Below are 57,671 nucleotides of genomic sequence, written 5' to 3'. Positions count from 1 at the left end.
TGATGTATTGGTAGAAAATGCCGACGCGTTGCTCACCAGCGAACCTGTGAATGTCAGCCGTGCCGGTGCGGCGCCCGAGGCCATCGCGCGAATGGTCAGCCTGCTGGCGGCGGCCAGGCGGCCATTGATTCTGGCCGGTGGTGGCGCCATCGATGCCGCGCCTGCGTTGGCACGGCTTGCTGAACAGTTGGAAGCCCCGGTAGCGCTGACCATCAATGCCAAGGGCATGCTGCCATCGCGTCACCCACTGTTGATCGGCTCAACCCAATCGCTGGTGGCGACGCGTGCGCTGGTAGCTGAGGCCGATGTGGTATTGGCCATCGGCACCGAACTGGCCGAAACCGATTACGACATCACCTTCGCCGGTGGTTTCGAGATCCCGGGTGCATTGCTGCGCATTGATATCGACCCTGATCAGACCGTGCGCAACTATGCGCCGCAGGTGGCGCTGGTCGCCGATGCCGACACGGCCGTGCAAGCTTTGTTGGCCGGGCTTGGCAAAAAAGAACTGGCTCCACGCTGCGCGGACTGGGGCCTCACGCGCGCCGCTGCGTTGCGCGAAACCCTGGCGACCACCTGGGACGACGCCACTCGCGGGCAGACTGTTTTTTTGCAGACGGTGCTCGACGTGTTACCCGATGCGGTGCTGGTCGGCGACTCGACTCAACCCGTCTACACCGGCAATTTGACCCTCAATCTGGAGCAGCCGCGTCGCTGGTTCAACTCATCGACCGGTTACGGCACCCTCGGTTACGCCTTGCCTGCCGCGATTGGCGCCTGGCTGGGGCGTGCTTCTGAAGCCAAGGCTCGTGGCGCCGTGGTGTGCCTGATAGGCGATGGGGGTTTGCAATTTACCCTCTCGGAACTGGCCAGCGCTGTGGAAGCGCGCACGCCGATCATCGTCCTGCTCTGGAATAATCAGGGCTACGAGGAAATCAAAAAATACATGGTCAACCGCTCGATTGAACCGGTGGGCGTCGACATTTATACCCCCGACTTTATCGGCGTCGCCAAAGCCTTGGGCTGTGAAGCAGAGAGGATTGCTGGCGTCGAGGAACTGAAGCTGGCGTTGCGAAAAGCGGGCGACCGCCAATGCCCGACCTTGATCGAAATAGACCAGACCCTCTGGATGACCGGAATGAAAGCATGCTGAACGCTCAAGCAAACCCGAATAGCACACCCCTTGCTGGGCTCTACATTGATGGCCAATGGTTGTCGGGCAGTGAGCAACTTAGGGTGATCAACCCGGCCACCGAAGCGCCGCTGGCGACGTTGGCTGGCGGCGATGCCACGGACGTCGAACACGCTGTGCGAGCCGCGCGTCTGGCACTCCCTATCTGGTCACAGACCACGGGAGCGGCCAGGGGCGTGCTGTTGCGCAAGATCGTCAGCGGGGTGCGGGAACGACGCGAGCGACTGATTGAGCTGCAATCGCGCAACAACGGTAAGCCGCTGTTTGAGGCCGCAATCGATGTCGATGATGTCATCGCCACATTCGACTATTACGCCAGCCTGGCCGAAGCGCTGGACGGGCAGCAAGACAGCACCGTGACGCTACCCAGTGAAGACTTCGCGGCGCGTCTACGGCGTGAACCGTGTGGCGTCGTCGGGTTGATCGTGCCGTGGAACTTCCCGATGGTCACCACTGCCTGGAAGCTGGCCCCCGCCTTGGCAGCCGGCTGTTGCGTGGTATTGAAACCGTCGGAAGTCACGCCGCTGCCGGAGCTCGAACTGGCCGACATCATTGCGCAAAGCGGTCTGCCCGCCGGGGTGTTCAACCTGGTCTGCGGGACCGGGCTGGCAGTCGGTGCGCCACTGTCGGCGCACCCGAACGTCGCGAAAATCTCATTTACCGGCAGCACTGCGGTGGGGGTTCAGGTTATGCAGCGGGCCGCTGAAACGGTCAAGGGCGTGAGCCTGGAACTCGGCGGTAAGTCCTCGCTGCTGGTGCTGGCCGATGCCGATCTGGATCTGGCGGTGGAGCTGGCCAGCGGTGGCGGATTTTTCAATGCCGGGCAGATGTGTTCAGCCACCAGTCGTGTATTGGTTGCCGATGAGTTGGTCGACGCATTCCTCGAAAAGCTCAAGGCGCGCGCCGAAGCCATCCGCGTGGCCGACCCCTTCGAGCCCGAAGTCGAGATGGGCGCACTGGTCAATCAGGCTCAATACCAACGGGTGCTCGGGCATATCGCGCGGGGTGTGAACGACGGCGCACGCCTGGTGTGCGGTGGTAAGCGGCCTGCGGATCTATCCCGCGGATATTTTATACAGCCCACGGTGTTCACCGATGTGCCCCTGGACAGTGCGTTATGGCGCGAAGAGATTTTCGGCCCTGTGCTGTGCGTGCGCCGTTTCGCCACGGAAGACGAGGCCATCGCCTTGGCCAACGACAGCGAATTCGGCCTTGTGGCCAGCGTGGTCAGTCGTAATCCGGGCACGGCTGATCGTGTCGCCAATGCACTGCAAGCAGGCCTGGTATGGATCAACGCGCCGCAGGTGATTTTTCCGCAGGCCGCGTGGGGTGGCTACAAGCAGAGCAGCATCGGTCGCGAGCTGGGGCCTTGGGGACTGCAGGCTTTTCAGGAACTCAAACACGTCATCCGCGCCGCCTTTTAGCACCAAAGCAGCTCACGCATGCCTCCTGTCGAGGCATGCGTTTGACACATGGCTTCAATGACAAATTTTCGATTGTTGCGTCTCAAGCCCCGCCTCAGGATGACCGTGTCGAATCAGCCACGGCCCCCGGAGCACGGGAGCTGTAGCGGGATCAACTGGCGCACTCAGCCTGGGGCGAAGCTGCGATCAATCCTCACTTTTAGAAAAACAAAAGGAGTCCGTCATGGGCGAGCATGATCTGAACAGAAGGCAATTCATCAAGACGGTGGGCGTTGCATCGGTCGCCGCGGCTGCGATGTCGATGCCCTTCATCAGGGCCAGTGCCAGTGATACCCGGTTTCAGGGGAAAACCCTGCGCTTGCTCACCTGGTCCGACGACACTGGCCTGGCGGCACTGCGCAATATCGCGGCCACCTTCGAAGCCAAAACCGGTGCCAAGGTTATTGCCGACCGTACTGGCAGCACCTCGGAAATGGTCGCCAAGCTCAAGGCCGGTGGTGATCGTCCGCAATACGACATCATCACCCTCGCCGGTGTCGGTGCTGAAGGCCTGGCCGCTGCCGGTCTGCTGGAAAAACCAGACCTCAATCGCATCCCCAATATTGTCGACGTGCCTGAAAAATACCGCACAGGCGCCAACGGTCACGGCATCGGTTATCTACTGTGGTGCAACAGCCTGATCTACAGTACCCGCACGGTAAAAGAAGCGCCGGACAGCTATGCCGCACTGTGGGATCGGGATCTGGCACCGAACATTTTCCTGCCGCCGCCGAACTGGACCGAGGCCATGGACCTGATCATCATCGCCGCCAAACTGGCCGGTGGCGATGAGCACAACATCGAACCCGGTTTCAAGAAACTGGCAGAGCTCAAGGACCGCGTAGTGACCTTGGGCGAGAACCCGAACCAGATTGCAGAGCTGTTCCGCACGGGCTCGCTGGACATGGGTGGCCTGTATGCCCCGGCGTTCTTTCCGAAACAGATTCGCGATCCGGCCTACGGTCTGGGTGCTACCTTTGGTATGAAAGAAGGCTTCTATACCGACCTGATGCAGTCGGTCATGCCGAAAAATCGTCCGGGCGACACCGATCTGGCTTACGCCTTCATCAACCATTCTCTCGACCCTTTGGTGCAGGGCAAGATGGCCGAAGACATCTTCAACGGCCCGGTCAACGCCAAGGCAATCATCTCGGCAGAAGCGCGCAAGAGCCCGTACATCCTTACGCCGGAACAGATTGCCGACAAAGCGATCATGCACGACAACGCTTTCCTGGCCACCGTTCACGATCAGTGGATTCGTCGTTACACGGAAATCTTCTCTTCCTGAGTTGCGAATCGCGGGCAAGCAAGCGCCTACATGCTCCTGTAGGAACGCGCTTGCCCGCGATGCTGAATCCATCTCCCACGAGATCACCGCCATGGAACACCCTCCTTTGATCAGCTCGGCCGCCGCGCCCTCGGTACGCCGGGCTAAAACGATTTCCCCCACGGCGCGCGCCTGGCTTTTTCTCTCGCCATCGATGCTGTTTCTCGCGGTGTTGATTGCCGCCAGCCTCCTGGTGTTGCGCATGAGTGTCGGCACCAAGGGCGCCGAATGGTCCGGCTTCAGCCTTGCCAGCTACGCACAACTGGCTGAGCCGTATTACCTGAAGTCATTACTGCTGACCTTGCGCCTGGCATTGTTCAGTGCGGTGATCGCGGTGGTACTGGCGATTCCGGTGGCGTACACCATGTCGCGCTTGCAGTCGCCTTTGTTGCGTCGGGTGTTTCTGGCTGCCGTGCTCCTGCCGCTGCTGGTCAACCTGCTGCTGCAAAGCTACGGCTGGCTGGTGATTCTCGGCCCGGGCGGCATGCTCAATCAGGCGTTGATGGGGCTGGGCATCATCACCCGTCCGGTGATGATGCTCTACAACCAAAATGGTGTGCTGATGGGCCTGGTGCAAACCGCTTTCCCATTGGCGGTATTACCGATTGCCAGCGCCATGCGCGGGGTTTCGCGCAGCTATGAAGAAGCCGCCGCCACCTTGGGCGCCAGTCGTTTTCAAGTGTTTCGCCAAGTAGTGTTGCCGATGAGCCTGCCTGGCATCATCACCGGCGCCACGCTGGTGTTCGCCTACAACGCCAGCAGTTTCGTCGTGCCGTTACTGCTCGGCGGTCGGCGGGTGCCCATGCTGGCGGTGATGGTCCACGACCAGATCGCGCCCCTGATGAACTGGCCTGCTGCCTCGGCTGCCGGTGTGGTGTTGATCGTCACCACCCTGGCAATCATGACCCTCTCTGAATACATCACCGGCCGTCGTCGCCGTCTGCTGGAGGCTTCGCAATGAGCAGCCCCTCGAAAAGCCGCTTGCGCTTTCAACCGATCCTACCTGGAGACACCGGTCGCTTGGCGGGTGTCCTCTCAGGCTTCATTCTGTTGCTGGCCGTGCTGCCGATTCTGACCATGATCGTCATGTCGTTCAGTGGTGCCTCGAACCTGGACTTTCCGCCCAGCAGCTACAGCCTGCAGTGGTACAAGGCCGCCTGGAATACCTTTGTTTCCCCCGACGCCAGTGATGTGTTGAGTCTAGGTAAAGCCATGACCACCAGTCTGTGGGTCGCGTGCCTGACCATGGTCCTGGCGACCCTGGTCGCGGTGCCTGCGTCCTATGCCCTGACACGCTGCGAATTTCGCGGCAAGGGTGTGGCACTGCAACTAATGTCGCTGCCGCTGGTGTTTCCCATGGTGGTGCTCGGTCTGGCGTTGCTGCTGATATTCGACAGCCTGCCGTTTCAGATGAATACTTCGCGGCTGGTTATCGCACACGTAATTCTGGCGCTGCCGTTCGTGGTGAAAAACTGCACTGCGGCGATGATGTCCATCGGCAGCGAAGTCGAGGAGGCCGCGCAAATGCTCGGCGCTTCACCGTTGCGGGCCATTGTCGACGTGGTTGTGCCGTTGATGAAATCGGGGATTCTTGCCGGGATGTTGTTGGCGTTTATCGTCTCGTTCAACGAGTTCACCGTCACCTACTTCCTCTACAACATCGACGTGATGACCGTGCCGATCTGGATGTACAGCCGCACCGTGTCATCGCTGGATCCGACCGTCTTTTCGTTTGCCGTGTTGATCGTGCTGATCGACTTCGTCCTGATTTGGGCGTTGGAGAAGCTGGTCGGTGAAGGTGGCGTTTCGTTCTAATTTTTTGAGGTTTAGGTAAATGACCGGATTAATCCTGGAAAACGTCGAGAAATTCTACGGCTCGGCCTGCGCGGTAACGGACGTCAACCTGCACCTGCCCGAAGGCAAACTGGTATGTTTTCTCGGCCCCTCCGGCTGCGGCAAGACCACCTTGTTGCGCATGATCGCGGGCCTGGAAACCTTGAGCGGCGGCGAGATTCGTCTCGATGGCGAGGACGTGAGCCATACCCCGGCGCACCAGCGCAACTTCGGCATGGTGTTCCAGTCACTGGCGCTGTTCCCGCACATGACGGTGGGGGAAAACATCGCGTACCCGTTGAAACTGCGTGGCGTAAGCAAGGCCGACCAGCAAGCGCGGGTCAAGGAATTGCTTGAGTTGATCCAGTTGCAGCAAATGGTTGATCGGCCAGTGGCCAAGCTTTCGGGTGGTCAGCGTCAGCGCGTGGCCATTGCGCGGGCGATTGCATCGCACCCCAAGCTGCTGCTGTTGGATGAGCCCTTGTCGGCACTCGATGCCAAGCTCCGCGAGTCGATGCAGGTGGAGATTCGCCAACTGCAACAACGGCTGAATATCACCACTATCCTGGTGACTCACGATCAGCGCGAAGCCATGACCATGGCCGACATTGTGGTGGTACTGGGACAGAATCGCGTGCAACAAGTTGGCACGCCGATTGAGATCTATCGCAACCCGGCCAACGAGTTCGTCGCCGACTTTATTGGCTCGGGCAATATCTTTCCTGCTATCGCACTGGGCAACGGGCGCGTCGGCTTGCCCGGCGGTGAAGCGTTGGACGTACCGATCTGCGCGAGCATTGAGGCGGGTGCCAAGATCAAAATGTTGGTGCGCCCGGAGGATCTGCAACTATCGTTGCCGCTGCCGACTGCTGGCAATCGTCTGTTGGGCACCGTGACCTTCGTTCGTGATATCGGCGCGACCATCGAAACCACTATCGATTGCGCCGGTGTTTCGCTGACCGCGCTGAGTACCCCGTGCCAGGGCTTCGGTCTGAGCATCGGCAATCCGGTGTCGATCACCATTCCTGCCGAGGCTTGCCGGGTACTGACGGCCTGAACGTGTATGACTGACCGCTGGTGGCGGGTTAAACGCGCTTGCGCAGCCGAGCCAGGTCGCGCAAGGGCGGTGCGCCGAACAGACGGCTGTACTCGCGACTGAACTGCGAAGGGCTTTCATAGCCGACCCGATAACCGGCTGCCGAGGCGTCCAGCCCGTCAGCCAGCATCAACCGTCGGGCTTCCTGCAACCGTAGCTGCTTTTGGTACTGCAAGGGACTCATGGCCGTCACCGACTTGAAGCGATGGTGCAGCGTTGACACGCTGAGGTTCACTTCGCGCGCCAGATCTTCGATCCGCAAGGGTTGCTCGTAGTTGCTGTTGAGCCATTTTATTGCCTGCGTGACGCGATGCGTCTGGCTGTTGGACATCGCGATTTCATACAGCTGATAGCCCTGCTGACTGCGTAACAGACGGTAAAGGATCTCGCGCTGAATCAGCGGCGCGAGCATGGCAATGTCTTTTGGAGTGGACAGCAAGCGTGTCAGACGCAGCACTGCATCGAGCAGTTGCGAATCAATGCGCTCGATATACAGCCCGCGTCCGGTCGGACGGGTCGGCACGCTCATGAGGCCGGCTTCGGCGATCAGGGTATTGATTTGCGCGGGGTCGATGTCCAGACGCAGCGCCAGGTTCGGGTGCTCCGGCGTGGCATGCTGAATACAGCCACTGAGCGGCATCGCCACCGAAAGCACCAGATAATTCAGCGGGTCATAGGTGTAGCTTTCGTCACCCAGGCGCACGTCCTTGCTGCCTTGGGCGAGGATGCACAGCGCCGGTTGCGCCAGCGTCGGAAACGATTGGACCGGATGATCGTAGCGAACCATGTACAGCGGCGCGACGGCAGTGGTGAAAATGCCATCTTCAGGCGCAAAGCGTCGAATGATATCGGCCAGCTCGGCACGCTGCTTTTCCATATCATCGTCCACCTGAACGCTAGGGGGCTCACGCTGTAACATGCCTCGAATCCTCTGATGGTTCACCGATGAGCACAGCCTATTTTTGTGCAAAAAAAAGCGCTACCTGGATTCTGCTCAATGCTTGCCTGATTCTGTCGGCGCGCGTGCAGAGAGGCAGCAACTCCCGCTTATCAAGGCCTGAACTTGCTTGATGCTCCGTTGTTCGACAGGCGCGGAATTGTTGCGCTCAGGTTCAGGTGCAACAGGCAGCAAACACCCTGATGCAGTAATAGGCAATAACCGGGCAGAAACCGGCTAACGGCAAATTCCCCTACCGGCCTAATCTCTGGTGCTGTAGCGAGTTGCGCCGCGCCCCATAAAAGCTGTCCACCTCAGGAGTGCAGATCATGCCCAATCCAGGCCCCGTGAGCCACCTTGCCTTTGCCCGTGCCCGAACCGGATGCAGTGCACACTTGGGCGTGCGATTGAGTCGCCTGATCGATCCGACGTTGAAGGCACCGGGCTGCCTGCACTTTGCGTTGCAGCAATCAATGTGCGACCCGGATTTGTGGTTGGTGTCTGGCTTATGGTCCAGCGAGCAGGCGATGAACGCTTACTTCTCGACCCCGGAACTAAGCGTTTTCGCCGACGTGGTGCAGGAACTGGTGGTCAGCAGTCTGGATTTTCATACCTTTGCCACTGTTAGCGCGGCGCAGGCTAACCAGATGCACGGTGTGGACATGACCACCGCCCTGCGGTCTGGCGTGCAAACGGTTTAGAATTGCCGCGATCCCATTAACAGGCAGGATAAGCGGCATGGCACGTAAAGAGTTCAAAGACGTCGAAGCGGTTTCCGCAGTCATGCCCGGTGAGGGCGGTTACGATGCGGCGATTGCCGTCAAAGCCCATGGCGCGGGTGGCGCGCCACGTTTTCATCGTGTGCTGGACGGGCAAAAATTCAAAACAGCGCATGAAGCCGACCAGGCCGCGACCGAGGTATTGGCCCGTCTGGTCGATGTCGATGCGCACGGCGAGTTGGTGTTTTAACCTGGTTTAAACGGTGGGCCGGTACATCTTAAACAGTGATTCCGGCCCCAGCTGAAAGTAATCGGCAGGGCCGCCTCCGCGCAAAATAGGCTCTGCGGCCGCAGTGTCGTAGATGCCGTCTTTCAACAGTGACTTGGCAATATGCACCGCCACCACTTCGCCAAGAATCAGCCAGCTCGACACCAACTCTCTGTTCGCGCGTTGCAGCTGCACGATCTGCGTGACCTTGCATTCGAACGACACCGGCGTCTCCAGCACGCGCGGCACCTTGATGATGCGCGATGCCACGGGGGTCAGGTTCGCCAACTCAAATTCATCAGTTCCCGGCGGGACGGCTGCGCAGCTCTTGTTCATTGCTTCGGCCAGTGGCCGGGTCGCCAGATTCCAGGCGAACTCGCCAGTCTGTTCGATGTTATTCAGGCTGTCCTTACGACCGACACTGCAAAAGCCAATGATTGGCGGAATGTAGTTAAAGGCGTTGAAGAAACTGTAAGGCGCCAGATTCAGATTGCCCTGAGCATCCTGGGATGAAATCCAGCCGATAGGACGCGGGCCGACGATGGCATTGAACGGGTCGTGGGGCAGGCGATGCCCTTGGGAAGGTTCGTAGAAATGGATATCGTCTGGCATGGCGGGATTCCTGATGACAACAGCTGCTTTGGGAAAGACTGCCATAGTGCAAGGCATCGACCAGCGTTTCCAGACTTTCATGCCGCGCAAAATTAAGCCCGGCATAAGCCGGGCTGGAAGGAGCAGTGTGAGCTGTTAGCTCACACGGTTTGCACCGACGTGGTCAGCACCATCAGCGGCGACACGGTTTGCACCGACGTGATCAGCGCCATCAGCGGCGACACGGTTTGCACCGACGTGATCAGCGCCATCAGCGCCATCAGCGGCGACACGGTTTGCACCGACGTGGTCAGCGCCATCAGCGGCGACACGGTTTGCACCGACGTGGTCAGCACCATCAGCGGCGACACGGTTTGCACCGACGTGATCAGCACCATCAGCGGCGACACGGTTTGCACCGACGTGATCAGCACCATCAGCAGCAACATGAGTAGCGCTAGTGTGAGCCGAACCATTTTCTGCAAAAGCGGGAAGGGCGAACGCGCTGCTGGCCAATACCGAGAACGCCAGGCCGAAGATAAGTTTTGAAGTTTTCATGATGTTTGCTCTGCATGTTCGTGGGTTGTAAGTTGCTATGGGGTGAATGTTACGCCGCTCGGTTTAATTAAGAAGTCATTAAGGATGCTAGCGACTATTGCTGAAATTAATAGTACGTAAATTCTAATATAAATCATGTGGTTGCTGTGGTAGTGGGCGTCGGGAACGGAGGGTAATGTGCACTGGGTACTCGCTTTTTCGGTGACGTCAGACACGAGGTTGGCAGCAGTAGAGTGAGCAGTAGAATTATTATTCTGGAGAGGTAGTGCACGCACTTTTCATACCGAAGTTACGTGTTGTTTGCCGGTGCAACAATACAACGGGCTTTCATAAACTCCGTAAAAGAATCAGCCCGGCATAGGCCGGGCTGAAGGTAAATCCAAGAGGTGTTACCTCAAACGGTTTGCACTGTCCGCGTCATCACTCAGCCGCTACGCCGCTCAGCTTTGTTAATAATTAAACAAAGGGTGCTATTAACTGTCATTAAAAATAATAATTAATAAAAGCCAATAAAATCATGTAGATGTGTGCAGTTGTCGGTGGGGTATGCAAACGTCTAATGGATATTTCCGACTTTCTTGCGACCCACTCATGCCCGATTGGGGAGGCCGTTGAGGTGTAAAGAAAAGGGGCGACCACTTGAAGTGGTCACCCCTTTTTTGACTGCGTGTCCCGATTAGAAATCGACATTCACGCTCAGTCGGTTTCAATCCGTGAGTGCTTTCGGGTGTCCTTCATGAACACGTAAACCAGCAGCGAAACGGCAATACAGGCGGTGACGTACCAGTAGTAGCCCGTCTCCATGCCGATGCTTTTGAACCACAGCGCGATGTATTCCGCGGTGCCGCCGAAGATCGATACGGTCAAGGCATAAGGCAAGCCCACGCCCAAGGCGCGAATTTCGGTGGGGAACAGTTCGGCCTTCACCACGGCATTGATCGAGGTGTAACCGCTGACAATAATCAGCGCCGCCATGATCAGGAAGAACGCACCCCACCAGCTCTGGACGGTGTGCAAGGTGGTCAGGATCGGCACCGTGAACAGCGTACCCAACACGCCGAACGCAATCAGGATAGGACGCCGTCCGATTTTGTCCGACAGTGCGCCGACCAAGGGCTGGATGCACATGAACAGAAACAGCGTGGCCGCTGAAATGGTGGTGGAGTCGGAGATGCTCATGCCGACGGTGTTCACCAGGTATTTCTGCATGTAGGTGGTGTAGGTGTAGAAGGCCAGGGTGCCGCCCATGGTCAGGCCGACCACGGTCATCAGCTCCTTCGGATGACGCATCAAGGTGCGCATCAGGCTTTCTTTTGGCTTCTCTTTTTTCTGGGTGAACGACTCGGTCTCTTCCATCCCGCGCCGCAGGTACAGCGCGACCACGGCACACAGCGCGCCGATCACGAACGGAATACGCCAGCCCCATGCGTACAGCTGCTCAGTGGTCAGGGTTTGCTGAAGGATGATCAGCACCGCCAGCGCGATGAGCTGGCCGGAGATCAGGGTGACGTACTGAAAGCTGGAGAAGAAGCCGCGACGCTCTTTGGTGGCCATCTCGCTCAGGTAAGTTGCCGAAGTGCCGTACTCGCCACCCACGGACAAGCCCTGCAGCAGGCGGGCGAATATCAGCAGAATCGGTGCGCCGACGCCGATGATTTCGTAACTCGGGGTCAAGGCGATGATCAGCGAGCCGAAGCACATCAAGAACACCGATATCATCAGTGCAGCTTTGCGTCCCTTGCGGTCGGCGTAAATGCCCATCAGCCAGCCGCCGATCGGGCGCATCAAAAAGCCCACAGCGAAGATCGCAGCGGTGTTGAGCAGTTGTGCGGTGGTGTCGCCCTGAGGGAAGAACGATTTTGCGAAGTACAACGAGAAAGCGGCGTAGACGTACCAGTCGTACCACTCGACCAGGTTGCCGACCGAGCCGCTGAAAATCGATTTCAGGCGACTGCCTGTGGTTTTTTCTTTGGTCGACGCGGCAGCCGACCCTTTAGACAGAGAGTTGGGGATGTCCATCACTGATCCTTTAAGTCATTGTTTTTAGTGGAGCACGCGCAAGCGCAGCCTGGCAGTCCTATAGCAGGAGCTGTGCCAGGCCGGTGATGGCCGGTCTAGAGGAGGTTGGTTGGTTTTTTAGGCGGGAATCCGCTCATTGGCGTGATTCCCATGAGCGGAAAGTTGCCGATAGAGGGGCTTATTCAGCGCCCAGCAGAAACATTTCCCGTTGCAGGCCGTGACGCTGCATTTTCTCGTTGAGGGTCCTGCGTGGCAGTTGCAGTTCGTGGAGGACGGCCTTGATGTCACCTTTGTGCCGGGTCAGTGCGCTGCGCAGGCAATGGGCTTCGAACGCCTCTTGCCGGGTGGCCAGTGACTGCCCCGAGTCGGTGGCTGTGGGCTCTGCCTGACCCAATCCCAAGACTTGACGTTCTGCCGCGTTGGCCAGTTCGCGGACATTACCCGGCCAGTCATGGCTGAGCAGATGGCTCAGTTGCGCGCCGCTCAATACCGGCGCCTTGCGCCCCAGGCGTTTGGCGGCGGTGCGGGCGAAATGGCCGAACAGCAGCGGAATGTCTTCGCGGCGCTCGCGCAACGGCGGTAAACGCAGTTCGGCCACGTTCAGGCGATACGCCAGGTCTTCGCGAAAACGCCCGGCCCGTGCCTCTTCCAGCAGATCCGGTTTGGTCGCGGCGATAATCCGGATGTCGACAGAGATGCTCCGGTTAGAGCCCAGCCGTTCGAGGCGCTGCTCCTGAATAACGCGCAGCAATTTGACCTGCTGGGCCAGCGGCATGCTTTCAATTTCGTCGAGAAACAACGTACCGCCGTCGGCGTACTCCAGCTTGCCAATACGTTTGCCCTGCGCCCCCGTGAAGGCACCGCTTTCGTGGCCGAACAGTTCGGCTTCGAACAACTGCTCGGGGATCGCCGCGCAGTTGAGTGCGACAAAGGGTTTGCCCGCCCGAGGGCCGAAGTCATGCAGGCAGCGCGCGACCAGTTCTTTGCCGCTGCCGGTTTCGCCGCGAATGACCACGTTGACGGGCAGTTGCGACAGCTCCAGCACTTGCCGACGCAGGGTGTGCAGACTGGGTGCAACGCCCAGCAGGGTTTCGTCCAGTTTGGACTTGGCATCGGCTTGTTCATGCAGGCGTCGGTTTTCCAGGACCAACTGCCGCTTCTCCAGCGCCCGGCGCAGGCTACTCATCAGCGTTTCCGGGCTGAAGGGTTTCTCCAGAAAGTCATAGGCACCGTCGCGCATGGCATCCACCGCCATGGGCACATCGCCATGCCCGGTCAGCAGGATCACCGGCAAGTCCGGGTCTAAGCGGTGCAGGCGGGCCAGAAACTCCAGGCCGCTTATCCCTGGCATGCGCACATCGCTGAGGATTACGCCGGGGAAATGATCGGGCAGGGCGGCCAGGCAATCTTCCGCGCGGCTGTGCACCTGCACACGGAACCCGGACAGCGACAGCCATTGTTGCACCGCATCGCGGATGCTGGCTTCGTCATCGACCACAATTACAGAATTCAGCATGCAGGATCAGGCCTCTGGATCAGTGGGAAGCGTCAGTGTGAATCGCGCGCCGCCGCCATGATTGTCGACGCACAGCGTGCCGCCGGATTCGTGGACGATGGCATAAGACACCGCAAGGCCCAGGCCCAAACCGTCGCCCACTGGTTTGGTGGTGAAGAACGGGTCGAAAACGTTGGCCAGATGCTCCTGCGCAATGCCGCCGCCACTGTCGCCAACTGTCAGCCGCCATTGCCTGGGCTTAGTGGAATTGTGTGCAGGCTGCTCAGCCTCAATGCGTACTTCCAGACGCTTGAGCGGTTTATCGCGCATGGCATCCAGCGCATTGCGCAGCAGGTTGATCAGCACCTGTTCCAGGCGGATCGCATCACCGCGCACGTACGCGGGTCGGGTCAGGTGCAAGACGCAACTGACGCGTTCATCACGCAGCCGGGGCTCGAGCAACAGCAACGCCTGATCAACCACCGCCGCCAGATCCAGCCGTTCCCGCAGGCCGCTGGGGCTTTTGCGGGCAAAGGTTTTCAAATGCCCGGTCAGCGCTGCCATGCGCGTCAGTTGTTGATCCAGCGGGGTCAGGGCCTGATAGGCGTCGTCGATGCGGCCATGATCAAGCAGCAGACGCAGGCTGGCCAGTTGCATGCGTTGGGCGGTCAGCGGCTGATTGATCTCGTGGGCCAGCGCCGCAGACATCTGCCCCAACGCCGCGAGTTTGGCCGACTGCACCAACCCGTCCTGAGCGGTACGCAGGTCGCGGGTGCGTTCTTCGACCAGTTGCTCCAGTTCTTCACGGTTGCGCTGATGCACGCGTGCCAAACGCCAACGCTGATAAAGAAACAGGCTCAGAAACACCAACGTCAGCCAGGTGCCGGCCGCTGCCAGAGCAGCATTGCGCATGTCTTCGGCCGCCACCTGTGGCTTGCGCAAAAGATGCAGGGTCCAGCCTTCGGCGGTGAGTGGCAAAGACTCCCACAGATAATCCACCGCACCGTCGGGGCCTTCGATCCTGACGAGATGGCCGTTGTCGTCGAACGCTTGGATCACTTGACGATGCAGGGCCGACAACGGTTGTTTGTCGTACTGGCGGGTGGCGGCCAGTTCCGCGCGGTCGCTGGCGGAAATCGGCTGCAACTCGCGATAGCGCCAGCCGGGCTGATTGGCGATGAACACAATGCCTTTGGCGTCGCTGACCAGCAGCAGGTCGCTGCCTTGGCCCCATTCGTGTTCCAGTTCGGGAAACTCCAGTTTCACCACCATGGCACCGAGAAAATCGCCCGCGTCGCTGGTGACGGCGTTCGATAAGAAATAACCGGGAATGCCGCTGGTCACGCCAACCGCATAAAAGCGCCCCACGCCTTGGGCTTTGGTCTGCAGAAAGTAGGGGCGGAACGCATAGTTATGGCCAACATAGCTACTCGGCAAACGCCAGTTACTGGCGCCGACCGCTAAACCGTTGCGGTCGAGCAGCTCCAGGGTGGATGACTGCGCCGCGCTGTTGATCCGTTCCAGTTTGCGGTTCACCGTGTCCTGAGTCGTTGAGCTGACCGGTCCGCTCAAGGCCGAACGCAGTTCAGGGTCCAGCGCCAGCACTGCGGGCAGCGCGCGATAGCGTTCGATCAGGGTGTGCAGCGTATTGCCATACAACGCCAGTTGCCCACGGGCTCGCCCGGCATCGTCGGCCAGGGCGTGACGTTCGGTCTGCTGCATCGCCAGTCCGGCGGCCAACACCGCGCCCGCCAGGATCAGCAGCACATAGAGAGGCAGGCGAAAGGTGCGGGAAGTGAAGGACATGGTGGCGGAGACGGAAGTGAGTCGGCAGGCACCTTAGCACGGGGCAGGGCCGAGAACGCTGGGTGAACGTCGAGATTTCATGTCGTGTGACGTTCAGTCTTCGCGAAGGATGCAACGCGGTCCAGAGGCTGGACCGCGCCTGATACAGGGCCGCTTATAACAACTCAAAGCTCTCTGTTTTCACGTCTTCAGAGTCGAGACCAATCATCACGTTGAATTCGCCCGGCTCAGCAGCGTATTTCAGGGCCGGGTTGTAGAACTTCAGGTCGTCTTCAGTGATGACGAAGTTGATGACTTTCTCTTCTTTCGGCTGGAGCATGACTTTCTGAAAGTTCTTCAGCTCTTTGACCGGGCGACTGATGGAGGCAGCAACATCGTGCAGATAAAGTTGCACCACCGTTTCGCCAGCAACCTTGCCGGTATTTTTTACCGCGATGCTGGCGGTCAACTGGCCGCCGCGTTTCATATGTTTATTGGATAACGTGACGTCCGACAGACTGAACTGGGTGTAGCTCAAGCCATAACCGAAGGGAAAGAGCGGGCCAGTGACTTCTTCTTCGAAGTAGTTTGACGTGTAGTTCGGGGGCGAACCGAGCGTGAAAGGACGGCCGGTGCGGAGGTGGTTGTAGTAAACCGGAATCTGCCCCACCGAACGAGGGAAGGACATCGGCAATTTGCCTGACGGGTTGTAGTCACCGAAGAGCACGTCAGCTATTGCGTTACCGCCTTCGGTGCCGGTGAACCAGGTTTCGAGCATCGCGTCAGCCTGTTTCTGTTCCTCGACCAGAGTCAGCGGGCGGCCGTTCATCAGCACCAGCACCAGGGGTTTTCCGGTGGCTTTGAGTGCCTTGATCAGGTCGCGCTGTCTACCGGGGATATTAAGGTCAGTGCGGCTCGCCGATTCGTGGGACATGCCCCGCGACTCGCCAACCACTGCTACCACCACATCAGCCTGCTGGGCAACCTTGACCGCCTCGGCAATCATTTCTTCGGCCGGGCGCGGGTCGATCTCGACTTCGGTGACCATGAAATTCAGGTAGTTAATGACTTTCGGGTTGTCAGAGACATTGGCGCCGCGAGCATAAACCAGCTTGGCCTTGTCGCCGACCGCATTGGCCAGACCGTCAAAAATAGTGACCGATTGTTTCGGTACGCCTGCAGCGGACCAGCTGCCCAGCATGTCCATCTGGCTTGTCGCCAGAGAGCCAATCACCGCGATGGTGCCTTGCTTCTTCAGCGGCAACGTCTGGTTATCGTTTTTCAGCAATACCATGGTCTTGCGTGCCACCTCACGCGCTTCTTTGCGGTGCAGGCGGCTTTCGGCGTTGGTGTCGACCGGGTCATGAGCGGCATTGCCGATACGACGGTACGGGTCGGCGAACAGGCCCATGTCGTACTTGGCGCCCAACACTTCGCGCACGGCGTTATCAATATCTTTTTGGGAAATCTCCCCGTCCTTGAGCAGACCAGGCAAGTGTTTGCCATAGGCCGAGTCATTCATGCTCAGGTCAATGCCGTTCCTGATCGCCAGCTTGGCGGCTTCACGTTCGTCGCTGGCCACACCGTGGCGGATCAGTTCCTTGATGGCGCCGTGGTCGCTGACGGTCACGCCCTTGAAGCCCCACTCCTTGCGCAACAGGTCCTGCATCAACCAGGTATTGGACGTGGCCGGTACGCCGTTGACCGAGTTGAGGGCGACCATTACCCCGCCTGCACCGGCATCGATCGCGGCGCGGTAAGGCGGCAGGTAGTCCTGGTACATGCGCACCGGACTCATGTCGACGGTGTTGTAGTCACGACCGCCTTCTACCGCGCCATACAGCGCAAAGTGTTTGACGCTGGCCATCAGGCTGTCAGCGCCACCGGGATGCTCGCCGCGATAAGCGTTGACCATCACCTTGGCAATGCGCGACACCAGGTAGGTGTCCTCGCCAAACCCTTCCGAACTGCGGCCCCAGCGGGGATCGCGGGAGATATCGACCATCGGTGCGAAGGTCATGTCCAGGCCATCGGCGCTGGCTTCAATGGCTGACGTACGACCGCTCAAGGCTATCGCGTCCATGTCCCAGCTCGCCGCAAGACCCAGGCTGATCGGAAAGGTCGTACGATGGCCGTGGACCACGTCGTAGGCGAAAAACATGGGAATCTTCAGGCGACTCTTCGCAACTGCCGCTTCCTGCAAAGGACGGTTTTCGGAACGGGTGATCGAGTTGAACGTGCCGCCGATTCTGCCGGCAGCAATTTCCTTGAGGATATTCGGCTGCGGCATTTCGGGGCCGATACTGATGAGTCGCAACTGCCCGATTTTTTCATCGAGGGTCATTTGTTTCATCAGGTCGGAAATGAAGACGTTTTTAGTCTGCAGGGTGGTGTCATTGGTCTCGGCCATTACCGAGTGACTGGCCAGGCCGACGACAAGGCCCAGCAAACACAGCTTATTCATGACTATTTTCTCAAGGCGTTCTTCAGCAACTTACGTTAAGTACTGGTCAGCCAAATGTTGGGTATTGAGCCTGTTGCGCTTATTGTCGATCAGGGCGAAGGGGTCGCCACTGAACTCTTTGTCGCGCAGAGCATCTTTAGCGCAGGGAGTTTTAGCGTATTGCGCGTTAGCAATCCAGTCTTGACCGCGGATTATGCAGCGGATCGTCTGGTTTGGCTAAAGTCAGTCTGTCGGGTCAGAATGAATAAGCATTTCAAACGGGGAGAAAAGGACATGCAAACACAACGGGGCTTTCGTTTCAGTTGGTCCATGACGGCGCTGATGCTGCTGAGCACGTTATTGGCCGGTTGTGGCATCAACAACATTCCGACCTATGACGAGCAGGTGAAGGCTGCCTGGGCGCAGGTGCAGAACCAGTATCAGCGTCGGGCCGACCTGATCCCCAATCTAGTCGAGACTGTGCGCGGTTATGCCAAACAGGAACAGACCACCCTGACCGCTGTCATTGAGGCGCGGGCCAAGGCCACGTCGATTCAGGTCGACGCCAGCACCTTGAACGATCCGGAAAAACTCAAGCAGTTCCAACAAGCTCAGGGTGAGCTCACTAGTGCGCTGAGTCGTCTGATGGTGGTCTCCGAGCGTTACCCGGACCTGAAATCCAACCAAAACTTCCTTGCCCTGCAATCGCAGCTTGAAGGCACGGAAAATCGCATCGCCGTGGCGCGCAAAGACTTCATCGCGTCGGTCGAGCGCTACAACACCGAAATTCGTACCTTCCCCGGTCGCCTCTGGCACACCGTGATGTACAGCGATCTGCCGATCCGGCCGAACTTTGAAGCCACGACGCCAGGCTCCGAGAAAGCCCCTGAAGTGAAATTCTGATGCGCGCCCTGCGGCTGTCCCTGGTGGGTTTACTGTTGGCTTGCGCCACGGTGACTCTGGCCGCGCTGGTGTTTCCGCCCATGACCGGACGCGTGGTCGACACCGTGCACCTGATAGATGCGCAAACAACAGCGCAACTGTCACACATGCTTGAGGCTCATGAGCAGGCGACCGGCGAGCAGGTTGTGGTGGTCACGCTGCCCAACCTGCAAGGCACCAGCATTGAGGATTATGGTTACCAACTCGGCCGTTTCTGGGGTGTCGGGCAAAAGGGCAAAGACAATGGCGCGTTGCTGATTGTTGCCCGCGATGATCATAAAGTGCGGATTGAGGTGGGCTACGGCCTTGAAGAACGCCTGACCGATGCCCAGTCTTCGGTGATCATCAACCAGATACTCACCCCGGCGTTCAAGGCCGGTAACTTCTCCGGCGGCATCAGCCAGGCCGTGCAGGCCATGATCCAGGTGCTCGGAGGCAACCCGCTGGCCGAGCCCGCCGCCGACAATGGCTCCGGCGATGCTATGCAGAACATGGTGTACCTGGCGCTGTTCTTGATCTTTATCGTGATGAACATGCTCTGGGGCAGAGGACGAGGCGGTGGCGGTGGCTTCATGGGCGGCATGGGCGGTTTTGGCTCTGGAGGCTCACGCTCTGGTGGTGGCGGCTTCAGTGGCGGTGGTGGCAGCTTCGGCGGCGGCGGCGCGTCCGGTAATTGGTAAATGATGGGTCCTATAGGTGATCGCACATGGCTTTACTGAATAAAGAAGAACAGCGCGAGGTCGCCGAGGCCGTTCGCCGGGTCGAACAACGAACCGATGCCGAACTGGTCACGGTGCTGGCCGCACAGGCCGACGATTACACGTACGCGCCGTTGATCGGGGCTGGGCTGGTGGCGCTGTTGCTGCCTGGACTGATCAACTATTACCCAGGCTGGCTGAACGCCAATCAGCTGCTGTTGGTGCAGATGGCCACTTTTATCGTTGCCGCACTGATCATGCGCGTTCCGGCGGTGACAACCCGTTTGATCCCCAAATCCGTACGCCATTGGCGTGCTGGTAACCTGGCTCGCCGCCAATTCCTCGAGCAGAATTTGCACCATACGCTCGGCGGTACCGGCATCCTGATCTTCGTCTGTGAAGCTGAGCGCTATGTTGAAATCATCGTAGACCGGGGCATCAGCAGCCGTGTGGACGACACTGTCTGGAAAGCGCTGATCGAGGTGTTCACTCAACAGGTCAGTGACGGGAAGACCTTGCAAGGGTTCCTGGGTTGCATTGAAGCCTGCGGCGAATTGTTGGCGACCCATGTGCCTGTGACGCAGACGCGCAATGAGTTGCCGAATCGGTTGGTGGTGCTGGGGTGACCGGCAAGTGAAAGCAGATGACGGTTTCCCAGGCATCTGCTTTTGCGGCGAGAGATTGATTAGAGTGTGCGGGTTACAGTGTAAAAAGAATGCACATAGGCCTTCAGTTGAACAAGGTGCTGAGAAAAATTCTCGTCGAGCAGAACGTCATTGCTGTTTGAACCTAGAAAGATCTGAAATGATTTAGCGACTTTTTGGGCCTCTTGCACCCAAACGGTTTTGGTCTGCTCGACATTGGCCAACCCCATAAGTTGATTGGACTGATCGATAAGGGTGTTGATCTCAGCGTCAATATCACGGGATTGGGTAGTAAGGGCGTTATAACGATTGCGCAGCTTATCCCTCTCGTTGATGAGGTCTACGTAGTTAAGCGTGCGACTGACATGCTCCAGTAACTTCTCCAGTCGGCCTGCCGCCAGCTGAATCGCCGCAATTTCTGGCATCTCTATATTCAAGGCACCCAACTCTGCGGCGGTAGGTAACGTGTCCTTGAACAGGTCCGCTATATTATATTTTTCAAAAACCTTGATGGCTTCACTCAGCGTGCGTCGATCATCGACAATGTTGCTGAGCTGAACATTAAGCCCGGCGTTTTTCTGGGTCAGTGTGTTGATTCGGTTTTGCAATGTAGTGTGTAACGTGCCGTCTTTCAATTTCAGGTTGATTGCACTGATGTCATCGGCACCCCGGGAGATGGATCTGGCGCCTTTTTGAATGGAGGTGATTACGGTGGCGATAATCCGCATTTTCTCTTGGTTCAGCAGATCAATGCCGCGTTGTTGTTGGGCTGCCGTTAATCGATCGCTGTCTTTGATTTGCTGGATTTTGGTGTCGATAGGCGCCAGGTGGGTAGTGTCCAATATGACGAAGACATTTCTTAATTCGTCCCGGAATACCTGATCCGCACGGTTGATGGTGATATCCAGGTGCTGAAGTTTTTCGTCCATTGCCGAAAGGAACGCCAGTCGCAGAGACATGGCTTGCACATTGATCAGTTGTTTGGACGCCGCCATGACCGACAAGTCAGGGCTGGAAAATGGCAAAGAGGTGTTCAGTTGATAAACGTTCATTTCATATCCTTATGAATCAATAATGCCGGCTAAGTTTGTATTCGGTGAGTGCGCTTTCGAACGCAATCAGTAATTCGTGGGTGTAATTTTTGATGGTATGCCACGGAGAAACGACGCGCTCAAATCGTACGGCAAACGTCAAAAGATCATGGGTGTTATTGATGCTCTCGAGTTCTTCCGCAGAACGATCGATGTACTTGGCCAGAACGGCCCACATGTCTTCAAGGTTCTTCGAGCTTTGTTCGGCATCCAACATGCGAATTTCCATATTTTGGAAATGTAAACTCAACCCGTGCAGAGCGGCAACGAGTGGACGTTTTATTTTAAGGGAGCTGATTTTTTTGTTTTTTTCAGCGATAAGACTATTTTTTTCCTTGCGGATTTTTTCCGCTTTAGCACCAATAATTCCACCGACAACGATGAGACCTATAGGGCCCCCAAACCCTCCCCATGCGACGTTAGTAGTTAGCGATTTGTATTCTTTGTTTTTTTGATCGATCACGCTCGTCAGTTCGTCAATATCCTTTTCCAAATCTGTCACTTTCTGATTGAGATTGGACGTGCTCGTGAGGGTGATTTTATCGTTCACGCTCGGGATCAACTGTTCCGCAAGCGTCTTTGCAAAATGTGTGATTTTTTGTTTTACGTCATGGGTTTCTTTTTTTGATTTCGCGATGTCGGCTGCGATTATATTTAAATAAGAAACCAGCGCCGTTTTGATTTTCTGGTCTTTTGGATTCAAGGGTGCCAATGGCAGGTCCTGAATGCTTTCAAGTGACAGGTCGGCGACGGTCAACTCCAGTTGGTCCAGAATGTCCATTCTGTCGATGATGTTCAGAATTCTTTGGCCGGAGACGGTAAAGCTGGTTGCAAATATATCCAGTGATGTGCCAACCAGTTTTATTTCACTTTCAAGGGGTGCCCAACGCTTGGCGTGGGCGTTGATGCTCGTATAGGTCTGCAGGATGTCTATGGGCTCAAGGCCCTTAATGTTACTGGTTTTGAAACCGAGGTGGTTCTCCACCTCAGCAAGTGTCAACGGGAAGTTCAAACTTTGTTTTTCATAACGCTTGATAGTCAGAATGTCTTCTTTTGTCAGAATGAGCGCTGAGCCGCGGCCACCATTTTGTTCTGCTGTCGTGGAGATTTTCAAGTAATCGAGCGGTTTTGTTACAGCGTGTTCCAAGGTGTCGTCGTTTTTTAGTTCAATAAGCTTGTTCATAGAGTGGGCACTTCCTGTGCGTGATAATAAAAATTAATAGCGGGCACTGCAGTCTGTTTGCTCATTAGACGCTCTTAAATATAGCCGGATTTCAGTCTGCGCACTTTACGTTTTGGGATTTGGCTCGGAAGTTATTTCATCAGTTGTTGTAGGAAATGTTCGCGTCATATTTTGTCTGGCTCGCTATGGGGCGCTTTACCTATAAGAAAATAATCGTACGCTTCTACCATCAACTCTTCTAAAATGGCCGCCTCGTTATTTTTAGCCCGTCCGAGGCGCTTTCCAATGTCAGCCACTGCAACGTCCACCCAGTCTGTGCCGGATCATCGTGCGCAGTTTTTGAGCCTGCTGGACACCAGTCTGTCGCAGAACTCCTTTATCAAGCTGGTACTGGCCAAGTACGTCGGCGCTGAAGTGGAGTTGCAGCGCATCATCATCAAGCTGACGACGATCAAGGAGCTGCCGCACCTGTCGTTCGTGTATCGCTATAAAACCCGCGACATCACCAAGAATTTCCCGCTGGCGGAAGGGGTCGAGGTGATCGCGGGTTTATTGCCCGAATCGTTCAAGAACGCGCACTTGTTATCGTTGACTGACGAAGTGCAGTTGGAATACAGCAAAAAAGGTAAAAGTACGCTGTTCACCAGCAAGGCCCAGCAGCAGCGCGAAGCGCCCTCGGTCGAGCATGATCGTGAGAAGAAGCGCTTTCTGGAGCTGAATCGACCATTTTTGACCGACTTGGGCGTGACCAATAAACAGCACGAACTGATCCCGTCCATGTCGCGTAAGTGGAAGCAGATCAACAAGTTCATTGAGGTGTTTTCCCACGCCTTGAGCACCTCGCCGCTGGCGCTGGATCAGCCGATCAAGGTCTCGGACTTTGGTTCGGGCAAGGGCTACCTGACCTTTGCGATTCACGATTACTTACGCAACACCTTGCACGCAGAAGGCCATGTCACCGGGGTCGAGTTGCGCGAGGACATGGTCACGCTGTGCAACAACGCCGCTGCGCGTTTGGAGCATCCGGGGCTGGTGTTCCAGCATGGCGATGTGCGCACTGTGGCGCCCAGTGCCATCGACGTGATGATTGCCTTGCACGCCTGCGATATCGCCACCGATTACGCGATCCACATGGGTATTCGTTCCGGGGCGTCGATCATCATGTGCTCGCCGTGCTGCCATAAACAGATCCGCTTGCAGATTCAAAGCCCGACGCTGTTGCGGCCAATGCTGCAATACGGTTTGCACATGGGCCAGCAGGCAGAAATGGTTACCGACAGTTTGCGTGCCCTGTTCCTTGAAGCCTGCGGTTACGAGACCAAGGTGTTCGAGTTCATCTCGCTGGAGCACACCAACAAGAACAAAATGATTCTTGCGGTCAAACGCGCCGAGCCGCTCAAACAGCCGGAGTTGTTGAGCAAAATCCAGGAATTGAAAGCGTTCTACGGTATTCAGGAACACTGCCTGGAAACCCTGCTCCAGGCAGACGGCTACATCAGCTGATTAGACTCGGGTGGTGATCGGCTTGGGCGCAATGACCGTGGTCTTGCGTCCCAACATCACCGTAGCGATGACGCCGGCCGCGAACACCCAGGTAATTGGCTCGATGTGCTCACCGAAAAACAGCGCTGAAAAGACGATGGTGAAGAAAATCTGCAGCAGTTGCACCTGACTGACTCGCGAGATGCCGCCCATGGCCAGGCCGGCATACCAGGCGAAGAAGCCGATGAATTGCGAGAAAATCGACACATAACCAAATGCCCACCACGTGCCGGTGGAGATCGGTCCTTGATGCTGCAATGCCAGATAAATCACCGGCCCGAGCAGCAGCGGGCTGGACAGGACCAAGGCCCAACAGATCACCTGCCAACCCCCCATCTGCTTGGCCAGACGGCCGCCTTCGGCATAACCCAGCCCGCCGATGGCCACCGCCGCCAGCATCCACACGTCGCCCGCCTGAATATTCCCCGCACCGCTGATCAACGCATAGCCGAGCACCAGCGCACTGCCCAATGCCGCACAGGCCCAGAAGGCTTTCGATGGGCGCTCATGTGAGAGCCACGCCGCATAGATCGCCACGCACAAGGGTTGCAGGCCATTGACCAGCGCGCCGTGGGACGCAGGCAGGGTTTTCATCGCCCAGGCGGACAGCACCGGAAAACCGACAATCACTCCAAGCGCTACCAGACTCAGACCTTTGATCTGCGCCCAGGTCGGCCACTTTTCGCGCTGCCAAAGCAACAGCGCCGCGGCTGGAATCGCCGCCAGTAATGCGCGGCCCAGGCCATTGAGGAGTGGGTGGATTTCCTGGACCACGATGCGGGTCATGGGCAGCGTCAGACTGAAAATAATCACCCCGATCAGGCCCAAGGCCATACCGGTGTTTTCGCGAGAGGACATGATCGAAACGTGGCCTTGTTGTTATGGGATACAAGAGCATCTCATCTAGCCACAAACCGACCCGCACGCGCCCTCACAGCTACAGAGAGATTTATCCGTACAGTTCGGGTGCTTCTTCAGGCGTGAATTGCTCTCAGCGCTTTGAGCCCACTGGTTTCGGTGCGCTTACAGTCGTATTCAGACGTTCGACGGGCACCGACAACTCAGGGCTGCCCAGCGGGTGGGTCTTGGCATCGAAGAACTTCAAGGTCACATCCAGCCCCGCGAAGACGCTGCTGTAGTGCCGCTTTTGGTGTTGGATAAAGGCGGCGCTGCGCGGGTAAATGGAGAGGGCGATGGTCTTGACCCCGGCATGCCTGATCGCGTCGACGATGTGTTTGTCCTGGGTGCCAAGGGCGTGGCCGAAGATGCACAGGGCGTCTTCATGAGTCGCAAGTTGCGAGTAGCAGAAAGACAGGTAATCCGAGTGGCGGATCATCTTCAGCTTGTTCTCGCTGTTGTCTTCGCTGATGAATAGCGGCACGTCGTCCAGGGCATTGATGGCGAAGCTGCCCAGCAGGGTGCTTTCCGATGACAGCAGTTTGCGAACGCTGCCATCAAGGTTTTTCACAAGGTGCAAGCCGCCGTGCAGATAAAGAATGCGCGTGGCATTGGTCGGCGTATTGCTGAGGTCGAAAGTGGCGTCATCGTCGAACAGGTCGTTGAAGGCCTGCGGCGACTGCATCACGGCCCAATAGCAGAGCAAGTCATAGTTGGTCGAATAAACAGTACGGTACTGGCTGAGTTCTTGATTGAGACGGGTCAGGGTACTTTCTTCCACCAGACGCCATGGAATGTGGACTGAACGCACGGCGTGGATCAGGGCTTCTTTAATCGCGAAATACCGATTACGTGGCGATGAAGAACTGATGGTCAGTGCTGCGTTGACCCTCATGGTGGTTTTCAGCGCACTCAGGATCGGCTCGAAATTGCTGGTGTTTATGGCCTTGAATACGGCGAGTTCGGTATGGCTCAACGGTTTGTTACGGGTGGTCTCGGCTTTTTCGAAGAGCGAGTCGTAAGAAAAGTTCTTCCACACCGCCATGCTCGCGCCGTTTCCGATCAGCAAACCGGAAAATGGGGTGGTCGCCCGCAGCTCATTCCAGTCTGCAAGCTCAGCGTCAAAATCCGTGAAGTCCATAGTCTCTGTTCGTCGTCAGGTCGGGGAAAGGCAGCGCCGGGACTTTATCACGCCTATCGGCTGATCCCGACGTTGATGCCGGTATTGAGCCAGATCAATGCGAAATGTTTGCAATCAGAAGATGCTGCACGCATTCGCCAAACCGGATCGACTGGCTTGGCTTGGTTACAGGGGACTTGCCATGAGCAGCACTTTCTTTATTCCTGCGGTGAACATCATGGGCATTGGCTGCATGGCCGAAGCGATGACCGCCATCCGCAACTTCGGATTTCACAAAGCGTTGATCGTAACCGACGTCGGGCTGGCCAAGGCCGGTGTTGCGGCGAAAATCGTCGGGTTGTTGGCCGAACAGGACATCGATGCCTTGGTGTTCGACGGCGCACAACCCAACCCTACCGTGGGTAACGTTGAGAAGGGCCTGGCGCTGCTCAAGAACAGCGGCTGCGATTTCGTAATCTCCCTCGGCGGCGGCTCGCCCCACGATTGCGCAAAAGGTATCGCATTGTGCGCGACCAACGGCGGGCACATCAGCGACTACGAAGGTGTCGATCAGTCGGCCAAGCCGCAGTTGCCTGTAGTTGCAATCAACACCACGGCGGGCACAGCCAGCGAGATGACGCGGTTTTGCATCATCACTGACGAAGTCCGCCACATCAAAATGGCCATCGTCGACCGTAATGTCACCCCCGTGCTCTCCGTCAACGATCCCGGATTGATGGTCGCGATGCCTAAAGCGCTCACGGCAGCCACGGGCATGGACGCACTGACCCACGCCATTGAAGCCTACGTCTCAACGGCCGCTACCCCGATCACCGATGCCTGCGCCCTGAAAGCCATGGCGCTGATCGCCGATAACCTGCGCCAGGCCGTGGCCAATGGCAGCGACATGGTTGCGCGGGAAAACATGGCGTATGCGCAGTTTCTCGCGGGCATGGCGTTCAACAACGCCTCCTTGGGTTACGTGCACGCGATGGCTCACCAATTGGGTGGCTTCTATAACTTGCCCCACGGCGTGTGCAACGCAATCTTGCTGCCCCATGTCGAAAGCTTCAACGCCAGCGTCTGCCCGTCACGGCTGACCGACATTGCCCACGCCATGGGTGAAGACACGCGCGGCCTCTCCCCCGACGACGGCAGCCGGGCGGCCATCGCCGCGATTCGCAATCTGTCCCGTGCCGTCGACATCCCTGCGGGCCTCAGAGAACTGGGCGTCAAGGAGGAAGACATTCCAACCCTGGCTGCCAACGCCTTGAAAGACGCCTGCGGCCTGACCAATCCGCGCCCGGCTGAACAGCTTCAGATCGAAGCGATTTTCCGCAGCGCACTTTGATACGTCCCAGAGGCTAACCATGAGCATTACCTCGAGCGTCATTTGTGACGCTTCCGACCTGCTTAAAGGCTTTGTCGGCTACCACCACAAAGCGGACCGGTACATCGTTCGTTTCAGCGAAGACGCCTTTGGCATGGACGTGCCCGACCATACCATCACGCCGACTCACGAATTCGTCTGGCAAGCTGGTGATAACCAGGTCATGACACTCAAGCGCGACCTGTTGGCGTTGTTGCTGGAGCAGAACATTGATGACCGGCTGAACATCACCGAGCCACTGCGGGTTTATGTAAGACGCGTGGATTTGCCGGAGATAACGGCAGTGCGGAAATTGAAGGGCGGGGTGTGAAGAGGCTCGAACGTCAGGACAGACCTGTGATTCCAGAACAGGAAACCGGTGTCTGTCCTTGATGGCACTGCGATAACGTCGGCTCAAATAGCAAAGTTGAACGCCACGGAAATCCTCGGCCGATCACCTTCGTAGCGACGCACAGCGTGCATTAGCCAGGAGGGAAACATCAGCAGCGTACCGCTTGAGGGCGTGACTGTGCTCGCGTAGCCTGCCGCCAGACAACCCGCGATGCGCATGCGCAGGGCGGGATTGAGCAGCGCCGGTGTGATCCCACGCGGGTCGATGAATTCCAGTTCGCCTCCGAGTTCAGGATTGTGCCCGCGACCGCCATCGTCTACCCAATACACTCCAGACCAAAATGCCCCCGGGTGCGCATGTAATGAGTTGGAGTGGCCCTTGCGGTTGATATTTGCCCATGCGCTGTAGCGCCACTGCAAATGAGCTTCTATGAGACCGTGCTCCGGCGAGCTGATGGCTGACAGCTGGTTGGCCAGCTCCTGTGCGAAGGCGACCAGTTTTGCGCCAGGCTCACCAGCCCACGTGGCGAAGTCGTCCTGAGATTGCCAGCCGCCATCGTTACTGTGCAATGTGCCAAGGTCGTGTGCCGAACGCTCCAGGATGACCGACCGCAGTTGTTCGTTCAGAAGCTCATGCTCTGGGTGGATCAAGCTGGCGATAGGCGTGGCGAATAGACGAGTGATCTTGATCAGGTCAGCATCGACCTGATCTGAACACGCGTGACTGTTGGCAGGCATGATGCGGATATCCGGGTTGAAGTGGATATTTTATACACTCCCCGGCGCGACTATCTCCAGTCTCATCGGGTAACGGTTCTGGTACGTATTCGGTACATGGGGCTAACCGATCACGATCATCGGCGATCCGTGTGGCCTCGACCCAAAAAGGCCTCGGTCTCAAGTTACGAGGCCCAAGGCCGTTACAAATATATAACTACAAGAATATGGCGGGTAACACCGTATGCGACTCTCGCCATCCTCCCGGCCGGTCCACTATGAGAACACTTATGTTCGATAACTTTTCTATCCGCCTGAAGATTGTATTGCTCTCAGGACTTTGCCTGCTGGGTGTGGTTGGATTGATCGTCGGGATGAATTTTTACCAGACTAACCAGAATGACCAACTGGTCGGCGCCTCAAGCAAGAAAATGCTCACCGACAGTGTGCAGAACCTGTTACAGGCAAAGGCGACGGAAAAAGCGCTACGGGTACAAAAGACATTTGGTGACAGTCTGCTGATCGTCAATGCAATGGCCGACCAAGTCGTCGACATACGCACCATGGCCGGTCACCGCTCACTGGACGCCGCCGCGCTGCGCGAAGAGCTCAACCACAGCCTGGGCACCGTCTTTGAACGCAACACCGGCGTGCTGGGTATCTGGCTATCCTTCGAGCCTAACGCACTGGATGGTCGAGACACTGAGTTTGCCAATGACGCCAAGCACAGTGCCAACGAAGTGGGACGGTTTTCCTCTTACTGGAGCCGTGCCGATGACACTAGCCTGAACACCGTCATTCTCGAAAGCGACATGACCAAGACTGAACTGAACCTCAGCGGTATGCCCTACAACACCTGGTACACCTGCGCGCTCCATAGTGGCAAGACCTGCCTGCTTGAGCCCTACGCCGACACGGTCGGCGGCAAACTGGTGTTGATGACAACCATCGCCGTGCCCGTTCGTGTCGACGGCAAGGTCATCGGTGTGGTGGGTGTGGACCTGGCCCTGAGTTCGCTACAGGCAGAGGCGGTCAGCTCCCAGAAAGAACTGTTCGACGGCGCCGGGCACATGCTGATTGTCTCGGGCAGTGGCTTGTTGACAGCCAACAGCGTCGACGCCGGCACCCTGGGCAAAGGCATTGAGCAGGTCTTGGGCGGCGACGGTAAGGACATCCTCCGGGCGATCGGCACCAACAAGGTCAGCGTGGTCAAACAGGGCGACGTGATCCGGGCGATTTTTCCGGTGACACCGATCCCCGGTGCTACCCCTTGGGGTGTGGTCATCGACTTGCCAGAACAGGTGCTCCTGGCCGACGCGGTCAAATTGCAGGCCGTGCTCGACGCCGCGAAAACCAGTGGCACCGTCAAGGCTCTGTTGGTCGCAGCCCTCGCGGGTCTACTGGGTCTGCTGCTGATCTGGCTGACGGCCTCGGGCGTGACTCGGCCGATCAACAGTGTGGCGGCCATGCTCAAGGACATTGCCAGCGGTGACGGCGACCTGACACAGCGCCTGAAATACGCCAAGCGCGATGAACTCGGTGAACTGGTCAGCTGGTTCAACCGCTTCCTCGACAAACTGCAACCGACCATCGCCCAGATCAAACAAAGCGTCACCGAAGCCCGTGCAACCGCCGACCAGTCTTCAGGCATCGCCCGTCGTACCAGTGATGGCATGCAGGTGCAGTTTCGCGAAATCGATCAGGTGGCAACAGCCTCCAACGAGATGAGCGCTACCGCTCAGGACGTTGCCAGCAATGCCTCAAGTGCGGCCAGTGCTGCTCGAGGTGCTGACCAGTCGGTCAAGGACGGTTTGACGATCATCGAGCGCAGTACACGCGATATCACCCTGCTGGCCGAAGAAGTCAGTAATGCCGTGACCGAAGTCGAAGCGTTGGCGGTCAATAGTGAGCAGGTGGGTTCGGTGCTGGAAGTGATCCGCAGCATTGCCGGGCAAACCAACCTGTTGGCCCTCAATGCCGCCATCGAGGCTGCGCGTGCCGGCGAAAGCGGGCGCGGTTTTGCGGTAGTCGCCGACGAGGTACGCAACCTCGCCAAGCGCACCCAGGATTCCGTGGAAGAGATTCGCCACGTGATCGAGCGCATCCAAAGCGGCACTCGCGGCGTCGTGCAGACCATGCATTCAAGCCACAGCAAGGCCCAGGAGAACGCTGAGCACATTCATCAAGCGGTTCAGGCTCTGAGCAAAATCAGTGACGCAGTCACGGTGATCAGCGACATGAACCTGCAGATCGCCAGCGCGGCCGAACAGCAAAGCGCCGTCGCCGAAGAGGTCAACCGCAACGTCTCGGCCATTCGCACCGTCACCGAGACCCTTGCCGGTCAGGCCACCGAGTCGGCGCAGGTCAGCCACCAACTCAACGCCTTGGCGACTCACCAGATGAAACTGATGGATCAGTTTCGCGTTTGAAGGTCCTGCGCGGTGAGTCAAATGCTCAGACGAGATTTGACTCACGGCAGCGGCTTGCGCGTTAAGCCGTCATTTCCCCATGGCCGACCGCTATACGAAAACTTACAGGCATAAAAAAACCGGCTAAGAGGCCGGTTTTTTGGTTTTCACTGCTCTCCTCTATACGCGGGAACATGTGAAGTCAGGAAAGTGGAGCGGGTGGCGGGAATCGAACCCGCGTGATCAGCTTGGGAAGCTGGAGTAATACCATTATACGACACCCGCTTTGAGCGGCTGACTTTGTACCAGATGTCGGCGCTGAACTGAAGCGCTATTTTTTCCAGGTGGGTTTTTCTGGCGTTTTTTTCGGGTAAACCTGCTGCGTGACAGATTACGTCGTCACGTGAAACACGCATTCCCTGTAGGCGCTGCCGAAAACTGCGCTCGATAGCGACCTACAAGGGCGAGTGATTTCAGTTCACAGTGCAAATGCATGGTGGCTCTGTACCTGGGTGTAGCGTGGCCGTTTTGCGACGGGTGTGGGCTTGAGGAAACTCAACAAGGCCTCTTGCGAGTCGCGGCAGGCGGCTTTGTGTTCCATGTCCAGAAAGTGGCCGGTGGCCCGGAGGGTGCAGAACTCGCTATGGCGCACGTGGTCGCCGAAAAGCTGGGCGTCGTCTGCTGCGGTGTATTCGTCCCACTCGCCGTTGAGGAATAACACGGGCACGTCGATGCGTTTCGCGGCGTCGACGTAGCACAGTTGGTCAGTGGTCAGCACTTGGCTGATATGAAAGTGCATTTGCACGTATTCATGGATATCCAGGCTGCTGACATGCCGGTAGTTGAAGCGCTTGAACAACGACGGCAAGTGTTTACCGATGGTGTTGTTCACCAGATAGCCGACCTCGTGGCGATCAAACGCACCGAGGTGCTTGACGCCGCGTTCGAGGTAATCGCGCATGTGTTCGTTGACCACGGGTGAGAACGAGCTGATGACAGCTTTTTCAATACGTCGTGGTTTCTGCGCCAGGGCAATCAAGGTTGCTGCACCGCCCCAGGAAAAGGACAGCACATGTTCGGCGGCGAAGTGGTCGATCAGCTCAAGCAGGATCTGACCTTCGAGCTCTTTGGTTAGCGGCTGCCGGTGCAGGTTGTGCGCTTTGGATTTGCCCGCGTAGGGTTGGTCGTACAGCACCACGTTGAATTGCGGGTGCAGGTTGCGAACGGTCTGAGCAAAGGACGCAGTAGTGGCCATCGAGCCGTTGACCAGAATAATGGTCTTTTCTGCGGCATCTGCGCGGTAGAACTCCGTGTAAACCCGGAACTGACCTTGTATATCAAGCACAGCGATTTCTGGCCTCATAACATAGACTCCTGGCGAAAACAGGTATGCGCGCAAAAGAGGTTGCACGAGTTTCGTGACAGGTAGGCATGCGCCTGGAAAGGGGGCCCCATGTCGATCCGAAACGATCTGTTCGACAGGTATTGTTATTGGCGGGCGGTTTGTCGGCACGGAACCTGAGGTTCTCGAGACGGCAAAAAGTTTCTTAGAATGAGTGGGTGACCAATCAGTCACATGGAGACTGACGATTGGATTCAAGCAGGCTCGGGGACAACCCGCAAGTGCCATTGGTAAATTGTTGGACAACTTCTGCTGAGTGGTCGGTTTGATCAGATCGCGAGGATTTCTTCGGTGCTCAAGGCGCGGTATTGCCCAGGCGCCAAATCGGCGTCCAGTTGCAGGGGGCCCATGCGCTCGCGATGCAGGCGCAGGACTTTATTGTTGAAGTGGCCGAACATGCGTTTGACCTGATGGTAGCGGCCCTCGACGATGCTCAGCCGCGCGCAGTGAGGCCCCAACAGGGTCAGTTCGGCGGGCTGAGTGGTGAGGTCTTCAAACGCGAAATAAAACCCTTCAGCGAATTTTTGTACGTAGTCGTCGCTGATCGTTTGCTCGGTTTCTACGTAGTAAATTTTTGCCAGCTTGGTCTGCGGCTGGGTCAATCGTCGCGACCACACACCGTCATTGGTGATCAGCATCAGGCCCGTGGTGTTGAAATCAAGTCGACCGGCGATGTGCAGGTCTTCTTTGTCCGGCTCATCCAGCAAGTCGAGCACCGTTGGATGCTGTGGGTCGAGCGTCGCGCTGACGCAGCCCGGTGGTTTGTGCAGCATGAAATAGCGTGCCGGTTTGCCGGCTTGCAATACGTCGTCGTCGCATTCCACACGGGTGAACTCACGCACCTCGTGAAGGGGGTCGTTGACGGTCTGACCGTCGACCTTGATGCGCTTGGCCACCAACGCAAATCGCACATCTTTGCGGCTGAAGCGCGGCAGGTTGCTGAGGAATCGATCAAGACGCATGGCAGTGACAGACGACCGGGAAAGGGGCGGGCATGGTACGCGATCTAGTCGTTGGGCTTCGACTGAACGTCGGTTTCGATCTGCGCGCAACGCGGGCACAGGCAGGCAGCATTGCGCACTTCCAGCGGCAGCGCTTGGAGTACAGTCGGGTCGATACTGACTGAAAAGCACCAGCAGGGTTGCGTCGCCGTACGTGGGTCGGCGAGGGTGCAGCGGTTGCTGGCGCCGCAGACCGGGCAGCGGTCAGGATCGATTGAGCTTTTTTCCATCGTCTGGCTGTGCATGGCGCGCCTATTCAAACTGAGACCGGGCCCTCTCCATGCACACCCGATTGCGCCCGGTGTGTTTGGCGCGATACAACGCGTGGTCGGCGCGGGCAATCAGGCTGTGCAGGGTGTCGTCAGGCTGCAGTTCAGTCAGGCCAACGCTGACGGTGATCTGCAACGACGTGGCGGAAAAGGTGTAGGAGTGCTGCTCTGCCAGCAGACGGATTTTTTCCGCGACTTGCTGAGCGCTGGCGCTGTTGGTGTCCTTGAGCAGGATGATGAACTCTTCGCCGCCCCAGCGACAAATGATATCCGACTGACGCAGGCAGCTTTGCAGGTCCTGAGCGAAGCCTACGAGCACTTCATCGCCCGCCAGATGGCCATGGTCGTCATTGAGACGCTTGAAATGGTCGATGTCGATCAGTAGCGCCGCCAAGGGCTTGGGCTCGCGTTGCGCTTCCTGCATGGCCTTGAGCGCCATCAAATCGAAGCCGCGGCGATTGGGCAGGCCCGTGAGGCTGTCGAGGGTGGCCTGGGCTTCGATCTTACGCTGATAGCGGCCGATGGCCCGGTGCAGCAAGAACATGACCACCAGTGTCACTACCAGGCAGATGAACAGGTTCAGGTACAGCGACTGGCGGATATCGGTGAGGGCGCCGCCTTCCTGTTTGTCGACGAACAGGTACCAGTTCAGTTCTGGGATGAAGCGCACGTTGAGAAAATGGTTCTGGCCTTGCGTCTGGTATTCGAAACTGCCGGTCTGTGGCCTCGGCAGTTTGTCGTGCAAGTCGTTCAGGCCCGGCATGTCCTTGAGGGACTGGCCGATGACGGCTCCCAGTGGTCCACCTTGAGCGCCCGTGAGCACAATCCGGCCGAAGGCGTCGACGAAATACACGCTCCGTTGATACCGCTGCTGATAACGATCGATTAGCTTGATCACCGCATCCACGGTCAGGCCCACACCCGTGGCGCCGATGAAGTTGTCTTTGTAATCGAACACCTTGTAGTTGATGAAGAAGGTCAGGTTGTCCTTGTTGGCCATGTCTGGATCGACGTTGATTTCGTAGGGCGCAGCCATGTCGCGTACCCGGTAGTACCAGATGTCGCGTGGCTCATTGGCGTCGATTTTCTTTAAGACGCCTTTGGCCTGGTAATACTTGAGGCTGGTATTGGAGACAAAAAAGGCCGTATAGGCGCTGTAGTGACTCATGACTTCGTTGAGGTAACGGGTCATTTGTTCCGGGTCGTGCTCGCCAGCCACCACCCAGTCACGCATGAAGGTGTCACGAGCCATCATTGATGAGATCAGGATCGGCCGGACCAGGTCTTTCTGGATCTCCGAATACACCGTGTCCGAGGTCAACGGCAGTTCGGTGTTGACGATGCTGTCGCGAATCGACGCCCGCGAGGCGTAATAACTGAGCAGAGATGTCGCCAGAAAACCGCTCCCCAGCAGGACCACCAACGTCAGGATCAACGAACGCTGGGAATTGAGTGGAGAGCGAAGTGGCATGACGAGTCCGGTGAGGAGAAGATCAATAGAGGTCGCATGCTAGCGTGTTGCTACTGTTCTGCGCTATGGCCGATTCAGGTTCACGGTGTAATCGGCATGTTCGCGGTCGGTGCTATATACGCGGGTGAGCGGCCTATCAAAGAGTTGATGGCAGAACAACGGCAGTGCACCAATAAAATTTTGTCGTAGTGGATACCCTGTTCAGACAATGATTTGAAAAGATCCTGCAGGTTCGGATAAGTCATGCCGAGGCGATTTCTGACAGTCAGTACGTCCATGGGCGTAGCGGGAAGACCGTTTAAAGGCGACAGGTTCGAATGACGCACCACGTGACTGATTTCTTGATACGTCTCGCCGCGAGTACTCTGGAATTTCATCAGCGAATAATTCTTGATATTGCCCGGAAGGGATGTTCCGGCCAGCACCTTATCGGTGATGGCATACGGCGGCAGCGGGCCTGGAGGACGCGCGAGGCTGTTGTTTGCGTTATTTAAAATAGAAAACGGTTTGACCCTCTGGCTCACGACTCGGTGAAGCGTTGGGTCGACCAGCTCATAACCATGGGGTGCGTAGGTTCTAAGTTCGGTGCCATTGGGGATCCGTGCAGTGTTAGTCCACGGCAAGTAATGCCCGTGTGTACTTACAACCAGGGTTCTGGCTTGAGCCTTGTCCGAGGTCCAGAGCAGGAATTTTCGACCAAGCTTCCATACTTTGACGGGTAAGGTGCCGAAGGTGCTATGACCGGGAATGTTCCAGGTCTTGAGCAGGCTGTTGGTATTGAAAAATGTTTCCAGGCGGGTTTTACGGGCATTCATTGATCGGCCAAGCCAGGAGCCGAAGCTTTTTGTGGCGGCGGACGTAGCGCTAGCCCCCGCTATGGCTGTTTTCCCCAGAACGTTGAATGTGTTGAACAAACGCAGCAATCGGGGGGTGTAGGGCGCCAGCTGCAACAGCCCTAAAGACAGCACGTTGAGCGCTGTCTGGGTTTTTTCGGTGTTCCGGTTTCCCGGTAATGCTGCTGTCGCGATGCCCAGGTAGATGGACCCGGCGTGAGTCGCAAGAGAGGCCAGCGCCACGGGCGTCAGCAGCAGCGACATGGGCGCCAGCAACAGCTGTAGGTGGTTGAGCTGACGCGTCCAATAGCGCAGCGAAACTTCTTTCGAGGTCACGATGTGTTCATTCGCATCATCTTGATAGTTGCGCTCAAGCGTCTCGCGCATGAAGACGAACGGCGACGAAGTAATGGGCTGCTCGCAGAGGGCTCGGGCTTTGGCTTTATGCAGGTCGTTGGCGTAAACCACGTCTGTCCAGGGCCGAAGCAGGGAGGAAGCCGGGTCGGGGATGCTGTTACCGCTCCAAACATCAAGAAGATACATAAACTTCTCGTGGAGTCTGACCGGTATATAGCTCAACAGCATGCGTTGCCACTGCTTATCCTTGGCGGCGGTTTGTATATAACGGGTAAGTTCGATGTCGCGACTGAATTCGATAAATGCCACCGACTGACCGGCCTGGTACAGCACCGTCAAGGGTGTGTCGGCGTGGGTGAATACCAGCAGACCGGCACAGGGTTGGCATTGCGTGCCTTCTATCAGCGAGGGTTTCAGGTAAAAACCCAACGCTTTGCAGCGGATGCTGGTAGACGTCGTGTCCAGCATTTCGACGATGAGATCGAATCCAGCGCGTGTTAACTGTTTCTGTTTGAGGCTGATCACTGCCTGCGCCATAAAGGTTGTCTTGAACGACTGCTCGATAGCAGTTCCCTGCTTCTCCCAAAACCGGTTGAGTTGTTTCGACATCAGGTCAAGAAAGTTAATGCTCCTGATGTGGCTTTCGATGACCTCCGGGGATATCTCAAGCGCAGCGCCTTCGGACCATTGCCCCTTGCCTGTGGGGTCGGTGTAAACCGTCGTACGGGCGCCGTTATCGATATAACCCACCGGCCGCTCGACCCGGTAGTTACTCAACAGGGCGTTGCTCAGGCTGATCGGGGTTTCGTCGGGGGGTTGAACATACGTGATGGGCGAGTGGGCGCTACCCAATGGGGTGGTCGATGTGCCTCGAACATAGCGAATGAAAACATGATCCGGATTCACATCCAGTTGATGGTCGTTTTTCAGGTAGCCGCGCATCAGTCGGTTGGCGGCCATCAGTGGGTTGGGTATCCGCTTCACGATATCCGGCTGAAGTTCCCAGCGATCAAGAACGCTCACCAGGGTCAGGCCGCGTTCGACCAGCATGAACAAGGCGTCCGTGTGGGTGTGTTGTGAGTGCTGCTTGAATGAAAACGCTTTCTGGGCGCGGGTGAGCGCGGAAAAAATATCCTCATCGAGAGTTTTTATATCGAGAGTGAAGGGCGAGTTCCCTTGTTTGTCGGCAGCGTCCAGATACGACGCGAGCCAGGGCGACGTGTTCAACGCGTCGAGGAGTTTTTGCCTCATTAACTCAGGGTTGTCGCTGATGTATTCGAAAACGGCAGGTTTTTGACCGGTGATGTGAATAAAACTGTGCGATGTATTTTTTGAGGTCAGCTGAAAGATGCCCGGCAGGATTTGGTCATTCAGCAGCACTACACGGACGACCGTGCGCTCGCCTTTGGCTGATGTTTCCAGGGTTTCAACGGTGGTGGGGAACCGGTCGAGTCCCATGGCTTCAAGCGTCAGGTTATAACCGTCCAGGCTGATCATTTTACGCGTGTGGTACCGGCCCAGCGTGTCGAGAAATGAAAGTTTGGCGAGGGTGCGATACGTCAGTTCATGCCTGGCCCAGAAGACGGCAAGTAGGGTCTCGTAGTGTCGAGGCCAGTCCGCCTTGTCGATCAGCGTGAGGACCAGGGTTGTGCTCAGCGAAGGTGTTGCCTCATCAAACAGGCGCTCAGGTTCAGCGCTCTGCATCAGGGCATAAAAACTGGCTGCATCGAAAGAGGTAACCGCCACGTCGGTGAGGGACAGACGCCGCGTGTAAAGTTCTTGCCCATCGACAAAGACGGCCGGACGCGTATCGGTCGTGAAGTTCATGTAAATATGGTCCGGCAGGGAGGGCTTGCCGGTCTGCTCAAATAAAAGCCGAGTCAGTTGTTCGTTGACATAGGCGTGCACTCCCGGCGGGCAGTCCATGTCCATCTGCCAGGCTTTCAAACTCAAGGTCGACATGGCGAGCAGTCTGGCGGCGCGGCTCTTTCTGAGCGTGGCGAGTTGTTTGTGGTTTAGCGCTGTGGCGGGTGGCGGTTCCTGCGACAGTCCCTCCAGATGATCGTCGGGCGTTGCGTAATAAAACGGCGACAGCGCAAAGGCTCCAGAGGAAGGTAGGGTATCGCTCTGTTCACTGTGGTTGCCGGTCAGGTGCGTAAGTGCGGGGTGTTCGAGGCTGTATGTTGGGGCGGGTGCAGGGCGTGCTGGAACAGGGGGGACTGGATTTTCTGGGTCATTCATGTGGATGGCTGAACGTGATGAGGGGCGCGTCACTGTGTCATCAGGGATCTCTTCATGTCGTACATCTATGTAACGACGGGGTGCGTGTAAACAGGGGTATGCAGGACGCTGTGGCTGCGCACTGAAACGTGCGCAGCCACGTTCGTCGTCGGGCTACTTAATGGTTGGGTCAGGCACTCAAATAGGCGCGCCATCCGCCTAGGTGGCTGATATCTGTCGCGCCCTCCAGGCCATAAGGTTCGCAGATGAAACCGCTTTCCCAGCGTCCGTCGGCCAACTGAACCTTGCCCAGGCCCAAGGGTGCCGGAATGCCGGTGAGGAATGACCCCAGTTCGCGGCTTGGCAGTTCCCAGACTTCCACGGCAATCGCTACGCCGCCTTGCGCGACCCGCAGCATGCCGGGCCGAAACGGTGGTCCACCGGCCAATGCGTAGAGCTGGTAATCCGCCGAGCTTTGGGTGACCTCCAGCAAGCGGCCACCGCGCTGCTTGAGTTGCCAGTTCAGCGCCAGGCCATCCAGGTGCGCGCCGCACACCACTAAGCGTGCCATGTCGTTGCGGGCGACAGTGGTCGGTGCTGACAGGTTGGGTGCGTGGCCGCCGATCACCGGCAGGCCGGTATGGCGTTGCAGGGCGTCGGCCAGGCTGAGCAGATAGTGATCAGTGAAGACCCGACCGAACAGGGTCATGCCCCACGGCAGGCCGTTGTCCATGAAGGCACTCGGTACGGCGACGGCGGCGTAGTCCAGCAGGTTCATGAAATTGGTGTAGTAACCCAATTCCGAGTTGCGCAGCACCGGTTCAGCCTCCAGTTCGGCGAGGGTCACCGGGCGACCGATGGAGGGCGTCACTACGCAGTCGAGACCTTCAAGGGCTTTGTCGCACAGGGCTTTGAGCGTTTGCAGGCGGTAGTGCGCACGGAACGTTTGCACGCCGGTCACGGCCGGTGCTTTCGACAGTACTGCGCGGATCACCGGCAATACCGCTTCTGGGTTGTGCTCCATCAGTTCGCCCGCAACGCTGTAGCGTTCGGCAACCCATGGGCCGTCATACAGCAGGCGCGCAGCTTCTAGGAAGGGTGACAGGTCCAGCGTCACTGCTTCGCCGCCCATCGCGGTCAGACGGTCGATGGCATCGCCGAACAGCAGGGGCCCTTGCTCGCAGCCGAAGAACGCCAGGTCCTGCGCACGGGGTACGCCGAAACGAAACGGGCGGGGCGCACCGAACGCAGAGGCGTCGTTCCACAGCGGGTTGCTGCGGCTGTATTCGTCACGCGAATCGAGTCGGGCTACCAGGCCGAGCAACTGGCTGGCTTCGCGCGCGGTGGCGGTGAAAGTGGTCACGCAATCAAGGGTGCGGCAGGCGGGCACCACCCCGGCAGTGGAGATCAGGCCCTTACTGGCCTTGAGTCCCACCAGATTGTTCAGTGCTGCGGGCACTCGGCCGGACCCGGCGGTGTCGGTGCCGAGGGCGAAGCTGGCGACGCCGAGCGCCACGGCCAACGATGATCCTGCGCTGGAGCCGCCTGACGGGTACTCGGCCAGCACACTGTTCGGGCAGGCCCCATAGGGGGAGCGGCTGCCATTCAGCCCGGTGGCAAACTGGTCGAGGTTGGTTTTGCCCAACGGAATTGCGCCGAGGCCGATCAACTGCTCGACGATGGTCGCCGAGCGCTCCGGGGTATAGGTGAATGCCGGGCAGGCGGCGGTCGTGGGGATGCCGGCCAGGTCGATGTTGTCTTTGATCGCGAACGGCACGCCATACAGCGGCAGGTCGTTGAGGTCGCTGTTTTCCAGCGCGGCCAGATAGGGTTCCAGCTCGGTAGCACTCAGCAGATGGATGAACAGGTGATAGTCCGGGTTCAACGCAGCGGCTTTTTCGCGCAGGGCGAGGATCAGTTGCCGAGGTGTCTGGCGACCGTCTTGATACGCGGCGCGAACGCTGTCGAGGCGCAGGTCGCTTGAATGCAGGTCATGGCTCATGGCGTAATTCCGTCAAAAAAATAAGTAAGTTCAGTCAGCTTCAAGCACCACGACCCGCTGCCCGGCGCGCACCGCCGAGCCGGGCTGCACCCTTACTTCAAGCACGGTGCCAGCCAGGGTTGCCAGTAGCGGAATTTCCATCTTCATCGACTCCAGAATCACCAGCACATCGCCCACTTCAACCCGATGGCCGACCTCGACCTGCACCTGCCACAGGTTGCCGGCGATATGGCTGTCGATGCCGTGCTGGCCTGCGTCAAGAGGGGCGTCGTCGGTGGCTGGGATAGCGGCTTCGTCGCTTTCAAAATGTGCCTGACCGCTGGCGATCCAACGTTCGCGTTCGGCGTTGAAGGCCCCTTGCTGCTGAGCACGAAATGCGGCGATACCCTCGGCTTCACGGGCGAGAAAAGCCTGATAGTCAGCCAGGTTCAAGGTGCTGTGCTCGATGCTTAGCGGGTACCGGCCCAAGGGAAAATCGCGGCGGATGCGCAGCAGCTCTTCGGCGCTGACCGGGTAAAAACGAATCTGATCGAAGAAGCGCAGCAGCCACGGTTTGCCATCGAACGCCGCGACTTCGCGGTAGCGGTTCCACATCTGCAACGTGCGCCCGACAAACTGATAACCACCGGGGCCTTCCATGCCGTACACGCACATATAGGCGCCACCGATGCCGACCGAGTTCTCTGCCGTCCAGGTCCGTGCCGGGTTGTACTTGGTCGTCACCAGCCGGTGCCGTGGGTCGAGCGGGGTGGCGACAGGCGCGCCGAGGTACACGTCGCCCAGGCCCATCACCAAGTAGCTGGCGTCGAACACCGTGCGCTGCACTTGGTCGAGGTTGGGCAGGTCGTTGATGCGGCGGATGAACTCCAGGTTGCTTGGGCACCACGGGGCGTCCTTGCGCACGGTAGTCATGTATTTCTCGATGGCCAACTGGCACGCCGGATCATCCCAGGACAGCGGCAAGTGCACGATTCGCGACGGCACTTGCAGGTCTTTGGCGGCGCACACGGCGTCCCATTCGCCGACGACGATATCCAGTAAATCCGCAAGCGGCAGTTGTTCGGGCTGGTAATGCACTTGCAGGGAACGAATGCCCGGCGTCAGGTCGATCACGCCCTGTAGCGCTTTGGCTTCGAGGGCCTGCATCAGCGCATGACCGCGAAAGCGCAGTACCAGGTCCAGCTCGGGTGCGCCGATTTCCAGGAGCAAATGAGTGTCGCCAGACAGACGCGCCATCAGCCGTGTGTCGTCCTGGCCGATGTCCAATACAACAGGTGAAATTAACCCTTGTGCTAGCGAGCTCATTCGCGATGAGGCCAGATCTGGCACCGCGTCGCTTTCCTCGTGAGCACGTTCGCTCATGCAGAAGATCGTGCGTGCAGCATCGATACTGACCGGATGGAACTGCACGTTGTCGCCGGCCTTGAGTTGCCCCAGTTGCCAGAGGTCGGCTTCGATGATGGTCACCGGGCAGACGAAACCGCCCAGGCTCGGGCCATCCGGGCCAAGGATGACCGGCATGTCGCCAGTGAAATCCACGGCGCCGATGGCGTACGGGTTGTCGTGGATGTTCGAGGGGTGCAAGCCCGCTTCGCCACCGTCGGCGCGGACCCATTCCGGCTTGGGACCAATCAGGCGGACGCCTGTACGGCTGGAGTTGAAATGCACTTCCCATTGGGTGGCGAAGAAGGTCTCGATGTAGCGCTCGGTGAAATATTCCGGCGCGCCATGGGGGCCGTAAATGACCCGGATCTGACGCACGGCAGGCAAGGCGTGAAGCTGGTCGTCCGGTACGCGCTGACCGATGCTGCGGTCACTCAGGGCTGGAATGTGCAGCACGTCGCCAGCCCGCAAAGCGCGGCCGCCATGCCCGCCAAATTGACCCAGGGTGAACGTGCTTTTGCTGCCCAGATAGTCCGGCAGCTCCAACCCGCCGCGCACACAGAGGTAGCTTCGTGCACCGGCGCCCGCGATGGTGCCCAGCGCCAGGGTTGAACCGGCGGGTACCAGCAACGCGGTATTCAGCGCCTGAGGCTGACCGTCCAGGGTCAGCGGAATCGGCGCGCCGGTGATGGCAACCACGGCGTCGGTGTTGAAGCGCAGCAGCGGGCCGCTCATGGTGATTTCCAGCGCGGCACAGCCTTCGGCGTTGCCCAGCAGGCGGTTGCCCAGACGCAGTGCGCGACTGTCCATTGGCCCGGACGGCGGCACACCGACCGCCCAGTAACCGAGACGCCCGGGATAGTCCTGCACGCTGGTCTGGGTACCGCCACTCAGCACTTCAAAGGTGTTGGCGCGATACACCAGACCTTCCAGGCACCGAGTCCATGGCTGGCCACTGGCGAAGGGCGCGTCGAGCAGAATCTGCCGCAGGTAATCGCGGTTGGTTTCCACGCCATACAGGTGGCTGTCGCTCAGCGCTTGAGCAAGTCCGGCGCTGGCCTGCTCACGGGTTGGCGCCCAACTGATCAGCTTGGCAATCATGGGGTCGAAGAACGGCGGGATCTCGCAACCGGCTTCGACCCAGGTGTCGATGCGCAAGGTCTTGCCATCGGCGGTCGGGAAATTCACCGCAGTCAGCAAGCCGGGGCAGGGCTGGAAATCCCGGCCCGGGTCTTCGGCATACAGCCGCGCCTGAATCGCATGACCGTTCGCCTGCAAGCCCGTGCGCAACTGACTGAGTGGCGGTAGATCACCCGCTGCCAGCTGGACCATCCAGCTGACCAGATCGACGCCCCACACTTGTTCAGTGACCCCGTGCTCGACCTGCAAGCGGGTGTTCACTTCGAGGAAATAGAAACGCTGGTCCTCGCTGTCGAACACGAACTCCACGGTCCCGGCGCTGCGGTAATTGACCGCTTTGGCCAGCTTGATCGCTGCCGCACACAGTTCGTCGGCCATGCCGTCTGGCAGGTTCGGCGCCGGGGTTTCTTCGAGGACTTTCTGGTTGCGCCGTTGTACCGAGCAATCACGCACACCGAGGGCGATAACGTCGCCCTGGCCGTCGCCGAACACCTGTACTTCCAAGTGCCGGGCGCGCTGGATGTACTTCTCGATAAAGACGCCAGCGTCGCTGAAGTTGTTCTGTCCCAGACGTTTCACCGCGTCGAACGATTCGCTCAGTTCGAGCGCACTGCGGCACACGCGCATGCCGATCCCGCCACCGCCTGCTGTGCTTTTCAGCATCACCGGGTAGCCGATCTGTTCGCCCGCGTTGAGGGCGTCGTCGAGGCTGTCGAGCAGTTCGGTGCCCTTAAGCATCGGCACGCCGTGTTGCTTGGCCAGTGCGCGTGCCGTGTGTTTGAGGCCGAACACCCGAAGCTGGTCGGGTGTCGGGCCGACGAAGGCGATGCCAGCGTCTTCGCAGGCTTGGGCGAACGCGGCGTTTTCGGAGAGGAAGCCGTAACCGGGATGGATCGCCGTGGCGCCGCTGGCTTTGGCGATGGCGAGTATTTTATCCACCGCCAAATAGGTCCCGGCTGCGCCACCTTCACCCAGGCTATGGGCTTCATCGGCTTGAAGAATATGCAGGCTGGCGGCATCGGCTTCGGAATAGACCGCCACGCCCTTGACCTGCAAGGCGCGCAAGGTACGCAGGATGCGGCAGGCAATGGCGCCACGGTTGGCGATCAGCAGTGTCTTGAACATGGCATAAACCCCAGAAACCGATGGCTGATCGGTTTCTTGCCGGGAAGCGGGCCGTCCCGCTGTTTTCGTAGTGCCTCGAGGCCGTCCCCGATGGCGAAACCTGGTGCTCTTACAGGGGAGGCTGGCGCTTTGACGCCACGCACTGCCCGGAGCGGCTTTGGCACAGGCTGAATAACCAGCTGCGTAGCTTCAAAAGATTCAGTTCCATATCAGCAACTGCGCAGGTGTCGGGTTGTAGGCGTTGCACGGGTTGTTCAGTTGCGGGCAGTTGGAAATCAGCACGATCACGTCCATTTCCGCGCGCAGTTCGACGTATTTACCGGGCGCCGAGATGCCATCTTCGAAGGTCAGGCCGCCGTCTGCGGTGACCGGCACGTTCATGAAGAAATTGATGTTCGGGCCGATGTCACCTTTGCTCAGGCGACCGTCATGGGCACAGGCGCGCAGGTAGTTGTCGCGGCAACTGTGCATGTGACGTTTTTCCAGAGAGTAGCGCACGGTGTTGCTCTCCTGCGCGCAAGCGCCGCCGAGGGTGTCATGGCGTCCGCAGGTGTCTTCGACGATGGTCAGCATCGGTTTGCCGAGGTTGGAATACAGCACGCTGCCGGTGGTCAGGTACACGCTGTTCTGCCGCCGCAAGGTACGCTGCACGTCATACCGTTCGCGGGGGTTGGCCAGGCTGTAGAACAGCGTATCGACTGCTTGATTGCCTTCCAGGTCGAGGATGCGCAGGGTTTGTCCGGCCTTGACTTCGCTCAGCCAGGGCTCGCCTGCGGGGATGGTCGCGTTGTAGATCGCCGCTTCCGGCTGTTTGGAGAGTGTGGTCATGGCAGCGATCCTCAGGCGAACAGGCGATCAGTGTTGATAAAACCGCGCTCGTTTTCCGGGCGCGAGGTACGGCAGTACTCGGCGATGCTGGGATCGGCGTTCATCCAGCCGAGCTTGAGCGGTTTGGGGGCGTACTGTGGATCAGGGTCCATCGGGTGCTGCAGGGCGGTCAGCACCACCAGGGTGTCCATCGGCGCATACAGCTCGATGTAGTCACCGGCTTTGGAGTTGTTCGCAACGAAGTGAAAGTGTCCGTCTTCGTCGACCCGGACTTTGCTGAACAGGTTCAGGGTCATCAGCAGGTCGGACAGGCCCAGGCCCCATTTACCCAGTTCCACCAGCAGGTTATCGGTGCCGTTGCGAAAGAAGCCGTTGCGCAGTTCCTGATAGCGGCCTTGGCCATATTTTTCCGCGACCTCTTCAGCGCACAGCACCCCACCGAAGCTGTCGCTCCAGCCGCAGGTGTCCGCCGTGATCGCTGCCAGCACCCGGCCCATGTCCGAGTACAGGCAGTGGCCGGTGGTCAGTTTTGCGGTGTGTTGGCATTTGAGGCTGTCCGGCAGGTTCAGCCGTTCGGTTTTCTCGTTGGCGTTAAGCAGGGTCAGGCTGACGTTGGCGCCGCCACGGACGTCGGTCAGGCGCAGCAGTTGGCCGCGCTTGAGCACGAACGAACGGTGGCCGCCGCCGGGCAGGATTTCTTCAGCAAAGACGGGGAACAGGGATGTTGAGTCGGTCATGTGCGCGTTCATAAAAAAGATCCTCTAAACCGTTTGCAGCGAATCAATGGCGGCGCGTGCGGCGCGGCGATCGCTGTTCAAGGGAATGTCGTAGGTGATGCGGGCGCCATAAGCGCCGGGCGCATGGGGGTCATGGCGAACCTTGTCGAACACCAGCAGACGGGTGCCGAGGTTGAAACCCTCGGACAGGTCGTGGGTGACCATGAACACAGTCAGGCGAGTCTCGCGCCACAGCTCCAGCAACAAGACATGCATGTCCTTGCGGATACCCGGATCGAGCGCGCCGAAGGGCTCGTCCAGCAGCAACACGCGCGGTTTCATGATCAGCGCTTGAGCGATGGCCAGCCGTTGCTGCATGCCGCCCGACAATTGCGTCGGGTACTTGTCCTGCGCATGGGCCAGGCCCACTTTGCTCAGCAGGGCCGCGGCCTGTTCCCGAGCCTCGCGTTTGGCCGTGCCGAACAGGCGTCCAAGCAGTGGCGAGCGTGGCAATTCCAGACCCAGAGCAACGTTGTCCAGCACTGACAGATGCGGAAACACTGAGTAGCGCTGAAACACCACGCCACGGCTGGCGTCCGGTTCGCCAGCCAGCGGCTTGCCGTCGAGATGGATCTGGCCGCGACTGGGCACTTCCTGGCCGAGCAGCAAGCGCAAGAAAGTGGATTTGCCGCAGCCCGAGGCGCCGACCAAGGTGCAGAACTCACCTTCGTTGACGCTCAGGTTCAGGCCTTCGAGCACCACTTGATCGTCGTACTGTTGCCAGACGTTTTTCACCGAAATAAAGCTCATCCGCGTGCCCCTTCATACCAGGGGAATGCACGCCGGGTCAGGGCCTTGAGCCCCCAATCCATCAGCCAGGCGAGCAGGGTGATCCAGACCACGTAGGGCAGGATCACGTCCATGGCCAGGTAGCGTCGTACCAGAAAAATCCGATACCCCAAGCCGTCGGTGGAGGCAATGGCTTCGGCCGCGATCAGGAACAACCAAGCCGAACCCAGCACCAGACGCAAGGCAATCAGCAGGCGTGGCAGCAGTTGCGGCAGGATCACCCGCAGGACCAAGGTCCAGGTCGAGGCGCCGAGGGTCTGCGCCTTGATCAGCAGCTCGACCGGAATCTCCCGGGCGCGCTGCTCCAGATCCCGCGCCAGGATCGGTGTAATGCCAATCACAATCAGCATGACTTTCGACAGCTCACCTAAGCCAAACACGATGAACAGGATCGGCAGAATCGCCAGCGGCGGGACCATCGACAACACCGTCAGCAGCGGCGACAACGGTGCGCCGAACAGCGGCAGAATCCCCGACGCGATACCCAGGCACAGGCCGAGCAGGGCGCTGATGCCAAGACCAATCGCCAAGCGTTGCAGGCTGGAGGCAGTGTCTTGCCACAGCAGATAACCACCGCTGCGTTGGTCTTCGGTAAAGGCCATGCGCTTGACCGCATCGGTCATCTGCACCGCACTGGGCAGCAGTTTGTCGTTGGGGTTTTCCGTCAGCCGAGTCGCCGAGCCCATGAAATAGGCGAACAGCAACAGGGCGAACGGCAGGATCACCAAAATCAGACGGCTGGCGCGATCCGGGCGGCGGTTTATCAAGCGCATGGCAATAACCTTTGGGCTGGGACGCGATTACAATTTGCCTTCGGCAGCCATCTGTACGTAGCTCGGGTCGAAGCGCAGCTTGAGGTTGGTCTTGTCGCCGCTGGTCACGCCGTTGGCGAAAGACATGCCGATTGCACTGGTGTCCTTGGCGCCCTCACCAAGCAGCCCATGTTGAAAGGAGAACTCAGCGACCTTGCGCATGGTCTGTGGCAGTTGAGCGCTGGTGGCGAAGTCGAGCGCTTCCTTGGGGGTCGCGAACAGCTTGGTGGTGTTCAGCTGCGACTGGAAGCCAGCCAGGTCGGTGCCCGAGGCTTTGGCCATGTGCTCCAGCGCGGCGGTGCTTGCGGCGGACTTGCTGTTCATCAGTGCGACCACTTCGAACCAGGCGCCGGTCAGGGCCTTGCCCAGTGCCGGGTTGTCTTTCAGGGTCTGGGTGTTGACCACCATCATGTCCATGATTTCGCCAGGGATCTTGCTCGAATCGAACACTTCGGTCACGGCGGGCTTGGCCTTGATGTCCGAAAGCATCGGGTTCCAGGTGGTCACTGCTTTGACGTCATTGGTATTGAACGCCGCAGAAATGTCGGCATCCGAGGTGTTGACGACCTTAAGGTCTTTCTCGGTAAGGTCAGCGCTGTCCAGGGCACGGGCCAGCAAGTAGTGAGAAACCGACAGCTCGACCAGATTGACCTTCATGCCTTTGAGGTCGGCGACTTTCTTGCCTTCACCCTTGATCACGATGCCGTCGTTGCCGTTGGAGAAATCGCTGACGATCAGCGCGGTGCTGTCGACGCCACCTGCGGCCGGAATAGTCAGCGCATCCATGTTGGTCATGGAGCAGCCATCGAATTGGCCAGCGGTGTATTGGTTGATCGATTCGACGTAGTCGTTGATCTGGGTGACATCAATGGTGATGCCGTATTTCTTCGCCCATTTGTCGACGATGCCTTGGGTGCCTGCGTATTCCCAGGGCATCCAGCCGGCATAGATGGTCCAGCAAACGTTGAAGTGTTCTTTCGGGGCAGCGTGTGCCGAGAGGCTCAATGCCGCGACGAGGCCAGCGGCGAGCATGGCGAACAGACGGGGCTTTTTAATGTTGCTCTGCATATAAGAACCTCCAGTAGGAAAAAAACGAGCGGTCAGGAGTCACGCGACACCACTGGTGTCCTGTCTCCCGGGCTTTTATCCCGCCGTGTAACCTCTACTGGAGGTCGCCAACTCTCGGACCAGCCACTCGCGCCAAGCGAATCGGAACCCTAGTCAGCTATTGCAAATTGTGGTGCCGCGAACCTGTTTTGACTCCTGCACATCAAGTCATAAGCGAGAGGCGTGCCAAGTCTGGCCACGCCTTGCGACAGTTGGGTTTCGCAGTTGAGGGGGGAGTGAAAACGGAAGTGGGTGCTTTAGCGTGGTGCGTGTACGCACCTGTTTGGGGCGCATCTTGAGTGGGATATAGTTTTTGGGGCAGGGCACTCGGTGGATTATTTGCGGTCTGATTTTTCGTCAGTCAGCGGTTTTGACCGATGCCGACCAGCGTCGCTGGTTTGAGCTCTCTAGCGGTCCAGGAGGCCGCCATGTATCGACGACCCTTGCTTATAGTTGTGCTTGGTTTAATCCTTGCTGGTTGTTATGCAGGTCCCGGTTATTACGAATCCGATGTCTACACACAGCCGGTTTACGGTGGCGCTTACTACGGCAGTTATGACCGGTCCTACCGTCCGAGCTATTACGTAGCGCCTCCCCGCTATTACGGGCCGCGTCCGGCGCCTTATTACGCCCCTCGGCCTGATTATGGTCCGAGACCTATGCCTTACGCCGGGCGGGGTTACTACCGCGGTGATCAGGGTGGCCACGAGGGTCGTGGCGGACACTACAACCCTTCCTGGAATGAAGGCCGGAATGATGGTGACCGTGGCCACGGTGGTGGCAGTCGCGGTCATGACAATGGTTCAGGCGGCCGGGGTGATCATGGCAATCGCGGAGGCGACGGCCGTGGCGGCGATGGTCGGGGTGGAAACAGGTGAAGCGTCGCTGCGGCGGCGCTTCACCTGCTTTAAGTGTCTAGTAGTCTAGAAGGTCCGCCAGAGGGTGCCGCCCTTCCCATACCTTGGCGAAGTGCGCATCGATCACCGCGTCCGGGATGTTGGCGACGTCTTGCCAATGCCAATGAGGCTTTTGATCCTTATCGATCAGGCGCGCCCGTACGCCCTCGCTGAACTCGGGATGACGACAGCAATTCAGGCTCAGGGTGTATTCCATCTGGAATACCTGAGCCAGCGACATATGTCGGGCACGGATGATCTGCTCCCACACCAGATGGGCAGTCAGTGGGCAACCTTCAGTCAGATTCTTTGCCGCACGGCTGAGCAGGGCATCGCCGTGCGTGTTCCATTGACTGATGGCACGCCAGGCGCACGGCAGAGTCGCGACGTCCAGCAACTCATCGATCTGCGCTCGACGCGGCAGCCATTGCGCATCAGGCAATTGCCCGATGGCTTCCTGTTGCAGCGCCTTGAGCAGGCTATTGAGTTGCACCGGGCTTTGTTCCTGCCAGTTTAGTTGCAGCAGTCCCTCGACCAATTCCTCTTGCTGTTCATCCAGCAGAAAACGGTCGGCCAGGTCCAGATCCAGCGCGTCGCGCCCGTTGATGTGTGAACCGGTCAGCCCGAGGAACAGGCCCAGTTTGCCGGGCAGTCGGGAAAGGAACCAACTGGCGCCGACATCAGGGTATAAGCCGATACTGACTTCCGGCATTGCCAGGCGACTGGTCGGGGTGACGATGCGAATGCCTGCGCCTTGCAACAAGCCCATGCCGCCACCCAGCACGTAACCATGGCCCCAGCAGATCAAGGGTTTGGGGTACGTGTGCAGACGGTAATCGAGCCGGTATTCCGCCGCGAAAAAATGCGCGGCCAGCGGTGGGACTTCGCCGGGATGGGCACGGCAGGCGTCGACCAATGCTCGTACATCGCCGCCGGCACAAAAAGATTTAGAGCCATTGCCGCGCAGCAGTACACAAACGATTTGCGGGTCATCGGCCCATTTTTCAAGACGATCCATCAGCGCCTGGATCATCGGCAGCGACAACGCATTCAGAGACTTTTCCGCATCCAGGCTGGCAACACCAATGCGCGCGCCGTCTTGGGCGTGGAGTTCTTCAAATTGCAGATTCATCATGACCTCTCGGGGGGCGGGGCAACTGTCCATTGGGTCTGTGATACCCCTATGCGGGGGTAAGTTGCAAACGGTGATTACAGGGAGTGTAGGAAAGAGGCAGGGGCCGCGTGGTGCAATGACATTGGTCGATTGACATCGGCGGCCAGCTTTCCTAGTGTCCGCGCATTGATTTTTGCAGGTGTGCCATGACAAACGATGACCGTATCAAACTCGAATCCGGCTGGAAGCACGCGTTGCGTGAGGAATTCGAAAAACCGTATATGAACGAACTGCGTGAGTTCTTGCGCCAGGAGCACACCGCAGGCAAGGAAATCTATCCACCGGGCCCGATGATCTTCAATGCGTTGAACTCGACGCCGCTGGACAAGGTCAAGGTGGTGATCCTTGGCCAGGATCCGTACCACGGCCCAGGTCAGGCCCATGGCTTGTGCTTCTCGGTGCAGCCAGGCGTGCCAACGCCGCCATCGCTGGTCAATATCTATAAAGAGCTCAAGCGTGACCTGAACATCGACATCGCCAATCACGGCTGCTTGCAGTCCTGGGCCGATCAGGGCGTGCTGCTGCTCAACACCACCATGACCGTCGAACGCGCGAACGCTGCTTCACACGCAAAAAAAGGCTGGCAGATCTTCACCGATAAGGTGATTGAGGTCGTCAGCGAACATCAGCCGCATCTGGTGTTTATGCTGTGGGGTGCTCATGCCCAAAGCAAACAGAAACTGATCGACGCCAGCAAACACCTGGTACTGACCTCGGTACACCCCTCGCCGCTGTCCGCCTACAAAGGCTTTCTCGGCAACGGACACTTTGGCCGGGCCAACAAGTTCTTGCAACAGAATGGATTGACACCGATTGACTGGAGATTGCCGCCGGTTTGACCTGAATGCAGTGGCGGGCATCCTGCCATCTTCGCGAATGAATTCGTTCCCACAGAAAATAGCGAGCTCATTCGCGAACGGGTCAACCCGGTCTCTACTCAGCCCGCTTATCCCAGTGCCGAAACAGCGGCTCGGCGAGGAACAGTACAAACAGCAGGCGCATGACCTGCATTGCCGTGACCAGCGGCACCGACAGTTGTAAGACTTCCGCTGTCAGGCTCATTTCGGCGATGCCGCCGGGCATCATGCCCAGGGTCAGTGAGCGCAGGTCCAGATGGGTCATCACACTCAGGCACCCAGCGGCGAGGGCGGCGATCAGCATGGTCAGTGCAGTGCCCAGCAATGTTCGGCCAATAAACGACGGCGCCCGCCGAAAGAACGAACGATTGAAATGGCAGCCCAGGCCGCTTCCGATCAGCCATTGGCCGATCTGGCTGCCGCCTTGCGGTAAGCCGATGTGCAAGTCCCAAGTGATGCTTGCGGCCGCACTGAGCAATAGCGGTCCGAACAGCCATGGATTGGGTTGCTTCAGCCGTTGCCAGAGCCACGCCAGCAGTCCGCCTGCGGGAAACAGCACCAGCAGCCAGGACCAGTCAACGGCTGCCGGATTCGATGCAGGCGCACCGTCGCCCAGCAGATACTTGAACAGTGCGGGCACGCACAGCACCACCATCAACACTCGCAAACTCTGTCCCGCCGCGACGCTGCTGAGGATTGCGCCGTTGCGCGCCCCGAGGTTGACCATTTCGCCAGAGCCGCCCGGCATGCTGGAAAAGAACGCCGTTGCGCGATCTTCGCCGCTACGTCGCATCAGCCAGACTCCGACCACGCTGGAAACACTGGTGACCAGTGCTCCGAAGAAGATCAGGCCGAAATGCGACATGACCTGTTCGATGACAACCGGCGTGAAGTGCAGGCCGATGCCAATCCCGACAATCCACTGCCCGCCTTTACGGCCGCCGGGGATTTCCGCAAGTTGCCAGGGCGTCAGGCAGCGCACCAGGATGATCGCCAGCAGCGAGCCCACCATCCACGGCAGCGGCCAGCCGACCTGGCTGGCGAGGTAACCGCCCAGCAGGCCGACCAGCGGGGTTCCCCACCACGTATTTAAGGAGCGATCAGACATTGGCCACGGCACGACGCTGCAGGGAGCGCTTGCGCCAGATCCGCACGACAGGCATCAGTAGCATGATGGCCGTCAGCACCCATATCCCGAAGGTAATCGGGCTGGACCAAAGAATTTCCAGCGCACCGTTGGAGATCGACAGGGCACGGCGCAGGTTCTGTTCCATCAAGCCGCCGAGGATAAAGCCCAGCAGGACCGGCGACAGAGGAAAGTCCATCTTGCGCAGGATGTAGCCGAAGATACCGATACCAACCATCAAGAACAGGTCGAAGGTGGTGGCATGCACGGCGTAGACGCCAATCGCAGTGATGATCGCGATCACCGGCACCAGTGCCCAGTTCGGCACGGCGAGGATGCGGGTGAAGATGCGGATCATCGGGATGTTGAGGATCACCAGCATGACGTTGGCGACGAACAATGAGGCGATCAGGCCCCAGACGATGTCGGGCTGCTGTTGAAACAGCAATGGGCCGGGCGTGATGTTGTACAGCGACAAAGCGCCGATCATCACTGCTGTCGTGCCCGAGCCCGGAACACCAAGGGTCAGCATCGGCACCAGTGCGCCACATGCCGCACCGCCGATGGCGGTTTCCGGGGCCGCGAGGCCGCGTATGTCACCTTGTCCGAATTTGCCGGTCTTGCCCGCCAGACGCTTCTCGGTCATGTAGGCCACGGCGCTGGCCAGTGTCGCGCCAGCACCCGGCAGCACGCCCATGATGAAACCGAGCACACCGCAACGCAGGTTCACCACGAACACCGAGCTGGCTTCTTTGAAGTTGAACATCATGCGGCCGGTGGCTTTGACCGCCTCTTGCCCGCGATGGGTTTTTTCCAGCAGCAATAGAATTTCGCTGATCGAGAACAGCCCCAGAACCAACACCACGAACTGAATCCCGTCAGTCAGGTGGATATTGTCGCCGGTGAAACGGTACACACCGCTGTTGGCGTCGATGCCGACCGTGGACAGAAACAGCCCGATCAGCGCCGCGATAAACGTCTTCAGTGGACGATCACCGGCCATGCCGCCGAGGCAGACGATTGCGAACACCATCAGTACGAAATATTCCGCCGGTCCGAAGGCAATCGCCCACTTCGCCAGCAAGGGCGCGAACAGCACCATGCCGCAGGTGGCAATGAACGCACCGATAAACGAGCTCCACGCCGACAGCGACAAGGCGACACCGGCCAGACCCTGGCGAGCCATCGGGTAACCGTCGAGAGTGGTCATCACCGTGGACGCTTCGCCCGGAATGTTCAGCAGGATCGAGCTGATCCGGCCGCCGTATTCGCAGCCCAGGTACACCGCCGCCAGCAGGATCAACGCTGACTCCGGGGGTAACCCGAGGGCGAACGCGATAGGGATCAACAGCGCCACGCCATTGATCGGGCCAAGGCCGGGCAGCAAACCGACAACGGTGCCAATCAGGGTGCCACACAGGGCGGTGATCAAGTTGTAAGGGGTCAGCGCAACGCCGAAGCCTTGGCTCAGGTAGCTAAAAGTGTCCACATTAATTCTCCAGAACGTCGAGCAGGCCCAGCGGCAACGGAACGTCCATGGCTTTATCGAACAACAGGTAAAGGCCGACGCTGATCAAGGTCACGACCACCACGCTCAGCTTCCAGCGACCGCCGTACAGACGGGCCATGGGGATGCCGATCAGGATGCTGCTGAGGATGAAACCCAAGGGTTCGAACAGGCCGGCGAAAATAAGGAGCAAAACCGTGCAAGTGGCGATTTTGATCAGGGTAGGGCGGTCCAGTTGAGGGTCTTCTTCGCTGTGGACGAGGGGTGTCGGGCGAAACAGCATGTACAGCAAGCCCAGGCCCATCAGCCCCAGCATCAGCAGGGGGAACGCCCGAGGTCCTACAGGTTCATAGGAAAATGCGGCCTGATAAGGCCAGGCCATGAGCGCAAGACCGACGCACGCCAGCAGCAACGCCGAGGCGAAAATTCGTTGTAAGAGCATGGGTAACTCCTGTGTCGCGTCGCCTCGAATGGGCGACGCAACCACTGATATCAATTGAGTTCAATCACTGAATCAGGCCGAATTCCTTGGCCAGGATCTTGTAGTCGGCGACCTGCTTCTTCACGTACGCGTCCAGTTCCGGGCCCGTCATGGCAAAGGGAAACAGTTCGCGCTGGTCACGTAGCTTGGCGAAGTCATCGGAGGCCAGCAGTTTGTCGAAGGCCGCTTTCCACCAGGCGTAGTCTTCGTCGCTGACTTTTGGCCCGAGGTAGAAGCCGCGTACCACCGGCCAGACGATGTCGTAGCCTTGTTCCTTGGCGGTCGGAATGTCTTTCATTTCCGGCTCGTCCAGGCGTTTTTCGGAGAACACGGCGAGCAAGCGCATGTCTCCGCTAAGGATGTGCGGCATGGAGTCGGAGATGTCGGTGCTGCCTACTTGAATGTGCCCGCCGAGCAACGCGGTGGCGATTTCACCGCCGCCTTCAAGGGCAACATAACGCAGGTCACGCGGGTTGATGCCCGCGGCTTTGGCGATCAGGGCGGTCTGCATCCAGTCTTGGCTGCCGACGGTGCCCCCGGAGCCGATCACCACTTTGCTAGGGTCTTTTTTCAGCGCTTCGACCAGGTCGTTGAGGTTCTTGTAGGGCGAGTCGCTTTTCACGGCGATGGCGCCATAGCTGGTGCCGACCGCCGCGAGCCAGCGCACGGCGTTCTCATCGAAGCGGCCGAACTTGCCCTGTGCCAGGTTCAGCAGCGAGCCGCTGGACCAGGCCACCAGCGTGCCGGCGTCGGCCGGTCGCTGGGCAACCACTGCGTTGTACGCCACTGCGCCGACACCGCCGGGCATGTAGGTCACGCGCATCGGTTTGCTCAGCAGCTTTTCGTTGACCAGCGCGCTCTGTGCCAGCTTGCAGGTCAGGTCAAATCCGCCCCCCGGTGAGGCCGGAGCGATGCATTCCGGGCGCTTGGGTTCAGCTGCGAGCAGTTGGGTAGCCACTAGCATGCAGCTGGCGGCGAGGGCGAAACGACGCAAAGATAAAGTCATGGTTGTCTCCAGGGGAGTTGTTATTTTGGGCCCAGCTGTTCTAACGATTACCAGATCGCGACCGTGTAACTGACGAGCAGGCGCACTTCATCGGCGTCCCGGGCGAAGTTCGATCGGTACGTGGCGTTGCGCAGGCGCACGGCGACGTTTTTCAGCGCGCCGCTCTGTACCACGTATTTGATTTCGCTGTCGCGTTCCCACTCTTTGCCTTCGCCGTCATGGCTCGCCACTTTAGCGTTGTCACCACTGACGTAGCGGCTCATGAATGTCAGGCCGGGGACGCCCAGCTTGGCGAAGTCATAGTCGTAACGCGCTTGCCAGGAATGCTCGTTGGCTTCGGCGAAATCACCGATCTGTACGAAGTTGATGAGGAACGGATCGCTGCCATCCACATACGGGAAGGCGCTGTCACCGGACATGTGCTGATAGCCCGCGCTGAACTTATGACCAGTGAGGCTGTAGCTGACGATGCCATTGAATGATTTGTTGTCGATGTTACCGCCGCGAGCCGAACCCTGATCGCCGCTGACCGCGAAACGCACATCAGTGGCCAGGGTGCCTGGGCCCACGGGTTGCGAGGCGACAAGGCCGACAAAATGCTGGTCGTAGACCTGATCAAGTTGAGCAAAGTGATAGCTGGCAGTGATTTTGTCGGTGAGTTTGTAATCAAACCCGGCCATGTCGAAGTGATCACCCGTCACCGTGCCAGCGAAGCGTTTGTTCTTGTTGTTCAGCGCGATGTCTTCGCTGCTGGTGTCATCGCGGTCCTTGACCTTCTCCAGACGACCGCCGGTAAAAGTCAGGTTCTTGAACTCTCTGGAGGTGAGCATACCGCCTTCAAAGGTCTGCGGCAGGATGCGCCCGTCATTGGGCTTCAACGTTTGCAGCTCAGGGATCAGCGTGCCGACTTTCAGTTCGGTGGCCGAGATTTTCATCTTGCCCGTCAGGCCCCACTTGGAATATTCGTCGGCGGCGCGGCCATTGTCGTGGGTCGGTAGTAGGCCGGTGCCAGTGCGATCCGGGCTTGAGTCGAGCTTGATCCCCAACATGCCAATGGCATCCACGCCGAACCCGACGGTGCCTGCTGTGTAGCCTGACTGGACGTTGAGGATAAAGCCCTGGGCCCACTCGTCGCGCTTGGATTGCTGGGCGCTGGTGCCGTCGCGGAAGTCGCGGTTGAAGTACATGTTGCGGGTTTCCAGGCTGGCGCTGCTGTCGTCGATAAAATCGGCGTAACTGAGCGGGCTGAAACCGGCAAGGGCAACGGCGCTGGCAAGCGCGGAGGGGTTTAGGCGAAGGGGACGAGCAGGCGAGGCGGCCTGAGTCTGCAAGGACAGCGTCATGAAATACTCCGTTGTTGTTATTATTTTTTTAATAAAACCTTTGAAAACGCTTCAAGGCGCTTTTCAGTTTTGCGGCAGGTATAAGCCACCGTAGCGCGATGCTAGAAGGTGAAACTTTCACTAACCTTTCAGCTGTCGTTGATTTTTTCTGTGCTTCACAGCCAACGATGCGGCTGTAAACTCCGCGCCTTATAAGCCCAAGAATCTGGAGAAGTCGATGCGTGTTCTTCTCGTCGAAGACCATCTGCAATTAGCCGAAAGCGTGGCTCAAGCCCTCAAAAGTATGGGTTTGACCGTGGACGTTTTGCACGATGGGGTGGCCGCCGATTTGGCGTTGAGCAGTGAGGAATATGCCGTCGCGATTCTGGACGTGGGCTTGCCTCGCATGGACGGTTTTGAAGTGTTGGGCCGCTTGCGGGCCCGAGGGAAAAATCTGCCAGTGCTGATGCTGACCGCGCGGAGCGATGTCAAAGATCGTGTGCACGGCCTCAATCTGGGTGCTGATGATTATTTGGCCAAACCCTTTGAACTGACCGAGTTGGAAGCACGGGTCAAGGCGTTGCTCCGCCGTAGCGTGCTCGGCGGCGAACGCCAGCAGCGTTGCGGGGTGCTGGTCTATGACCTCGACACTCGGCGCTTCACCCTGGGCGATGAGCTGCTGGCCCTCACGTCTCGTGAACAGGCGGTGCTTGAAGCGCTAATCGCCCGACCCGGCCGGGTGATGAGTAAAGAACAGTTGGCGGCGCAAGTGTTTGGCCTCGATGAAGATGCCAGTCCCGACGCCATCGAAATCTACGTACACCGCCTGCGCAAAAAGCTTGATGGCCAACCTGTTGTCATTGTTACGTTCCGCGGTCTTGGCTATTTGCTGGAAAGCCGTGATGCTTAAGCTGCCTACCCACAGCAGCCTGCGTTGGCGGTTGTTGTGGAACCTGGGTCTGCTGCTCACCGTATTGATGCTGGCCAGCGGCTTGAGCGCTTACTGGAATGGTCGCGAAGCGGCCGACACGGCCTATGACCGAACCTTGCTGGCGTCGGCGCGAACCATTGCCGCCGGGCTTTCGCAGCGCGACGGCGG

At 58.4% G+C, this 57,671-nt stretch carries 49 protein-coding genes, 1 tRNA gene and 1 riboswitch (2 of these 51 cut by a window edge); of the genes, 19 read left to right on the top strand and 31 right to left on the bottom strand.

The genetic code is table 11. The features are described from left to right. The 6 genes from QN399_RS01720 to QN399_RS01695 all read left to right on the top strand — a co-directional run. On the top strand, positions 1-1,153 hold the 3' portion of the coding sequence (locus QN399_RS01720; RefSeq protein ID WP_322217867.1) for a 5-guanidino-2-oxopentanoate decarboxylase. 488 nt of this gene lie to the left of the window's left edge; 1,153 of the gene's 1,641 nt are visible here — the last part of the coding sequence; its start codon lies off the left edge, out of view; its stop codon occupies positions 1,151-1,153. Next, positions 1,147-2,616 (top strand): aldehyde dehydrogenase family protein, encoded by a 1,470-nt coding sequence (locus tag QN399_RS01715; RefSeq protein ID WP_322181631.1) that lies wholly within the window; start codon positions 1,147-1,149, stop codon positions 2,614-2,616. Before QN399_RS01720 ends, QN399_RS01715 begins: the two co-directional genes overlap by 7 nt. A 223-nt stretch (positions 2,617-2,839) precedes the next feature. Next, a complete protein-coding gene (locus QN399_RS01710) occupies positions 2,840-3,943 on the top strand; it encodes an ABC transporter substrate-binding protein (protein ID WP_322181629.1) in 1,104 nt (367 codons plus the stop codon). A gap of 91 nt (positions 3,944-4,034) precedes the next feature. Further along, on the top strand, positions 4,035-4,943 hold the full coding sequence (locus QN399_RS01705) for an ABC transporter permease (protein WP_322181627.1): 909 nt from the start codon (positions 4,035-4,037) through the stop codon (positions 4,941-4,943). Continuing rightward, positions 4,940-5,797 carry an ABC transporter permease gene (locus tag QN399_RS01700; RefSeq protein WP_219062157.1) on the top strand — a complete coding sequence of 286 codons (858 nt, stop codon included), beginning with the start codon at positions 4,940-4,942 and terminating at the stop codon, positions 5,795-5,797. The genes QN399_RS01705 and QN399_RS01700 overlap by 4 nt, the downstream gene beginning before the upstream one ends. Before the next feature lie 19 nt (positions 5,798-5,816). Further along, positions 5,817-6,872, top strand: coding sequence for an ABC transporter ATP-binding protein (locus QN399_RS01695; protein ID WP_322181624.1), 1,056 nt, complete (start codon positions 5,817-5,819; stop codon positions 6,870-6,872). Positions 6,873-6,900: 28 nt separating this feature from the next. Here QN399_RS01695 and QN399_RS01690 read toward each other — a convergent pair whose 3' ends face one another. Further along, the gene (locus QN399_RS01690) at positions 6,901-7,830 is read right to left on the bottom strand and encodes an AraC family transcriptional regulator (RefSeq protein WP_322181622.1); all 930 of its coding nucleotides are present in this window, start codon (positions 7,828-7,830) and stop codon (positions 6,901-6,903) included. 347 nt (positions 7,831-8,177) lie between these two features. On the opposite strand from QN399_RS01690, the gene QN399_RS01685 reads away from it, so the two are divergent. Together QN399_RS01685 and QN399_RS01680 are read left to right on the top strand one after the other, a co-directional pair. Continuing rightward, positions 8,178-8,549 (top strand): antibiotic biosynthesis monooxygenase family protein, encoded by a 372-nt coding sequence (locus tag QN399_RS01685; protein WP_322217863.1) that lies wholly within the window; start codon positions 8,178-8,180, stop codon positions 8,547-8,549. 37 nt (positions 8,550-8,586) lie between these two features. Next, entirely contained in the window at positions 8,587-8,817 is a 231-nt protein-coding gene (locus tag QN399_RS01680) for a hypothetical protein (protein ID WP_322181618.1), read from the top strand. Positions 8,818-8,823: 6 nt separating this feature from the next. Here QN399_RS01680 and QN399_RS01675 read toward each other — a convergent pair whose 3' ends face one another. The 6 genes from QN399_RS01675 to bglX all read right to left on the bottom strand — a co-directional run bounded on the left by QN399_RS01675 (position 8,824) and on the right by bglX (position 17,747). Next, the gene (locus tag QN399_RS01675) at positions 8,824-9,447 is read right to left on the bottom strand and encodes a flavin reductase family protein (RefSeq protein ID WP_322181616.1); all 624 of its coding nucleotides are present in this window, start codon (positions 9,445-9,447) and stop codon (positions 8,824-8,826) included. 135 nt (positions 9,448-9,582) lie between these two features. Further along, the gene (locus QN399_RS01670; protein WP_330200476.1) at positions 9,583-9,984 is read right to left on the bottom strand and encodes a hypothetical protein; all 402 of its coding nucleotides are present in this window, start codon (positions 9,982-9,984) and stop codon (positions 9,583-9,585) included. Between the two features lie 696 nt (positions 9,985-10,680). Then, on the bottom strand, positions 10,681-12,003 hold the full coding sequence (locus tag QN399_RS01665; RefSeq protein ID WP_322181612.1) for an MFS transporter: 1,323 nt from the start codon (positions 12,001-12,003) through the stop codon (positions 10,681-10,683). Positions 12,004-12,181: 178 nt separating this feature from the next. Further along, a complete protein-coding gene (locus QN399_RS01660) occupies positions 12,182-13,519 on the bottom strand; it encodes a sigma-54 dependent transcriptional regulator (RefSeq protein ID WP_330200475.1) in 1,338 nt (445 codons plus the stop codon). A 6-nt stretch (positions 13,520-13,525) separates the two neighbouring features. Next, positions 13,526-15,304 carry an ATP-binding protein gene (locus QN399_RS01655; RefSeq protein ID WP_330200474.1) on the bottom strand — a complete coding sequence of 593 codons (1,779 nt, stop codon included), beginning with the start codon at positions 15,302-15,304 and terminating at the stop codon, positions 13,526-13,528. A 154-nt stretch (positions 15,305-15,458) separates the two neighbouring features. After that, positions 15,459-17,747 (bottom strand): beta-glucosidase BglX, encoded by a 2,289-nt coding sequence (gene bglX, locus QN399_RS01650; RefSeq protein ID WP_322217853.1) that lies wholly within the window; start codon positions 17,745-17,747, stop codon positions 15,459-15,461. A gap of 273 nt (positions 17,748-18,020) precedes the next feature. Here bglX and QN399_RS01645 point away from each other — a divergent pair, with 273 nt between their 5' ends. Genes QN399_RS01645 through QN399_RS01635 form a run of 3 tightly spaced genes read left to right on the top strand, consistent with a single transcriptional unit; the run spans position 18,021 to position 19,992 of the window. Next, complete coding sequence (locus tag QN399_RS01645; protein WP_322181606.1) at positions 18,021-18,629, top strand: LemA family protein; 609 nt, start codon at positions 18,021-18,023, stop codon at positions 18,627-18,629. Beyond that, positions 18,629-19,348: a TPM domain-containing protein gene (locus tag QN399_RS01640; RefSeq protein ID WP_322181603.1), complete on the top strand. Its 720-nt coding sequence runs from the start codon at positions 18,629-18,631 to the stop codon at positions 19,346-19,348. The genes QN399_RS01645 and QN399_RS01640 overlap by 1 nt, the downstream gene beginning before the upstream one ends. Positions 19,349-19,374: 26 nt before the next feature. Then, on the top strand, positions 19,375-19,992 hold the full coding sequence (locus tag QN399_RS01635) for a hypothetical protein (protein WP_322181601.1): 618 nt from the start codon (positions 19,375-19,377) through the stop codon (positions 19,990-19,992). A 59-nt stretch (positions 19,993-20,051) separates the two neighbouring features. On the opposite strand, the gene QN399_RS01630 is transcribed toward QN399_RS01635, so the two are convergent. Both QN399_RS01630 and QN399_RS01625 read right to left on the bottom strand, forming a co-directional pair. After that, positions 20,052-21,062, bottom strand: coding sequence for an alpha-xenorhabdolysin family binary toxin subunit B (locus QN399_RS01630; RefSeq protein ID WP_322181599.1), 1,011 nt, complete (start codon positions 21,060-21,062; stop codon positions 20,052-20,054). A gap of 16 nt (positions 21,063-21,078) precedes the next feature. Continuing rightward, the gene (locus QN399_RS01625) at positions 21,079-22,284 is read right to left on the bottom strand and encodes an alpha-xenorhabdolysin family binary toxin subunit A (RefSeq protein ID WP_330200473.1); all 1,206 of its coding nucleotides are present in this window, start codon (positions 22,282-22,284) and stop codon (positions 21,079-21,081) included. Positions 22,285-22,569: 285 nt separating this feature from the next. Between QN399_RS01625 and QN399_RS01620 the strand changes: the two genes are divergently transcribed. After that, positions 22,570-23,787, top strand: a complete 1,218-nt coding sequence (locus QN399_RS01620) for an SAM-dependent methyltransferase (RefSeq protein ID WP_322181595.1) — start codon at positions 22,570-22,572, stop codon at positions 23,785-23,787. On the opposite strand, the gene QN399_RS01615 is transcribed toward QN399_RS01620, so the two are convergent. After that, positions 23,788-24,684 carry a DMT family transporter gene (locus QN399_RS01615; protein ID WP_322181592.1) on the bottom strand — a complete coding sequence of 299 codons (897 nt, stop codon included), beginning with the start codon at positions 24,682-24,684 and terminating at the stop codon, positions 23,788-23,790. A gap of 133 nt (positions 24,685-24,817) precedes the next feature. Then, positions 24,818-25,864 carry a DUF4917 family protein gene (locus tag QN399_RS01610; RefSeq protein WP_322181590.1) on the bottom strand — a complete coding sequence of 349 codons (1,047 nt, stop codon included), beginning with the start codon at positions 25,862-25,864 and terminating at the stop codon, positions 24,818-24,820. A 181-nt stretch (positions 25,865-26,045) separates the two neighbouring features. Here QN399_RS01610 and yiaY point away from each other — a divergent pair, with 181 nt between their 5' ends. Together yiaY and QN399_RS01600 are read left to right on the top strand one after the other, a co-directional pair. Continuing rightward, positions 26,046-27,194: an L-threonine dehydrogenase gene (yiaY, locus tag QN399_RS01605; RefSeq protein ID WP_322181588.1), complete on the top strand. Its 1,149-nt coding sequence runs from the start codon at positions 26,046-26,048 to the stop codon at positions 27,192-27,194. A 19-nt stretch (positions 27,195-27,213) separates the two neighbouring features. After that, entirely contained in the window at positions 27,214-27,543 is a 330-nt protein-coding gene (locus QN399_RS01600) for a DUF2025 family protein (RefSeq protein ID WP_322181586.1), read from the top strand. An 83-nt stretch (positions 27,544-27,626) separates the two neighbouring features. Here QN399_RS01600 and QN399_RS01595 read toward each other — a convergent pair whose 3' ends face one another. After that, positions 27,627-28,301 (bottom strand): TIGR02466 family protein, encoded by a 675-nt coding sequence (locus tag QN399_RS01595; protein ID WP_323566305.1) that lies wholly within the window; start codon positions 28,299-28,301, stop codon positions 27,627-27,629. A gap of 269 nt (positions 28,302-28,570) precedes the next feature. On the opposite strand from QN399_RS01595, the gene QN399_RS01590 reads away from it, so the two are divergent. After that, positions 28,571-30,709 carry a methyl-accepting chemotaxis protein gene (locus tag QN399_RS01590; protein WP_330200472.1) on the top strand — a complete coding sequence of 713 codons (2,139 nt, stop codon included), beginning with the start codon at positions 28,571-28,573 and terminating at the stop codon, positions 30,707-30,709. Positions 30,710-30,899: 190 nt separating this feature from the next. Here the strand turns inward: QN399_RS01590 and QN399_RS01585 are convergent. The 13 genes from QN399_RS01585 to QN399_RS01525 form a co-directional block, all read right to left on the bottom strand. Further along, positions 30,900-30,973, bottom strand: a tRNA-Gly gene (locus QN399_RS01585). Positions 30,974-31,166: 193 nt separating this feature from the next. After that, positions 31,167-32,051 carry an alpha/beta hydrolase gene (locus QN399_RS01580; RefSeq protein ID WP_322181578.1) on the bottom strand — a complete coding sequence of 295 codons (885 nt, stop codon included), beginning with the start codon at positions 32,049-32,051 and terminating at the stop codon, positions 31,167-31,169. A 308-nt stretch (positions 32,052-32,359) separates the two neighbouring features. Further along, positions 32,360-33,052, bottom strand: coding sequence for a pseudouridine synthase (locus tag QN399_RS01575; RefSeq protein WP_330200471.1), 693 nt, complete (start codon positions 33,050-33,052; stop codon positions 32,360-32,362). Between the two features lie 44 nt (positions 33,053-33,096). Further along, positions 33,097-33,321, bottom strand: a complete 225-nt coding sequence (locus QN399_RS01570) for a cysteine-rich CWC family protein (RefSeq protein ID WP_322182837.1) — start codon at positions 33,319-33,321, stop codon at positions 33,097-33,099. A gap of 22 nt (positions 33,322-33,343) precedes the next feature. Beyond that, positions 33,344-34,831 carry a sensor domain-containing diguanylate cyclase gene (locus tag QN399_RS01565; RefSeq protein WP_330200470.1) on the bottom strand — a complete coding sequence of 496 codons (1,488 nt, stop codon included), beginning with the start codon at positions 34,829-34,831 and terminating at the stop codon, positions 33,344-33,346. An 80-nt stretch (positions 34,832-34,911) separates the two neighbouring features. Next, complete coding sequence (locus QN399_RS01560; RefSeq protein ID WP_330200469.1) at positions 34,912-38,262, bottom strand: DUF6543 domain-containing protein; 3,351 nt, start codon at positions 38,260-38,262, stop codon at positions 34,912-34,914. Between the two features lie 169 nt (positions 38,263-38,431). Then, positions 38,432-40,243: an allophanate hydrolase gene (gene atzF, locus QN399_RS01555; protein ID WP_330200468.1), complete on the bottom strand. Its 1,812-nt coding sequence runs from the start codon at positions 40,241-40,243 to the stop codon at positions 38,432-38,434. Between the two features lie 30 nt (positions 40,244-40,273). Then, the gene (gene uca, locus QN399_RS01550; RefSeq protein WP_330200467.1) at positions 40,274-43,891 is read right to left on the bottom strand and encodes an urea carboxylase; all 3,618 of its coding nucleotides are present in this window, start codon (positions 43,889-43,891) and stop codon (positions 40,274-40,276) included. A gap of 198 nt (positions 43,892-44,089) precedes the next feature. Further along, a complete protein-coding gene (locus QN399_RS01545) occupies positions 44,090-44,719 on the bottom strand; it encodes an urea amidolyase associated protein UAAP2 (protein WP_322181565.1) in 630 nt (209 codons plus the stop codon). 11 nt (positions 44,720-44,730) lie between these two features. Then, the gene (locus tag QN399_RS01540) at positions 44,731-45,456 is read right to left on the bottom strand and encodes an urea amidolyase associated protein UAAP1 (RefSeq protein ID WP_322181563.1); all 726 of its coding nucleotides are present in this window, start codon (positions 45,454-45,456) and stop codon (positions 44,731-44,733) included. Between the two features lie 24 nt (positions 45,457-45,480). Continuing rightward, the gene (locus QN399_RS01535) at positions 45,481-46,245 is read right to left on the bottom strand and encodes an ABC transporter ATP-binding protein (protein WP_219062127.1); all 765 of its coding nucleotides are present in this window, start codon (positions 46,243-46,245) and stop codon (positions 45,481-45,483) included. Beyond that, on the bottom strand, positions 46,242-47,057 hold the full coding sequence (locus QN399_RS01530) for an ABC transporter permease (protein ID WP_322181559.1): 816 nt from the start codon (positions 47,055-47,057) through the stop codon (positions 46,242-46,244). The genes QN399_RS01535 and QN399_RS01530 overlap by 4 nt, the downstream gene beginning before the upstream one ends. Before the next feature lie 27 nt (positions 47,058-47,084). Further along, positions 47,085-48,152 carry a putative urea ABC transporter substrate-binding protein gene (locus QN399_RS01525; protein ID WP_323566445.1) on the bottom strand — a complete coding sequence of 356 codons (1,068 nt, stop codon included), beginning with the start codon at positions 48,150-48,152 and terminating at the stop codon, positions 47,085-47,087. Positions 48,153-48,226: 74 nt separating this feature from the next. Beyond that, a riboswitch (guanidine-I (ykkC/yxkD leader) is annotated at positions 48,227-48,328 on the bottom strand. A 303-nt stretch (positions 48,329-48,631) separates the two neighbouring features. On the opposite strand from QN399_RS01525, the gene QN399_RS01520 reads away from it, so the two are divergent. Beyond that, complete coding sequence (locus tag QN399_RS01520) at positions 48,632-49,081, top strand: hypothetical protein (protein WP_322217678.1); 450 nt, start codon at positions 48,632-48,634, stop codon at positions 49,079-49,081. A 37-nt stretch (positions 49,082-49,118) separates the two neighbouring features. Here the strand turns inward: QN399_RS01520 and QN399_RS01515 are convergent, their stop codons facing one another. Further along, on the bottom strand, positions 49,119-50,231 hold the full coding sequence (locus QN399_RS01515) for an enoyl-CoA hydratase/isomerase family protein (RefSeq protein ID WP_322217676.1): 1,113 nt from the start codon (positions 50,229-50,231) through the stop codon (positions 49,119-49,121). A 188-nt stretch (positions 50,232-50,419) separates the two neighbouring features. Between QN399_RS01515 and ung the strand changes: the two genes are divergently transcribed. Beyond that, a complete protein-coding gene (gene ung / locus QN399_RS01510; protein ID WP_219062123.1) occupies positions 50,420-51,112 on the top strand; it encodes a uracil-DNA glycosylase in 693 nt (230 codons plus the stop codon). Positions 51,113-51,206: 94 nt separating this feature from the next. On the opposite strand, the gene QN399_RS01505 is transcribed toward ung, so the two are convergent. The 5 genes from QN399_RS01505 to QN399_RS01485 form a co-directional block, all read right to left on the bottom strand. After that, positions 51,207-52,238 carry an AbrB family transcriptional regulator gene (locus tag QN399_RS01505; protein ID WP_330200466.1) on the bottom strand — a complete coding sequence of 344 codons (1,032 nt, stop codon included), beginning with the start codon at positions 52,236-52,238 and terminating at the stop codon, positions 51,207-51,209. Beyond that, complete coding sequence (locus tag QN399_RS01500) at positions 52,231-53,745, bottom strand: tripartite tricarboxylate transporter permease (RefSeq protein WP_323565655.1); 1,515 nt, start codon at positions 53,743-53,745, stop codon at positions 52,231-52,233. Before QN399_RS01500 ends, QN399_RS01505 begins: the two co-directional genes overlap by 8 nt. A 1-nt stretch (position 53,746) precedes the next feature. After that, on the bottom strand, positions 53,747-54,205 hold the full coding sequence (locus QN399_RS01495; protein WP_322181549.1) for a tripartite tricarboxylate transporter TctB family protein: 459 nt from the start codon (positions 54,203-54,205) through the stop codon (positions 53,747-53,749). A gap of 64 nt (positions 54,206-54,269) precedes the next feature. Beyond that, on the bottom strand, positions 54,270-55,250 hold the full coding sequence (locus QN399_RS01490) for a tripartite tricarboxylate transporter substrate binding protein (RefSeq protein WP_322181547.1): 981 nt from the start codon (positions 55,248-55,250) through the stop codon (positions 54,270-54,272). A gap of 47 nt (positions 55,251-55,297) precedes the next feature. Next, positions 55,298-56,593 (bottom strand): OprD family porin, encoded by a 1,296-nt coding sequence (locus QN399_RS01485; protein WP_322181545.1) that lies wholly within the window; start codon positions 56,591-56,593, stop codon positions 55,298-55,300. A gap of 217 nt (positions 56,594-56,810) precedes the next feature. Here QN399_RS01485 and QN399_RS01480 point away from each other — a divergent pair, with 217 nt between their 5' ends. Both QN399_RS01480 and QN399_RS01475 read left to right on the top strand, forming a co-directional pair. After that, the gene (locus tag QN399_RS01480; protein ID WP_322181543.1) at positions 56,811-57,482 is read left to right on the top strand and encodes a response regulator; all 672 of its coding nucleotides are present in this window, start codon (positions 56,811-56,813) and stop codon (positions 57,480-57,482) included. Further along, a protein-coding gene (locus QN399_RS01475; RefSeq protein WP_322181541.1) for a sensor histidine kinase N-terminal domain-containing protein crosses the window boundary here: on the top strand, positions 57,475-57,671 show its beginning. Its footprint extends 1,213 nt past the window's final position; 197 of the gene's 1,410 nt are visible here — the first part of the coding sequence; it begins with the start codon at positions 57,475-57,477; its stop codon lies off the right edge, out of view. The genes QN399_RS01480 and QN399_RS01475 overlap by 8 nt, the downstream gene beginning before the upstream one ends.

This window comes from Pseudomonas sp. 10C3, from assembly GCF_036346185.1.
Taxonomy (GTDB): domain Bacteria; phylum Pseudomonadota; class Gammaproteobacteria; order Pseudomonadales; family Pseudomonadaceae; genus Aquipseudomonas.
Note: the sequence above shows the minus strand (reverse complement) of the source record. Positions and strands in the feature narration are given on the sequence as shown.

Bases quoted from the DNA above. Each gene is read 5' to 3' on its own strand.
- atzF (WP_330200468.1), bottom strand. From the start codon at position 40,243: ATGAGCCATGACCTGCATTCAAGCGACCTGCGCCTCGACAGCGTTCGC.
- QN399_RS01715 (WP_322181631.1), top strand. From the start codon at position 1,147: ATGCTGAACGCTCAAGCAAACCCGAATAGCACACCCCTTGCTGGGCTC.
- QN399_RS01545 (WP_322181565.1), bottom strand. From the start codon at position 44,719: ATGACCACACTCTCCAAACAGCCGGAAGCGGCGATCTACAACGCGACC.
- QN399_RS01615 (WP_322181592.1), bottom strand. From the start codon at position 24,684: ATGTCCTCTCGCGAAAACACCGGTATGGCCTTGGGCCTGATCGGGGTG.
- QN399_RS01495 (WP_322181549.1), bottom strand. From the start codon at position 54,205: ATGCTCTTACAACGAATTTTCGCCTCGGCGTTGCTGCTGGCGTGCGTC.
- QN399_RS01590 (WP_330200472.1), top strand. From the start codon at position 28,571: ATGTTCGATAACTTTTCTATCCGCCTGAAGATTGTATTGCTCTCAGGA.
- QN399_RS01530 (WP_322181559.1), bottom strand. From the start codon at position 47,057: ATGCGCTTGATAAACCGCCGCCCGGATCGCGCCAGCCGTCTGATTTTG.
- QN399_RS01685 (WP_322217863.1), top strand. From the start codon at position 8,178: ATGCCCAATCCAGGCCCCGTGAGCCACCTTGCCTTTGCCCGTGCCCGA.
- QN399_RS01655 (WP_330200474.1), bottom strand. From the start codon at position 15,304: ATGTCCTTCACTTCCCGCACCTTTCGCCTGCCTCTCTATGTGCTGCTG.
- QN399_RS01665 (WP_322181612.1), bottom strand. From the start codon at position 12,003: ATGGACATCCCCAACTCTCTGTCTAAAGGGTCGGCTGCCGCGTCGACC.
- QN399_RS01700 (WP_219062157.1), top strand. From the start codon at position 4,940: ATGAGCAGCCCCTCGAAAAGCCGCTTGCGCTTTCAACCGATCCTACCT.
- QN399_RS01695 (WP_322181624.1), top strand. From the start codon at position 5,817: ATGACCGGATTAATCCTGGAAAACGTCGAGAAATTCTACGGCTCGGCC.
- QN399_RS01705 (WP_322181627.1), top strand. From the start codon at position 4,035: ATGGAACACCCTCCTTTGATCAGCTCGGCCGCCGCGCCCTCGGTACGC.
- QN399_RS01520 (WP_322217678.1), top strand. From the start codon at position 48,632: ATGTATCGACGACCCTTGCTTATAGTTGTGCTTGGTTTAATCCTTGCT.
- QN399_RS01490 (WP_322181547.1), bottom strand. From the start codon at position 55,250: ATGACTTTATCTTTGCGTCGTTTCGCCCTCGCCGCCAGCTGCATGCTA.
- QN399_RS01505 (WP_330200466.1), bottom strand. From the start codon at position 52,238: ATGTCTGATCGCTCCTTAAATACGTGGTGGGGAACCCCGCTGGTCGGC.
- QN399_RS01565 (WP_330200470.1), bottom strand. From the start codon at position 34,831: ATGCCACTTCGCTCTCCACTCAATTCCCAGCGTTCGTTGATCCTGACG.
- QN399_RS01485 (WP_322181545.1), bottom strand. From the start codon at position 56,593: ATGACGCTGTCCTTGCAGACTCAGGCCGCCTCGCCTGCTCGTCCCCTT.
- QN399_RS01560 (WP_330200469.1), bottom strand. From the start codon at position 38,262: ATGAATGACCCAGAAAATCCAGTCCCCCCTGTTCCAGCACGCCCTGCA.
- QN399_RS01635 (WP_322181601.1), top strand. From the start codon at position 19,375: ATGGCTTTACTGAATAAAGAAGAACAGCGCGAGGTCGCCGAGGCCGTT.
- ung (WP_219062123.1), top strand. From the start codon at position 50,420: ATGACAAACGATGACCGTATCAAACTCGAATCCGGCTGGAAGCACGCG.
- QN399_RS01535 (WP_219062127.1), bottom strand. From the start codon at position 46,245: ATGAGCTTTATTTCGGTGAAAAACGTCTGGCAACAGTACGACGATCAA.
- QN399_RS01640 (WP_322181603.1), top strand. From the start codon at position 18,629: ATGCGCGCCCTGCGGCTGTCCCTGGTGGGTTTACTGTTGGCTTGCGCC.
- QN399_RS01580 (WP_322181578.1), bottom strand. From the start codon at position 32,051: ATGAGGCCAGAAATCGCTGTGCTTGATATACAAGGTCAGTTCCGGGTT.
- QN399_RS01515 (WP_322217676.1), bottom strand. From the start codon at position 50,231: ATGAATCTGCAATTTGAAGAACTCCACGCCCAAGACGGCGCGCGCATT.
- QN399_RS01480 (WP_322181543.1), top strand. From the start codon at position 56,811: ATGCGTGTTCTTCTCGTCGAAGACCATCTGCAATTAGCCGAAAGCGTG.
- QN399_RS01540 (WP_322181563.1), bottom strand. From the start codon at position 45,456: ATGACCGACTCAACATCCCTGTTCCCCGTCTTTGCTGAAGAAATCCTG.
- QN399_RS01570 (WP_322182837.1), bottom strand. From the start codon at position 33,321: ATGGAAAAAAGCTCAATCGATCCTGACCGCTGCCCGGTCTGCGGCGCC.
- yiaY (WP_322181588.1), top strand. From the start codon at position 26,046: ATGAGCAGCACTTTCTTTATTCCTGCGGTGAACATCATGGGCATTGGC.
- QN399_RS01670 (WP_330200476.1), bottom strand. From the start codon at position 9,984: ATGAAAACTTCAAAACTTATCTTCGGCCTGGCGTTCTCGGTATTGGCC.
- QN399_RS01645 (WP_322181606.1), top strand. From the start codon at position 18,021: ATGCAAACACAACGGGGCTTTCGTTTCAGTTGGTCCATGACGGCGCTG.
- QN399_RS01630 (WP_322181599.1), bottom strand. From the start codon at position 21,062: ATGAACGTTTATCAACTGAACACCTCTTTGCCATTTTCCAGCCCTGAC.
- QN399_RS01575 (WP_330200471.1), bottom strand. From the start codon at position 33,052: ATGCGTCTTGATCGATTCCTCAGCAACCTGCCGCGCTTCAGCCGCAAA.
- uca (WP_330200467.1), bottom strand. From the start codon at position 43,891: ATGTTCAAGACACTGCTGATCGCCAACCGTGGCGCCATTGCCTGCCGC.
- bglX (WP_322217853.1), bottom strand. From the start codon at position 17,747: ATGAATAAGCTGTGTTTGCTGGGCCTTGTCGTCGGCCTGGCCAGTCAC.
- QN399_RS01710 (WP_322181629.1), top strand. From the start codon at position 2,840: ATGGGCGAGCATGATCTGAACAGAAGGCAATTCATCAAGACGGTGGGC.
- QN399_RS01600 (WP_322181586.1), top strand. From the start codon at position 27,214: ATGAGCATTACCTCGAGCGTCATTTGTGACGCTTCCGACCTGCTTAAA.
- QN399_RS01625 (WP_330200473.1), bottom strand. From the start codon at position 22,284: ATGAACAAGCTTATTGAACTAAAAAACGACGACACCTTGGAACACGCT.
- QN399_RS01680 (WP_322181618.1), top strand. From the start codon at position 8,587: ATGGCACGTAAAGAGTTCAAAGACGTCGAAGCGGTTTCCGCAGTCATG.
- QN399_RS01660 (WP_330200475.1), bottom strand. From the start codon at position 13,519: ATGCTGAATTCTGTAATTGTGGTCGATGACGAAGCCAGCATCCGCGAT.
- QN399_RS01610 (WP_322181590.1), bottom strand. From the start codon at position 25,864: ATGGACTTCACGGATTTTGACGCTGAGCTTGCAGACTGGAATGAGCTG.
- QN399_RS01595 (WP_323566305.1), bottom strand. From the start codon at position 28,301: ATGCCTGCCAACAGTCACGCGTGTTCAGATCAGGTCGATGCTGACCTG.
- QN399_RS01620 (WP_322181595.1), top strand. From the start codon at position 22,570: ATGTCAGCCACTGCAACGTCCACCCAGTCTGTGCCGGATCATCGTGCG.
- QN399_RS01675 (WP_322181616.1), bottom strand. From the start codon at position 9,447: ATGCCAGACGATATCCATTTCTACGAACCTTCCCAAGGGCATCGCCTG.
- QN399_RS01690 (WP_322181622.1), bottom strand. From the start codon at position 7,830: ATGTTACAGCGTGAGCCCCCTAGCGTTCAGGTGGACGATGATATGGAA.